At 44.4% G+C, this 57,671-nt stretch carries 51 protein-coding genes, 1 tRNA gene and 3 pseudogenes (1 of these 55 running past the window's edge); 24 read left to right on the top strand and 31 right to left on the bottom strand.

From position 1 onward, the window contains the following. Nucleotides 1–110: 110 nt before the first annotated feature. The 5 genes from ACW6QF_RS04510 to ACW6QF_RS04530 all read right to left on the bottom strand — a co-directional run bounded on the left by ACW6QF_RS04510 (nucleotide 111) and on the right by ACW6QF_RS04530 (nucleotide 6,313). The gene (locus ACW6QF_RS04510; RefSeq protein WP_456086969.1) at nucleotides 111–1,163 is read right to left on the bottom strand and encodes a phage integrase SAM-like domain-containing protein; all 1,053 of its coding nucleotides are present in this window, start codon (nucleotides 1,161–1,163) and stop codon (nucleotides 111–113) included. 182 nt (nucleotides 1,164–1,345) lie between these two features. After that, on the bottom strand, nucleotides 1,346–2,296 hold the full coding sequence (locus ACW6QF_RS04515; protein ID WP_456086970.1) for a transporter: 951 nt from the start codon (nucleotides 2,294–2,296) through the stop codon (nucleotides 1,346–1,348). Nucleotides 2,297–2,461: 165 nt separating this feature from the next. Further along, nucleotides 2,462–3,547 (bottom strand): glycine cleavage system aminomethyltransferase GcvT, encoded by a 1,086-nt coding sequence (gene gcvT, locus ACW6QF_RS04520; RefSeq protein ID WP_298546835.1) that lies wholly within the window; start codon nucleotides 3,545–3,547, stop codon nucleotides 2,462–2,464. Between the two features lie 17 nt (nucleotides 3,548–3,564). Beyond that, the gene (pepT, locus tag ACW6QF_RS04525) at nucleotides 3,565–4,794 is read right to left on the bottom strand and encodes a peptidase T (protein ID WP_456086971.1); all 1,230 of its coding nucleotides are present in this window, start codon (nucleotides 4,792–4,794) and stop codon (nucleotides 3,565–3,567) included. Between the two features lie 112 nt (nucleotides 4,795–4,906). Continuing rightward, nucleotides 4,907–6,313 (bottom strand): amidophosphoribosyltransferase, encoded by a 1,407-nt coding sequence (locus ACW6QF_RS04530; RefSeq protein WP_298546839.1) that lies wholly within the window; start codon nucleotides 6,311–6,313, stop codon nucleotides 4,907–4,909. A 433-nt stretch (nucleotides 6,314–6,746) separates the two neighbouring features. Between ACW6QF_RS04530 and ACW6QF_RS04535 the strand changes: the two genes are divergently transcribed. The 4 genes from ACW6QF_RS04535 (at nucleotide 6,747) to ACW6QF_RS04550 (ending at nucleotide 9,114) form a co-directional block, all read left to right on the top strand. Next, nucleotides 6,747–6,820: transfer RNA gene (locus ACW6QF_RS04535), tRNA-Thr, on the top strand. A gap of 143 nt (nucleotides 6,821–6,963) precedes the next feature. After that, nucleotides 6,964–7,494 (top strand): DUF4199 domain-containing protein, encoded by a 531-nt coding sequence (locus ACW6QF_RS04540; protein WP_298546841.1) that lies wholly within the window; start codon nucleotides 6,964–6,966, stop codon nucleotides 7,492–7,494. Nucleotides 7,495–7,514: 20 nt separating this feature from the next. Next, nucleotides 7,515–8,468: a glycosyltransferase family 2 protein gene (locus ACW6QF_RS04545; protein WP_298546844.1), complete on the top strand. Its 954-nt coding sequence runs from the start codon at nucleotides 7,515–7,517 to the stop codon at nucleotides 8,466–8,468. A 79-nt stretch (nucleotides 8,469–8,547) separates the two neighbouring features. After that, complete coding sequence (locus ACW6QF_RS04550; protein WP_298546846.1) at nucleotides 8,548–9,114, top strand: manganese efflux pump MntP; 567 nt, start codon at nucleotides 8,548–8,550, stop codon at nucleotides 9,112–9,114. A 36-nt stretch (nucleotides 9,115–9,150) separates the two neighbouring features. Here ACW6QF_RS04550 and ACW6QF_RS04555 read toward each other — a convergent pair whose 3' ends face one another. Next, the gene (locus ACW6QF_RS04555) at nucleotides 9,151–9,396 is read right to left on the bottom strand and encodes a hypothetical protein (protein ID WP_456086972.1); all 246 of its coding nucleotides are present in this window, start codon (nucleotides 9,394–9,396) and stop codon (nucleotides 9,151–9,153) included. Nucleotides 9,397–9,578: 182 nt separating this feature from the next. Here ACW6QF_RS04555 and ACW6QF_RS04560 point away from each other — a divergent pair. Then, a pseudogene (locus ACW6QF_RS04560) lies at nucleotides 9,579–9,740 on the top strand (PDDEXK nuclease domain-containing protein); the annotation flags it as partial. Nucleotides 9,741–9,769: 29 nt separating this feature from the next. Here ACW6QF_RS04560 and ACW6QF_RS04565 read toward each other — a convergent pair. Next, nucleotides 9,770–9,909 (bottom strand): annotated as a pseudogene (locus ACW6QF_RS04565) (nucleotidyl transferase AbiEii/AbiGii toxin family protein); the annotation flags it as partial. A 130-nt stretch (nucleotides 9,910–10,039) separates the two neighbouring features. Between ACW6QF_RS04565 and ACW6QF_RS04570 the strand changes: the two are divergent. Continuing rightward, nucleotides 10,040–11,365: an ATP-binding protein gene (locus ACW6QF_RS04570; RefSeq protein ID WP_456086973.1), complete on the top strand. Its 1,326-nt coding sequence runs from the start codon at nucleotides 10,040–10,042 to the stop codon at nucleotides 11,363–11,365. 25 nt (nucleotides 11,366–11,390) lie between these two features. On the opposite strand, the gene ACW6QF_RS04575 is transcribed toward ACW6QF_RS04570, so the two are convergent. Further along, nucleotides 11,391–11,573, bottom strand: a complete 183-nt coding sequence (locus ACW6QF_RS04575; RefSeq protein WP_456086974.1) for a transposase family protein — start codon at nucleotides 11,571–11,573, stop codon at nucleotides 11,391–11,393. Between the two features lie 110 nt (nucleotides 11,574–11,683). Next, nucleotides 11,684–11,941 carry a hypothetical protein gene (locus ACW6QF_RS04580; protein WP_456086975.1) on the bottom strand — a complete coding sequence of 86 codons (258 nt, stop codon included), beginning with the start codon at nucleotides 11,939–11,941 and terminating at the stop codon, nucleotides 11,684–11,686. A 602-nt stretch (nucleotides 11,942–12,543) separates the two neighbouring features. Between ACW6QF_RS04580 and ACW6QF_RS04585 the strand changes: the two genes are divergently transcribed. From ACW6QF_RS04585 to ACW6QF_RS04595, 3 genes are read left to right on the top strand one after another with little or no spacing between them, the layout of a single operon-like run. Further along, nucleotides 12,544–13,347 carry a hypothetical protein gene (locus tag ACW6QF_RS04585; RefSeq protein WP_456086976.1) on the top strand — a complete coding sequence of 268 codons (804 nt, stop codon included), beginning with the start codon at nucleotides 12,544–12,546 and terminating at the stop codon, nucleotides 13,345–13,347. Further along, nucleotides 13,328–14,536, top strand: coding sequence for a glycosyltransferase family 4 protein (locus ACW6QF_RS04590; protein WP_456086977.1), 1,209 nt, complete (start codon nucleotides 13,328–13,330; stop codon nucleotides 14,534–14,536). The genes ACW6QF_RS04585 and ACW6QF_RS04590 overlap by 20 nt, the downstream gene beginning before the upstream one ends. A 7-nt stretch (nucleotides 14,537–14,543) precedes the next feature. Next, on the top strand, nucleotides 14,544–15,623 hold the full coding sequence (locus tag ACW6QF_RS04595) for a glycosyltransferase family 4 protein (RefSeq protein ID WP_456086978.1): 1,080 nt from the start codon (nucleotides 14,544–14,546) through the stop codon (nucleotides 15,621–15,623). A gap of 90 nt (nucleotides 15,624–15,713) precedes the next feature. Here the strand turns inward: ACW6QF_RS04595 and ACW6QF_RS04600 are convergent, their stop codons facing one another. The 13 genes from ACW6QF_RS04600 to ACW6QF_RS04660 all read right to left on the bottom strand — a co-directional run bounded on the left by ACW6QF_RS04600 (nucleotide 15,714) and on the right by ACW6QF_RS04660 (nucleotide 29,336). After that, nucleotides 15,714–16,817, bottom strand: a complete 1,104-nt coding sequence (locus ACW6QF_RS04600; RefSeq protein ID WP_456086979.1) for a sialidase family protein — start codon at nucleotides 16,815–16,817, stop codon at nucleotides 15,714–15,716. Nucleotides 16,818–16,883: 66 nt separating this feature from the next. Further along, on the bottom strand, nucleotides 16,884–17,882 hold the full coding sequence (locus tag ACW6QF_RS04605; RefSeq protein WP_456086980.1) for a glycosyltransferase: 999 nt from the start codon (nucleotides 17,880–17,882) through the stop codon (nucleotides 16,884–16,886). Nucleotides 17,883–17,886: 4 nt separating this feature from the next. Further along, nucleotides 17,887–18,996 (bottom strand): hypothetical protein, encoded by a 1,110-nt coding sequence (locus ACW6QF_RS04610; protein ID WP_456086981.1) that lies wholly within the window; start codon nucleotides 18,994–18,996, stop codon nucleotides 17,887–17,889. 6 nt (nucleotides 18,997–19,002) lie between these two features. Then, nucleotides 19,003–20,262: an oligosaccharide flippase family protein gene (locus ACW6QF_RS04615; protein ID WP_456086982.1), complete on the bottom strand. Its 1,260-nt coding sequence runs from the start codon at nucleotides 20,260–20,262 to the stop codon at nucleotides 19,003–19,005. A 1-nt stretch (nucleotide 20,263) separates the two neighbouring features. Beyond that, nucleotides 20,264–20,950 (bottom strand): acylneuraminate cytidylyltransferase family protein, encoded by a 687-nt coding sequence (locus ACW6QF_RS04620; protein WP_456086983.1) that lies wholly within the window; start codon nucleotides 20,948–20,950, stop codon nucleotides 20,264–20,266. Nucleotides 20,951–20,957: 7 nt separating this feature from the next. Next, nucleotides 20,958–21,998, bottom strand: coding sequence for a nucleotidyltransferase family protein (locus tag ACW6QF_RS04625; protein WP_456086984.1), 1,041 nt, complete (start codon nucleotides 21,996–21,998; stop codon nucleotides 20,958–20,960). 1 nt (nucleotide 21,999) lies between these two features. Next, nucleotides 22,000–23,154, bottom strand: a complete 1,155-nt coding sequence (neuC, locus tag ACW6QF_RS04630) for a UDP-N-acetylglucosamine 2-epimerase (RefSeq protein WP_456086985.1) — start codon at nucleotides 23,152–23,154, stop codon at nucleotides 22,000–22,002. Next, nucleotides 23,151–24,158 (bottom strand): N-acetylneuraminate synthase, encoded by a 1,008-nt coding sequence (neuB, locus tag ACW6QF_RS04635; RefSeq protein WP_186928016.1) that lies wholly within the window; start codon nucleotides 24,156–24,158, stop codon nucleotides 23,151–23,153. Before neuB ends, neuC begins: the two co-directional genes overlap by 4 nt. Before the next feature lie 3 nt (nucleotides 24,159–24,161). Continuing rightward, nucleotides 24,162–24,803 carry an acetyltransferase gene (locus ACW6QF_RS04640; protein ID WP_456086986.1) on the bottom strand — a complete coding sequence of 214 codons (642 nt, stop codon included), beginning with the start codon at nucleotides 24,801–24,803 and terminating at the stop codon, nucleotides 24,162–24,164. Continuing rightward, a complete protein-coding gene (locus ACW6QF_RS04645; protein WP_456086987.1) occupies nucleotides 24,800–25,939 on the bottom strand; it encodes a LegC family aminotransferase in 1,140 nt (379 codons plus the stop codon). The genes ACW6QF_RS04640 and ACW6QF_RS04645 overlap by 4 nt, the downstream gene beginning before the upstream one ends. After that, entirely contained in the window at nucleotides 25,932–26,909 is a 978-nt protein-coding gene (locus ACW6QF_RS04650; RefSeq protein WP_456086988.1) for an NAD-dependent 4,6-dehydratase LegB, read from the bottom strand. Before ACW6QF_RS04650 ends, ACW6QF_RS04645 begins: the two co-directional genes overlap by 8 nt. 3 nt (nucleotides 26,910–26,912) lie before the next feature. Continuing rightward, nucleotides 26,913–28,514, bottom strand: a complete 1,602-nt coding sequence (locus ACW6QF_RS04655) for a GumC family protein (protein WP_456086989.1) — start codon at nucleotides 28,512–28,514, stop codon at nucleotides 26,913–26,915. Nucleotides 28,515–28,523: 9 nt separating this feature from the next. Then, entirely contained in the window at nucleotides 28,524–29,336 is an 813-nt protein-coding gene (locus ACW6QF_RS04660; protein WP_456086990.1) for a polysaccharide biosynthesis/export family protein, read from the bottom strand. Between the two features lie 190 nt (nucleotides 29,337–29,526). Between ACW6QF_RS04660 and ACW6QF_RS04665 the strand changes: the two genes are divergently transcribed. Together ACW6QF_RS04665 and ACW6QF_RS04670 are read left to right on the top strand one after the other, a co-directional pair. Beyond that, nucleotides 29,527–30,369 carry a CvfB family protein gene (locus ACW6QF_RS04665; protein WP_456086991.1) on the top strand — a complete coding sequence of 281 codons (843 nt, stop codon included), beginning with the start codon at nucleotides 29,527–29,529 and terminating at the stop codon, nucleotides 30,367–30,369. A gap of 607 nt (nucleotides 30,370–30,976) precedes the next feature. After that, the gene (locus ACW6QF_RS04670; protein WP_456086992.1) at nucleotides 30,977–31,315 is read left to right on the top strand and encodes a DUF4372 domain-containing protein; all 339 of its coding nucleotides are present in this window, start codon (nucleotides 30,977–30,979) and stop codon (nucleotides 31,313–31,315) included. 60 nt (nucleotides 31,316–31,375) lie between these two features. On the opposite strand, the gene ACW6QF_RS04675 is transcribed toward ACW6QF_RS04670, so the two are convergent. Next, the gene (locus tag ACW6QF_RS04675; RefSeq protein ID WP_456086993.1) at nucleotides 31,376–34,222 is read right to left on the bottom strand and encodes a bifunctional fucokinase/fucose-1-phosphate guanylyltransferase; all 2,847 of its coding nucleotides are present in this window, start codon (nucleotides 34,220–34,222) and stop codon (nucleotides 31,376–31,378) included. 228 nt (nucleotides 34,223–34,450) lie between these two features. Between ACW6QF_RS04675 and ACW6QF_RS04680 the strand changes: the two genes are divergently transcribed. From ACW6QF_RS04680 to ACW6QF_RS04705, 6 genes and pseudogenes are all read left to right on the top strand, one after another. Further along, nucleotides 34,451–35,074 (top strand): master DNA invertase Mpi family serine-type recombinase, encoded by a 624-nt coding sequence (locus ACW6QF_RS04680; RefSeq protein ID WP_298546882.1) that lies wholly within the window; start codon nucleotides 34,451–34,453, stop codon nucleotides 35,072–35,074. 316 nt (nucleotides 35,075–35,390) lie between these two features. After that, nucleotides 35,391–35,675: pseudogene (locus ACW6QF_RS04685) on the top strand (nucleoside-diphosphate kinase); the annotation flags it as partial. A gap of 294 nt (nucleotides 35,676–35,969) precedes the next feature. Then, a complete protein-coding gene (locus tag ACW6QF_RS04690) occupies nucleotides 35,970–36,476 on the top strand; it encodes a DUF4494 domain-containing protein (RefSeq protein WP_298546886.1) in 507 nt (168 codons plus the stop codon). Beyond that, nucleotides 36,473–37,141, top strand: a complete 669-nt coding sequence (locus ACW6QF_RS04695; protein WP_456086994.1) for a YggS family pyridoxal phosphate-dependent enzyme — start codon at nucleotides 36,473–36,475, stop codon at nucleotides 37,139–37,141. Before ACW6QF_RS04690 ends, ACW6QF_RS04695 begins: the two co-directional genes overlap by 4 nt. An 85-nt stretch (nucleotides 37,142–37,226) precedes the next feature. Next, entirely contained in the window at nucleotides 37,227–38,204 is a 978-nt protein-coding gene (locus ACW6QF_RS04700) for a dihydroorotate dehydrogenase-like protein (RefSeq protein ID WP_298546889.1), read from the top strand. 8 nt (nucleotides 38,205–38,212) lie between these two features. Next, nucleotides 38,213–40,657 (top strand): FAD-dependent oxidoreductase, encoded by a 2,445-nt coding sequence (locus tag ACW6QF_RS04705; protein WP_456086995.1) that lies wholly within the window; start codon nucleotides 38,213–38,215, stop codon nucleotides 40,655–40,657. A gap of 219 nt (nucleotides 40,658–40,876) precedes the next feature. On the opposite strand, the gene ACW6QF_RS04710 is transcribed toward ACW6QF_RS04705, so the two are convergent. From ACW6QF_RS04710 to ACW6QF_RS04740, 7 genes are all read right to left on the bottom strand, one after another. Further along, the gene (locus ACW6QF_RS04710) at nucleotides 40,877–45,361 is read right to left on the bottom strand and encodes a glycoside hydrolase family 2 TIM barrel-domain containing protein (RefSeq protein WP_456086996.1); all 4,485 of its coding nucleotides are present in this window, start codon (nucleotides 45,359–45,361) and stop codon (nucleotides 40,877–40,879) included. Nucleotides 45,362–45,389: 28 nt separating this feature from the next. Next, nucleotides 45,390–46,187: a polysaccharide deacetylase family protein gene (locus tag ACW6QF_RS04715; RefSeq protein ID WP_456086997.1), complete on the bottom strand. Its 798-nt coding sequence runs from the start codon at nucleotides 46,185–46,187 to the stop codon at nucleotides 45,390–45,392. Between the two features lie 121 nt (nucleotides 46,188–46,308). Then, nucleotides 46,309–47,583, bottom strand: a complete 1,275-nt coding sequence (serS, locus tag ACW6QF_RS04720) for a serine--tRNA ligase (RefSeq protein WP_456086998.1) — start codon at nucleotides 47,581–47,583, stop codon at nucleotides 46,309–46,311. A gap of 99 nt (nucleotides 47,584–47,682) precedes the next feature. Then, nucleotides 47,683–48,219, bottom strand: a complete 537-nt coding sequence (locus tag ACW6QF_RS04725; RefSeq protein WP_456086999.1) for a C40 family peptidase — start codon at nucleotides 48,217–48,219, stop codon at nucleotides 47,683–47,685. 74 nt (nucleotides 48,220–48,293) lie between these two features. Further along, entirely contained in the window at nucleotides 48,294–48,560 is a 267-nt protein-coding gene (gene rpmA, locus ACW6QF_RS04730) for a 50S ribosomal protein L27 (protein ID WP_005861909.1), read from the bottom strand. Between the two features lie 22 nt (nucleotides 48,561–48,582). Next, nucleotides 48,583–48,900 (bottom strand): 50S ribosomal protein L21, encoded by a 318-nt coding sequence (gene rplU / locus ACW6QF_RS04735; protein WP_075965130.1) that lies wholly within the window; start codon nucleotides 48,898–48,900, stop codon nucleotides 48,583–48,585. 130 nt (nucleotides 48,901–49,030) lie between these two features. Next, a complete protein-coding gene (locus ACW6QF_RS04740; protein WP_456087000.1) occupies nucleotides 49,031–51,766 on the bottom strand; it encodes a family 78 glycoside hydrolase catalytic domain in 2,736 nt (911 codons plus the stop codon). A gap of 386 nt (nucleotides 51,767–52,152) precedes the next feature. Between ACW6QF_RS04740 and prmA the strand changes: the two genes are divergently transcribed. The 7 genes from prmA to kdsA all read left to right on the top strand — a co-directional run bounded on the left by prmA (nucleotide 52,153) and on the right by kdsA (nucleotide 57,142). Further along, a complete protein-coding gene (prmA, locus tag ACW6QF_RS04745) occupies nucleotides 52,153–53,004 on the top strand; it encodes a 50S ribosomal protein L11 methyltransferase (RefSeq protein WP_298546903.1) in 852 nt (283 codons plus the stop codon). Nucleotides 53,005–53,094: 90 nt separating this feature from the next. Continuing rightward, nucleotides 53,095–53,316, top strand: a complete 222-nt coding sequence (locus ACW6QF_RS04750) for a YtxH domain-containing protein (protein WP_115499077.1) — start codon at nucleotides 53,095–53,097, stop codon at nucleotides 53,314–53,316. Nucleotides 53,317–53,322: 6 nt separating this feature from the next. Further along, the gene (locus ACW6QF_RS04755; RefSeq protein ID WP_298546908.1) at nucleotides 53,323–53,733 is read left to right on the top strand and encodes a phage holin family protein; all 411 of its coding nucleotides are present in this window, start codon (nucleotides 53,323–53,325) and stop codon (nucleotides 53,731–53,733) included. Then, on the top strand, nucleotides 53,690–54,067 hold the full coding sequence (locus tag ACW6QF_RS04760) for a hypothetical protein (RefSeq protein WP_456087001.1): 378 nt from the start codon (nucleotides 53,690–53,692) through the stop codon (nucleotides 54,065–54,067). The genes ACW6QF_RS04755 and ACW6QF_RS04760 overlap by 44 nt, the downstream gene beginning before the upstream one ends. A 182-nt stretch (nucleotides 54,068–54,249) precedes the next feature. Then, the gene (gap, locus tag ACW6QF_RS04765) at nucleotides 54,250–55,260 is read left to right on the top strand and encodes a type I glyceraldehyde-3-phosphate dehydrogenase (RefSeq protein ID WP_005641086.1); all 1,011 of its coding nucleotides are present in this window, start codon (nucleotides 54,250–54,252) and stop codon (nucleotides 55,258–55,260) included. 75 nt (nucleotides 55,261–55,335) lie between these two features. After that, nucleotides 55,336–56,262 (top strand): tRNA (adenosine(37)-N6)-dimethylallyltransferase MiaA, encoded by a 927-nt coding sequence (gene miaA, locus ACW6QF_RS04770; protein WP_298546914.1) that lies wholly within the window; start codon nucleotides 55,336–55,338, stop codon nucleotides 56,260–56,262. Nucleotides 56,263–56,335: 73 nt separating this feature from the next. After that, entirely contained in the window at nucleotides 56,336–57,142 is an 807-nt protein-coding gene (gene kdsA, locus ACW6QF_RS04775; RefSeq protein ID WP_456087002.1) for a 3-deoxy-8-phosphooctulonate synthase, read from the top strand. Between the two features lie 6 nt (nucleotides 57,143–57,148). Here the strand turns inward: kdsA and ACW6QF_RS04780 are convergent, their stop codons facing one another. Beyond that, nucleotides 57,149–57,671, bottom strand: the 3' portion of a protein-coding gene (locus ACW6QF_RS04780; RefSeq protein ID WP_298546918.1) for a Crp/Fnr family transcriptional regulator. 179 nt of this gene lie beyond the right edge of the window; only the last 523 of its 702 coding nucleotides appear in the window; its start codon lies off the right edge, out of view; the stop codon is at nucleotides 57,149–57,151.

Here is a 57,671-nt window from a genome sequence, read left to right on the forward strand (position 1 = left end):
TGTGAAAGAAACACAAAAAATGTTGAAATCCAATGAAAAATAACTATATTTGAACCGTCTAATCAGACGCACTTAGTGGTATACTTTTCAATTACTAAGTGGAGTACTTTTCAGTTATTATCTACATGCCTTGCGACATGAAATGAGATATGCTTAGTTACTCCTGCTGCTTTCGCCCATTTTTGAAGTATATTATTTATAGTACCCTCATGCGTCAAGGGGAAAATTAAATCATCGTCTTTTGCTTCTCCTCGCTGTGGCAACCACTTTAACGCTTCATCAGATATAGGCAAGTAAAGCGGCTCTTTGGTTTTCTGCATCTTTATTTCAATTCTAATCCTTTCACCGCTTTTCTGTAAATCACTCCATTTCAACTTTCTTATATCGCTTACCCGTAATCCACACAGACAACTGAAAAGAAAGGCTTGCTTCATTATCTCATACTTACATTCTGTGCTTATAAGCTGTTTCAGTTCTTCTATCGTCAGATACTCTCTACGGCTCGCTTCCGCTTTTACTTTATCAGCAAAGTTAAATTCTTTAGTAGGATTAATGGTTATAATCCCTTCTTTAAATGCTTTATTCAGAGCGGTGCGCAATACTCCATAGTAAGCGACTACCGAATTATTACTTAACAACCCTCCTGCTTTTACCAATCCATATTTGCTTGCTTTCTTGGCTTGTTTCAAAAAATCCACAAAGTTACTAAGGAAATCTTTGTCTATATCACGGAAAGCGATATAGTTCCCTCTGAATAGTTTCAGCTCACGAATAGTGTTACCAATAGTCTTTTCATAATTCAAGCTACCACGCTCTTTAGATTGGTTTCTCATGTTATCCAAATAGTCAATTACATTCGCTTTTGACTTATTGGTGTTTTGAAATCCGTGCACATCATTTTGTAGTTCTACTATCCGTTTGCTCTGAATCGCTTTGGCAAGAGCCAACGTAGCTTCATTCTTTGCTTTATCTTCCCTTGTCTTTTCAGGAATAAGATAAAGTTTCAAAAACTCATACTGACGCTTACCGCCAACATAGTTTTCTTTCCGAATAACATCACCTGTGTAATAGTCCAAATAGATAGACTGGTTACCATTGGCAAGTTGCTTAAACCGGATTCTTACAGGCTCCTTCAATTTAGCCTCTTGTTTCTTCTTCGCCATACTTATGTTTTTATTTTGTTACCGATGGCAAATATAGATATTTTTTTTGTTACTCAATGCTATTCGAGTAACAAACTGGTAACAAAATAAACGCATTTATTGGAATAAGCAGGAAAATAGGAAAAACAAAGGAAAAGACGAACATAAACAACAAATAGCTAAATATCAATATCTTATATTCATTATTTTATCTCTTTCTTTCTCTTTTTCCATAACTGATAACTATTAATAATGTTCTGCCAGAGGACGTAGGATCCGGGGCCGACCGATGAAAGGGGGTCCAGATAGGTATAGGCCATCCAGATGGCAAGTACGGTGTTTTTCTGGCCGAGGGCCTGTCCGGCACTGATGCGGTCGAAATAACGGGTCCCGATCCGTTTGCCCAAATAGAACTGGACAGCGCAAGTCACCAAGCCCGCCAAGGCGATCAACACCTCCACTCCTACCGGAGCATTGCTTTCGACAAGAGACTTCACGGTCTGGGCCGTCACGATGGCAAGTGCGACACCCCAGAGATAGAAAGCAAGATCCCGAAACCCCAACAGAAAATGATGCAACTTCGGAAGAAAATAGCGGAACAGCATCGCCAGGAAAAACGGACAGAGCAACAAAGGGAACACCTTGCTCAATATCTTCAGGAAAGCAGCCATAAAGGTTATATCGGCATGGGGCTCTACCAGCGGGAACATCAACGGGACGACTATCGCCGCCAGAATGTTAGACAGCAAGGTGTAAGTCGTCAGGCTGGACGCACTCCCTCCCAACTTTCCGGTGATAACAGCCGCAGCCGTAGCCGTCGGGCAGATCAGGCAGACCATCGCACCCTCGAAAACCTCCTTGTAAGCACCATCCATGTGCACGAATATCAACAAGGCAGCGACCAGCGAAGCCGAAACAAGCTGGAACAACAACAGCCATCCATGCCAGGGAGAAGGCATCAACTCGTGCGGTTGCACTTTGCAGAAAGTCAGCAATAGTTGCGCAAAGATCAGAGCGGGAGTCAGATAGGCAATAAAAGAACTCATGAACGGCTTTGTCGGCTCCAGAAAAGCGAAGTTGGCAAAGATAAAATACCCTAATGCACCGGCAAGCATCGCAACAGGCAATGTCCAGTTTTTCAGAAAATTCAACATAGAAATATCCTATTTTTTATTCGGGATGCAAACTTACAAAACATCTCCCACTTCCCCCACTATAATCACAACAAAATCCAAAGCACAACAAAACCCATAGGGTTACGGGTCATAAAGCATAGCTTTGCACCTCCTAACCCTATGGGTTTTCCTATCTATCTCGCCTTACTTGCGGAAGGGCGCTTTTACGACCTGGGCTTTCAGGTTGCGGCCCCGGACCTTGATAAAGATTTCCGTCCCTGCTTTCGCAAATTCAGGTTTCACATATCCCATACCGATACCCTTCTTCAGGACAGGCGACATCGTGCCCGATGTTACCACACCGATGATATGATCCTCGGTATCGGCAATTTCGTAGCCGTGACGGGGAATACCTTTGTCGACCAGTTCGAATGCACACAACTTGCGGGTAACGCCTTCTTTCTTCTGGCGTTCCAGTTCGGCGCGGTTGGTGAAGTTCTTGCCTTCGGCGAACTTGGTGATCCAACCCAGGCCGGCTTCGATCGGCGAAGTGGTGTCGTCGAGGTCATTGCCGTACAGGCAGAAGCCCATTTCCAGACGCAGCGTGTCACGTGCACCCAGGCCGATCGGCTTGATACCTTCAGGCTTACCTGCCTCGAAGATGGCATTCCAGATCGTCATGGCATCGTCCAGGTAGAAATACAGTTCGAACCCACCGGCTCCGGTATATCCCGTATTGGAGATGATGACGTTCTTGCAACCGGCAAATTCACCCGTCACAAACGAATAGTAAGGGATGGAAGACAGGTCGACCGGAGTCAGGCGCTGCAAAACCTCAACGGCTTTAGGGCCCTGGATAGCGAGTTGTGCGGTACGGTCGGAAGAGTTTTCCAGTTCCGCCCCTACCGTGTTATGGCTTACGCACCAATCCCAATCTTTGGCGATGTTGCCGGCATTGACAACCAAGAGATATTTTTCCGGTTCATAATGATAGACCAGCAGGTCGTCCACGATACCGCCCTTGTCATTCGGGAAGCAAGTATATTGAGCCTTGCCGAGCGGTAAGACGGAAGCGTCGTTCGAGGTGACGCTCTGGATGAATGCCAGCGCGTTCGGGCCTTTTACCCAGAACTCGCCCATGTGGGAAACGTCGAACACACCTACGCCGTTCACAACGGTCATGTGTTCATCGATAATACCGGTGTACTCGATCGGCATGTTGAAACCTGCAAATTCATGCATTTTGGCACCGAGTGCAATGTGCACATCGGTAAACGGAGTTGTTTTCATGATTTATGATTTGTGATTTATGATTTATAATTGCCTTTGACTAACAATTCTGCTATTTTAACGATCGTCTCCATACTCTTTTCCAGCGACTTGACCGGAAGGAATTCATAACGTCCGTGGAAGTTCAACCCGCCTGCGAAGATATTCGGGCAAGGCAGTCCCATGAAAGAAAGACGCGCTCCGTCCGTACCACCGCGAATCGGTTTCACCAAAGGTGTGACGCCGGCTTCCTTCATGGCATCGAACGCCAGGTCCACGATAAACTTCTTCGGTTCGACCACTTCGCGCATATTATAATACTGGTCGCGCATTTCGAGTGTCGTGCTGCCCGGATGCATCTCGTTCATACGCTTTACCAACTCGTGCAGCAACTCTTTCTTCTGTTCGAAGGCGGTGCGCACATGGTCGCGTATAATATAGGAAAGGGAAGCCTCTTCGACCGTTCCGCTCATGCCGGTCAGGTGGAAAAAACCTTCATAGCCGGTCGTATGTTCGGGACGCTGTGCGGCAGGCAGCCAGGAGGCAAATTCCACTGCCAGCAAGGAAGCGTTCAGCATCTTGTCTTTCGCATATCCCGGATGCACGTTCAGTCCTTTGAAAAGGACTTTGGCACCGGCAGCGTTGAAGTTCTCGTATTCCAGCTCACCGATCTGTCCGCCGTCGATCGTATAAGCCCATTCGCAACCGAACTTTTCGACATCGAAATAGTCGGCTCCCGCCCCGATTTCTTCATCGGGCGTAAACCCGATACGGATCTTGCCGTGTTCGATTTCAGGATGGTCTTTCAGGTATTTCATGGCAGCGATGATAGCAGCCACACCTCCCTTATCGTCCGCACCCAACAGGGTCTTGCCGTTGGTCACGATGATATCCTGTTCTTTATAATCGTTCAGTTCGGGAAACATGAGCGGCGAAAGCACCACGTTTTCCTCGGCACATAGCACGATATCTCCCCCTTTATAGTTCACGATACGCGGCTCGACCCCCTTGCCCGACATATCGGGGCTGGTATCCAAATGGGCGATAAAGCCGATCGTCGGAATCGACTTATCCGTATTGGCAGGCAGGGTGGCCATCAGGTAGCTCTTGTCATCGAGAGTAATGTCTTCCAATCCTATCTCTTCCAACTCTTTTACCAATGCTTCGGCAAACACGCGCTGTCCCGGCGTACTGGGAGTCACGCCAGTCGTTTCGCTCGACTCGGTATCGAACGTCACGTACTTCAAAAATCTATCTGTTACAGTCATAAGCTTATCATTAATGTTACAAGCCATAAAAGTAATCAAAGTGTCACTAACAACAAAAAAATCATGCGCATTTCTGCACATGATTTTCCTTATTCCATCAGATCATATCTCTTTAGAAACAACTGCTTCCGTCGAAACAATGCGTACAAACTTTACATTTCGGCAATCCGATTGCCTCGATGAGCGTTTCCAGCGTATTGAATTTTAACGAGCTCAGTCCGAAACGATCGGCAATGATCTGCACCATCTTCTGATATTCCGGCGAATCGGTCGTTGCATATTTCTCCAGGTTCTTGTTTTCGTCCCCTTCCAGTTCCTTGATGATCCGGCGGGTGATCAGTTCGAGGTCGCTCTTCGACGATGTAAAGCCGAGGAACGGACAGCCATAGATAAGAGGCGGGCAGGCAATACGCATATGCACCTCTTTGGCGCCGTAGTCATACAATATTTTCACGTTGTCGCGAAGCTGCGTCCCGCGTACGATCGAGTCATCACAAAACAGGATACGCTTACCTTCCAGCATGGCCCGGTTGGGGATCAGCTTCATCTTGGCAACGAGCGAACGCATTTCCTGGTTGGCCGGAGTGAAGCTGCGCGGCCAGGTCGGCGTATATTTGGCGATGGCCCGGTGGTAAGGCGCCCCTTTCCCCTCGGCATAGCCCAAAGCCATACCGACGCCGGAATCGGGAATACCGCAAACGCAATCGACTTCGTTCTCATCTTTCTTTCCCATCTTGTAGCCGCTTTGGAAACGGACTTCCTCGACGTTCTTGCCTTCATAGCAGGAAACAGGGAAACCATAATACACCCAGAGGAAAGAGCAAACCTGCATCCGCTCGTTCGGCTGGCGCATCTGCTCGATGCCGTCGGCACGCAAGCGGAGGATTTCTCCCGGACCGACAAACCGGTCTATTTCATAATCCAGATTGGGCAAACTGCTCGATTCGCTGGTCGCGGCATAGGCGCCGTCTTTCTTACCTATAATAATAGGGGTACGTCCCCACTTGTCGCGAGCCACGATGATACCGTCTTCCGTCAGCAGCAGCATGGAGCAGGAACCTTTGATCCGGTCGTAGACATTTTCAATGCCTTCGACAAAATCCTTCCCCTGCGTGATCAGCAACGCTACCAGTTCGGTCTGGTTCGTCTTGCCCGAACTCAGTTCGGAGAAGTGCATGTTCGCTTTCAGCAAATCCTGTTCCAATTCCTCGATGTTATTGATCTTGGCAACCGTCACGATGGCGAACTTGCCGAGATGGGAGTTGATGACGATCGGCTGCGCATCCGTATCGCTGATGATACCGATTCCGGCATTTCCCACAAACTTATCGAGAGCAGGCTCAAACTTTGTACGAAAATAAGAACTTTCCAGATTATGAATCGAACGTGTGAAACCGGCCTCCTTATCGTATGTCGCCATACCGCCGCGCCGCGTTCCCAGATGAGAATTATAGTCGGTGCCATAGAATAAATCAGTTGAACAGGCCGACTTAGAAATAGTTCCGAAAAAACCACCCATTGTAAATAGTGTTTTTGATTTTTGAATTAGGTTGCAAATGTACAAGATTATTTACAAAATGTCACTACTACCCCATCAAAATCGAATTTATACCCCATGTATTTGGAATAGTAGCAAGGGTAATATTTTTTAACAAAGCTATTTCACATCAATGCCCAGTTTTCACTACCAAAACGACAAATAGAGCTTTCCAACAAATTACATGCTCAAATATTTTGCATACATTTTTTAACACGCCTAAAAACAAAAGGCTTACAACCACTTACAAACAAATAAGGTCTGCTCCCACCAAAAACGCTTGCATTGTAAAAAATAATATCTACTTTTGCACCCGGGTAAGTCCTACACGGCATGCTCCCTCGGAATCCCCCAGGGCTTGACCGCAGCAAGGGTACTTGGTTGTAGCGGCGCGATGTAGTAAGCTTACCCACCTGCCTCTTTAGCTCAGTTGGCCAGAGCACGTGATTTGTAATCTCGGGGTCGTTGGTTCGAATCCGACAAGAGGCTCAAGAAAATGGACAATTGGAAATTGAAAATTAGCTGAAAAAGAATAATTATCAATTTTCAATTGTCCATTTTCAATTATAAGTATTGTATATTCTCGCAAAAAGATTAATTTTGCTGATGAGAACATAAAAAACGGCATTATCATGGAAGAGAATAAAGGTTTACTGTTGAAGTGCGCGATGTCTTACGGCTTGGCTATGGGCATCTTTTGGGTGATAAAATACCTGTTCCTGATTTTCGGGTATTCTATTCCTTCGCTCATCTTTATTTATGAAGGCCTGAGCCTTGCCGTCCCTTTCATCGCCTACTACCTGACCAAGCGTTACCGGCAGGACATAGGAGGAAGCATCAGTTTCTTCCACGCATGGCGGTTCGGCATCATGCTGTACTTCTTCGCAGCCCTGATCGTTTCGATCGAGCATTTCATATTCTTCCAGTTCATCGCTCCCCCCGATTTCCTGGGCAACACGATAACGCAGGCCATAGCAGTGCTGAAGAGCGCTGACTTCAACAGCGAAGTGATCGAGGCCGTCAGCCGGACCAACTTTACTCCCATCCACATGGCTATCCAAGGTATTTTCAATAATATATTTTACGGAATCATATTATCCATACCGGTAGCAGCACTGGTTTGCCGCAAACAGACAGCAAGCCCGGTGCCCGAAGAAGAATAAGAAGAAAATAAAAACAAATAATGGACATATCAGTAGTCATACCACTGTACAATGAAGCCGAGTCTCTTCCAGAATTGTTTGCGTGGATAGAGCGGGTGATGAAAGAGCATAATTTCAGTTACGAAGTAATTTTTATCAATGACGGGAGCACAGACAACTCCTGGGAAGTGATCGAAGCGCTTAAAAGCAAGAACCCGGAAGTGGTACACGCGGTCAAGTTCCGTCGCAATTACGGCAAATCCCCCGGCCTGAACTGCGGTTTCCAACGGGCAAAGGGAGACGTGATCATCACGATGGACGCCGACCTGCAGGACAGCCCTGACGAGATACCCGAACTGTACAGGATGATCACCGAAGACGGCTACGACCTGGTATCCGGCTGGAAGAAAAAGCGTTACGACCCGCTGTCGAAAACCATTCCGACCAAGCTGTTCAACGCTACGGCACGCAAATTCTCCGGCATAACGAACCTGCACGACTTCAACTGCGGGCTGAAGGCTTACAAGAATATCGTAATCAAGAATATAGAAGTCTATAACGATATGCACCGCTACATTCCCTACCTTGCCAAGATCGCCGGATTCAGCAAGATCGGCGAAAAGGTGGTGCAACATCAAGCACGCAAGTACGGAACGACCAAGTTCGGGCTGAACCGCTTCGTAAACGGCTACCTGGACCTGATCACCCTCTGGTTCACCTCCAAATTCGGCAAGAAGCCGATGCACTTCTTCGGGTTATGGGGAAGCGTGATGTTTTTCATCGGTTTCATCGCACTGGTCATCGTGCTGAGTGCGAAACTGATTTCCATCTGTACGGGAGATTTGCGGCCGCTGGTCACCAATTCGCCCTACTTCTATGTTTCGCTGACAGCCATGATCCTCGGAACACAGATGTTCCTCGCAGGATTCATCGGAGAACTGATTTCAAGGGACTCGCCTAACCGGAACAAATATAAAATCGAAACGGAAATATAAATTGATTTATAATTTACGATTTATGATTGGTTGCAATGTGACAATCACGAATCATAAATCACAATCCATAAATCTAAAGATGTCATTTATAGAAATAGTGTTACTGGCTGTGGGATTGTCGATGGACAGTCTCGCAGTATCTGTCACCGGCGGCGCTCTCATACAAAACTACAGACATCACCACATGCTGAAGATCGGCTGTGTGATGGGGGTTTTCCAGGCAGGGATGACCATAGCGGGCTACCTGGCAGGGATGAGTTTCAAGAAATACATCACGGCGTTCGACCATTGGATCGCTTTCCTGCTGTTGCTTTACCTCGGAGGTAAAATGATATACGAGAGCACACAGGAACAGGAGGAGGATTGCAAGACAAATCCGTTGTGCTACAAGACACTGTGCGGTCTGGGCATTGCGACAAGCATCGATGCGTTGGCAGTCGGCATATCGCTGGCCTGCATCGAATCGGCCATTGCACTGGAAGCCCTGACGATCGGGATCGTCACCTTCCTGCTTTCGGCTTTCGGAGTCTACTTCGGAAACCACTTCGGCCGCAAGATCGATCTCAAACTGGACCTGATCGGCGGATTGATCCTGATCGGCATCGGGACGAAGATTCTGATAGAGCATCTTTATTTCAACGGGTAAGTTTGTCATTTTTCACCTTCACACCCCAACAAACAACTATAAGCCAGCCGTTTCCTGTGAACCCTGTGAATGCACGTCAAGTTTTTCCCCCGCCACGTAAATCGAAGCCCGTGCCGCACCAAGACAGTCGATCTTGCCCGCCTCGCGAAGTTCCTTGAGGCGGCGGTTCGCCAAGCCACACAACAAAAAGCTCTCAAGTTCCCGTTCAAGTCGATTTCGTTCCAGCATTCCTATTTCACCGTAATACTCATTTTTGATCTGGTCTAATGTTTTTGTATTCATTTGTTAGTGCCTTCAATGTATTTGAGGTATGTCATTGGTATTCGATCTATTTGTTCAATAATATCCAACACTTGGATGATTTTATCACGAACTTTTTGCGGCTGCTGTTTAAAAAACTTTTTGTAACTGGTAACTTGACGGATAACTTTCGTGGCTATGCGACATTGCTTCGTAAAATCAAACATGCCCGTTACTGGTACATGGTACAGAGTATCACATCCCATTGGTCAAAACGCTATCTGCAAGAAGCCATCAGACTTGATGATTACGGCAAGCATGGAGCATTGGCAAACAACTTTACCGAAACCCTGCCTGCATCGGAAGCAAACGATGTGATATCTCTCTGACACAGAGGCAAGCAATGTTTTTGATGAAAACCATATTTATCCCGGAGAAATGTTTCCAGTTCTGTGGCATCAAAAGATTTCAGCGTGAAAAGATCCAAGTCCACGCTGACCCTATGACCTAAATACAGGGCTAAAGAGGTTCCACCTGTCAGATAAAATCCGACATGGCATTTTCAGCCTCCAATTTACATTAACTCTATTGCATTTTGTGCGATTGAAAGAAAACGACTACCTTTGCACTGAAAAATCACTTGTAATATACAACTATTTTTTCAGTGACATCTAAAAAGGCACTTATGATAATAGATAGAAGTGAATACATAGAGCAGTTACTTGCAAAACGTTGGAATGGCAAGGTAAAGATTGTGACCGGCATAAGACGTTCCGGCAAATCTTTCCTGCTCTCAACCCTTTTCAAAAACCGATTGATTGAGGAGGGAGTCGGAAAAGAAGATTTTGTGGAGGTGGCACTCGACAAAAAGTCGGATGTCAAATACCGCAACCCGAATCTCCTGTATGACTATATCATGGAGCGCACACAGGATGCGGAAAGAAAATTCTATGTGTTTATTGACGAGATACAGTTGTCGTATAAGGTAAAAAATGAGGATGTCGATGAGTCGCTGATCCCGGAAGAAGACAGGGATATGCTCTACACGACATTTTACGACATTTTGAATGACCTGATGGCACATCCGAACCTCGATATCTATGTGACCGGCTCCAATTCAAAAATGCTCTCTAAGGACATCGTGACGAATTTCCGTGACCGTGGTTCAGAAATAAAGGTTTATCCGTTGTCGTTCGCTGAATACCTCCCGATGGCCGGACTGGAGAAAGCCGATGCGCTGGAGGAGTACATGATGTATGGCGGAATGCCCCTGGCGGTTCTCGAACCGGATGGAAAGGAAAAACGGAAGTATCTGCAAGGACTTTTCTCGAATGTCTACATCAAGGATATAGTAGAACGTTACAAGTTGAAGGATGATAATATGTTGGGAGCTTTGGTAGATGCCTTGTCATCATCGGTGGGTTCCTTGACAAATCCGAATAAGTTAGCTAATACAGCCGGTTCATTGATGGGAAAACAACCTTCGTATAACACCGTAAAAAACTATTTGGACTATGTGGAAGATGCTTTTCTTTTTCAAAGTGCGAAGCGATGGGATGTGAAAGGGAGAAAGTATTTCGATACGATCCAGAAATATTATGCGATGGATCTGGGGCTGAGAAACGCCCGGTTGAATTTCCGTCAGCAGGAGCGTTCGCACCTGATGGAGAATATGATTTACAATGATTTGATCCGCAGAGGATATTCCGTAGATGTCGGTATTGTGGAACTGACCCGTGTCATAGAGGGCAAGCGCAAGATGTCACAATACGAAATTGACTTTGTAGTCAACATTGGCAATGACAAAGTGTATATCCAGTCGGCATTGCATGTAGATACTCCCGAGAAGAAGGCGCAAGAGACTTTCTCCCTGAGAAATACCGGTGATTTCTTTCGCAAGATCGTTGTATTGGACGGAAACAGCAAACTTTGGTCTGACGATGACGGTGTAATGTATGTGGGTGTGATTCCGTTTCTATTGGAGGATATAGTAGCTGAAGTTATCAGATAGAGATTTAATCTTCATTTTGGGGAGATTAAATGAATATTAAAAAAGCCGACCCAAGTCTGGCAAACAGATACATGTCTTGGTAATCCGCGCCACCACTTATATAGGTGCACAACCCGATCATCAACATGTCGGATAATAGATGAGAACAACGACCAACCACACGATGATCGGTTACTTCTGAAAATGATGTTTTAACTAATTCTTGCATCCTGCAAATTTAAGAATCCATGGGAAAATAATTTTGATGCGGTTGCCCTAATTCCTTATCCTTTTTATGCACTTACAAATTTATAGTATTTTGCCCGAAGATACAATTTATCAGGAGTTTTTCATTGTTTTTCCCGCTTTTTCGGCAAAGACTTTCTTCATTGCAATAACCCTGTTATTCCATGCTCCATGCAAAAAACACACTAAAGAAGGACATTGATACAAAGCTGTCATCAAATACTCTTGTATACGACTAACGCCACGATTAAACATGTTCACATATTTCATTACCTTCATCGCTTCTGCAATGATAGGATTACGATATGCATTCACCGATGGGAAGTTCTCAAAACGAGCTTCACCATACATTCCTCAATCGGTTAAATCAAACCGATGAAAATCTAAAAAAAACTATCAACAATAAAAATACGCAATTAATCTTTTCTATTTTGCCTGATTCTTGACAAAATGGTATCTTTGTTCGATATTATCAATCCATCTCTAACAAGGGGTGGAAATATCCGGTTTTAGTTCATACGTACAAATGGCATAACATGATACAAGAATTCGTAAACAGACACTTTTTCAACTTGCTAATATTCACACTTATCTTCGGAATCATACTATATGATCTCATAGGGTTCGACTACACAGATGAGTTATGCGCATTAGCTCTATTCATTTTATTCATTTTTTGGATGTTCCGTACTCCAGATTGGAGGATAAACAAAGCTTTCTTAATAACGATATGTATATTTATATTCTACTTATGCTATTCTTTTGCCATTAATAGTAATTCGAAAACTGCTATTTTAGCTGACTTTACAGTCCAGATCAAACCTTATCTGGCCTTTTTCTGTGTCTATTCAATGGCTCCAAACTTTTCTCGGATACAAAAAGATTTACTGAAAAAGATATCATTGATCTTATGGTTCTGCCTTTTACCTATAGGCTTCTTAGGATTAATCAATATGCAATACTTGATAGATATCATGGGAGTCCCTGCCTATTTTGCTGCAGCAGTCATAGCGGTCTCTTTGACCTATCTATTTTGTAGCGATTTTACAACAAAAGACAAATGTATTTTTTTGATTCTTCTATCATTAGGGCTCATTTCAGGACGTTCCAAATTTTATGGTTTTTTTGTTTTGGCTATCGTTATCATAGTATACTTCTCTAATGCAAACCATATCAAACTGAATTTTAAAAATATCATAATTCTTTTCTTTACATTTGGAATCATGCTATTTGTGGCACGAAATAAAATCGAACTTTATTTTATGCAAGGAATTGTAGGAGACTTAGATAAAAATGAAATAGCAAGATATGTATTATATGCAACATCCATAGATATCTTCAAGGACTATGTTCCATTCGGAAGCGGATTTGCTAGCTTTGGTACATTTTATTCAGGAGAATATTATTCTAGTATATATGCTAAATATGGTATCGACAATGTATGGGGAATGACAAAAAACGCTCATAGTTTTATTGCAGATACTTTCTATCCTTCACTTGCACAGTTTGGGATAGTCGGCTTATATTTCTATAGCGCATTTTGGATTCATATATTAAAAAAATCATTTAAATCACAATCAGCTAAACAGCTGATCTTAACTTTATTGATAGTTTCTTTCATGGGAATCGAAGGAATCGCTGATTCTACATTTACTACACACCGTGGTTTTTTTATATTAATGTTTTTAGGTCTTGTTTTATCTGAAACAAAAATATCTAACAATAAAGAGTTGAAAAATGAAAGTCTTACAAATTGATAAATATTTTTATTTTAAAGGCGGCGCAGAGACTGTCTTTTTTAACACTATTGACCTTTTAGAAAGAAAAGGGCATAAGGTTATCCCGTTTAGTTTAAAAAGCGATAAGAATTTATTTTCGGAATATGAAAAATATTTTGTTGATTATCCCGAATTGTCTGAATCTAATTTTTTTACCAAAATCAAAAATATTCCGAATTTCATTTATAATAAACAAGCGGCATCCCAATTAGAGGAACTACTATCCAAAGAGAGGCCGGATATAGCACACATACATTTAATGTTTAATAGTATGTCTGTTTCAATTCTTCCAGTTCTTAAACGCTACAATATTCCTATTGTGATGACAGTACATGACTATAGATTAGTCTGCCCTGCATATACTTTTAAAGATGGAAATGGTAACTTTTGTGAGAAATGCCGTACAGGTTCATATTATAATTGCATAATACATAAATGTTCCAACAACAATATTGCAAATAGTATTTTACTAAGTATGGATAGTTATTTCAGATCAATGTTTTATCAGCCAATAAAATTCGTTGACAAATTTATTTTTGTCAGCAAATTTTCACAAAACAAACACATAGACATTGATCCTTTATATAAGCAAAAATCAACATATATATACAACTTCACTCCCATGAAACGCGAGAGCAAGAAAGAAAGAGGAAATTATTTCATCTATTTTGGCCGACTTTCACAAGAAAAAGGAATTGAAACGTTAGTCAAAGCTGTGAAAAAATCACCTTTTATTAGATTAAAAGTATTAGGAACAGGACCTCTATTAGAATCGTTAAAGAGAGAAGCAACAGATAATATCGAATTTTTGGGTTTTAAACAAGGAGAAGAATTAAGAGACTATATCAAAAATGCAATGTATGTTGTGGTTCCATCCGAGTGCTATGAGAACAATCCCATGGCTATTGTCGAATCTACAACTATAGGAACACCTATAATAGGAAGTAATATCGGTGGTATCCCTGAATTAATAGATAACACACGAAGCGGATTTCTATTCAATACTGGTTCTGTAGATAGTCTGCAAAAAGTATTATACGATGCACAATCTGTTTCAGATGAAAAATATAAGGAAATAGTAGAGTCAGCTTTTAATTTTGCCTCTAATAACTTTTCAGAAGATGCACATTATGAAAAACTAATGTCTGTATATAATTCTATCATCTAAATTTTCCATGAAAATATATGTATTCGGAACAAGAGGATTCCCCGGCATCCAAGGAGGTGTTGAAAAACATTGTGAATATTTATACACAGAATTATCCGACCAATATAATATAACGGTCTTCAGAAGAAAATCATATCTTCCAGATACCTGCTTGGATAATTTTGACAAGATTCATTTTATTGATTTACCTTCCACTAAGGTAAAAGGGGTTGAAACTTTTATTCATTCTTTATTGTGTGCACTATATTGCCTCATTAAAAGGCCGGATATTGTACATATACATAACATCGGACCTGGTATGTTCACCCCCCTATTGAGACTATTTGGCCTAAAAGTAGTTCTCACATATCACAGCCCAAATTACGAACACAAAAAGTGGAACTACATGGCAAAACAAATATTAAAACTCAGCGAATGGCTAGCTACCCACTTTGCTTCTGCCATCATATTTGTCAATAAAAAACAAATGATGCGCTTCAATCACACAATACAACAAAAATCATCCTACATCCCGAATGGAGTACACATAAAGCCTATTTTGTCTGATTCAGAATATATAAAACAACTGGGACTCATCCCCCAAGAATATATTCTTTGCGTTGGCAGGATCACTCAAGAAAAGGGGTTTGATTATCTGATCGATGCTTTCATAAAAGCACAAATACCAAACCTTAAACTTGTCATTGCCGGAGGAATCGATCATAAATCAGATTATGCAGAACGATTACTACAAAAAGCAAGGCAATACCAAATCATCATGCCCGGATATACCGACGGTAAGAATTTACAGCAATTATATTCACACGCCCGATTATTTGTATTGCCATCCTATAACGAAGGTTTTCCATTAGTCCTTCTTGAAGCAATGAGTTATAGGTTGCCATTGTTAGCCAGTAATATAGAAGCAAATCTTTTGCTAAAACTAAATGAAAATGATTATTTCAAAGTTGGTAATGTTTTAGATTTAGCCCAATGTATTCAAGAAAAAACATGCTGTAGCTTCAAACAGGAACAATATCAATTAAAGGAATATACATGGAAAAATATTGGTCTGCAAGTTAAACAGATATATCGCTCACTTAAATGATATATTGTCTGAAACTTCTTTTTCTTGTCTTCTATTTTCATTAGGAGAGAGATTTCTAAAAAACATGATTTAACAAAAATCTACAAATCATCAATAAGACTTAACATGTACTAATTTCAAGCTACCCAATCCCCATTGCTCCTTTTTCGAGATGCTGTATAAAACAAGCGCCTCATCGGCTGATAAAAATTCTATCGCTGGATAGCAGGCAAAATAGCCATTCAGTTTTTCCAATAAAGCTTTATGGCCCCATGTCACCCCCTCATCAGTCGACGTAGCTATGCAAAGAGGCATCCGCTCACTTTTGCTCTTATTCCATACGATAACCAAAGCTTTCGTATAAGGATTCCTTTCTATCAAAGCAGGAGCCAATGGAGATTCCAAAGAACTTTGAGAGAGTTTACCCCATGAATACCCTCTATTTTCCGAATAAGAATAATATTGATATCCACTGTTTGTCCTTATATACATGAGGATTTTGCCATCAGACAGTTCCACTATTCCAGGTTCTTGCAATACCAAAGATTGATTCGGTGAAACGAATGATTTCCCTTTATACCATGTCTTCCCGCCATCATCCGAATAACAGCAAAAAATTATGCCGCTTTCCGAAAACGTTTCATTTTTATCAACGATATGCTGGGAAACAGGTATGACTATCCGGCCTGTAGACAACTGGATGGCACGAGAGTTATTCATGATATAATAGCCGCTTCCGGGCGAAATGCAAGCCGTAGGTTCCGACCAACTATCTCCATTATCAGCAGAAAACCGGACAACAGGGTAACAGTCTCTATTACTATTTTTGACTAAATAGAATAATGCCAAACCTCCCTCTTTCAATTGCAATAAAGAGGCAGACATCACGTTTAATCGACCTTTTTGATCAATAAACTCCATTTCATCGGACCACGTTTGTCCCTTATCCGTTGAAATACGCTTCACTAGCACGGCATAATTATGGTCTTCATATCCTCCCACAAATTTTGTATAGACCAACAGCAGCCTTCCGTCGGCCAGCAACAAAATATCCCCCTCGCTCCTTCGTGGTATATCCAAGGACGATTCGACAAACAATGTACTCGATTTAAATGCATAAGGAAGAATCTCTTCTTCCACCACATCAGAAGAACAGCGGGAGAACAGTAACAGCAAAAATACACCTATTTCATAATAATAACCAACCCTTCCCATCTTTACAGAATATTTTGTCGTTATGGAATCAAATATAAAAGAACCACATCACAAAAAAAACATTTCTTACCCCTTTAACTTTTTTTTCAACCAAACAACCGGATACAAAATTCGCACGACATGCCATCCACCCAAGATATTAAAGCCACAAGATATGATGTATTCTTTCACTTCCCTACCAGGCTGTAAATGAGAAACACCGGATTCATTAATTAAAGCACATAAGCTTTTCTGTTCTTCTTTCTCCTTCAACTCGGCTATACGCAATAAAGCAAAAACCACCAGATTTGTCACCGTATCTTTTATCACATACTTAAAACCATTACCAAGAGAAGAATCATTTACGTATTTCAAAATAGAAGTAGAAGCTCCTATTATATCCGTTACTTTCTTTTTATCAATTGTATAAATTGTCGAAGTTACTCTTTGGCGATAGGCATAAATACAAGAATCTATATATATAACCTTATTAGCATGATAAGCAACCTTTAGGGCATATTCCACATCTTCAAAAAAGACTCCTTCTTTATATAGGATAGAATACTTTAGCAAAAAAATTCTCTTTAATAAAGACAAGCAGAAAAATTCGCCTTGATAAAGATGTTCATATAAAAATTTTCCGTCTACCAACCAATCACTATATCGTTTTCTCTTATCCCGATTCGTTTTTTTATCCAATTCATTTCCTTTTTCGTCAACAAACTTATAGTCGAACCTCAAAACATCCAGATCATGTTCCACAGCCTTTGACAAAAGAGAAGCCAATGAATCCAGGCAAAGAAAATCATCGGAATCCATAAAAAAGACATATTTGCCACTTGCCACAGCCAAACCGTTATTTCTGGCCACCGATTGCCCTTTATTTTCCTGGGATATTATAGTCAAATTCGGATATATCTCCTCATATTCCCTAAGAATATCGATACTGCTATCCGTTGAACCGTCATTCACGGCAATGACTTCAAATGTATCCAAAGACAATGCTTGCTTGTATATGCTAAGCAAGCAATCTTCTAAATATTTTTGGACATTATAGACTGGTATTATTATCGATAGTTCCTTCATAGCATTACTTCTTTAACAACTCATCCAACAAGATATCCTTATTCCTTTTCATCTCCGTATTCTTGGATGTCAAATAAGAATATATATACTCATTCCGTTCTTCATGACTCAATTTTCGAGGATTAAAATCAGTCATATCAATATGATCAATATCAAATATCGGTATTTTTAATGATATGGACAACTTCTTTTGAGTTGATGACAAATCACGATTTTTACAATATTCCTTATTCGCGATCAAAGCCATTGGTTTGTCATATAAAATGCAATAAGAAACAGAGTTACTTGTATGCAACAATACCATATTGGCATCCTTTACTAAAGAATCCGTTTCACCTTGAACAATCTTCCTATCTCCAAACTCTGATCCTACATATTTAGCCTTAGGATGAGCAGCAATTACCACCGGTATACCATATTTATCCTCAACCTTGTCAAAAAAAGTCCTTAAACTTTCCTGATAAGATAAAGGAGAAACAGCTTTCATTCCCATCATATAAAGCAAATCAGGATGCAAAGGATAATAGATATCCAAAAAAACCGCATATCCCCCCTTTATGGACAATTGATTTTCAAAATATTTTTCATAATCAGGATGATTGATAGGAATCCTACCCGGAAATAAAATTGATGAAGAGAAAACGACATCAAAGTCCTTCACCTTATTTATTGTTTTATAGATGTTCAAGGCATATTCCTCTAATCTATTTGACAGCATCTTTACAATCCTCTCCAACTGTACATTCTTCAACTTCTGCCATAAAGAAATGTTCAATACCGTATTCCCATACATATCAATTCTCACCGTGAAACAATGATAATCCGACAACAATTTATAAAACCTCCTCGACTGCCAATTTTTACGGACCTCTATTATAAACACTATATTGCCAATATCGGCAGACACTAATTGTTGTCGGACCTGCCACAATTGAGAAAATTTTCTTATATAAGAGGCTTCGACTTCCTCTATCAATCGCAGACCAGGAAATATATACTGGGAAATATCCCAATATTCAAACTCAACGCCGGCTTGAATAAAATCTTCTATATAGAATATAGATTTAGTCCTTTTAGTTAATGGCTCATGGCCAATCATCACTATTTTTTTCATGCCAACCTATATTAATTTATAAACCCGACGACTATACAAAAAAACTCCCAATACAATCATCATGTTTATAATCATTGTCACATAAGCCGTGTACATCACCGAATACCGTGTTAACAACACGGATAGCAACACATGAAAAAGAGACATTGAAAATGTTATATACATTAGTTTTTTTGTTTTCTTATAATAGAACAGATAATTCACAAACAGATAATATACACATTGGAAAAAGGCCCCCATGCACAACGGGAACAAATAGGGTACTGCATCTGCATATTTAGGGACAAATATCGGTATAAAGACAGAAGTCCCGACATAAACACATAGTGTAATGATTGCAAAAAACAAAATCATGACTTTAGTTTGCTTCAATAAACGGCTGGATGTACCTACTTCTATATTAGCAAGATTCTTATATATATACACCGAATTTGTTGCATTAAAAGCCAATCCTATAATCTGAATAATATTAGCAAAATTGTAAGCAAAGCTATATATTCCGACTTGGGCTGCCATATAAAAGTAATTAATCACATACCGATCCAAGCCTTGACGAATCCAGGCAGAAGCGCTATGAGGGATCAAGGGGATGCCAAAAGCCAAAGCTGACTTTACGGTTTCTTTATTGGGTATCAGTCTTTGAAGATAGCCTCTTCTTATAAGAAAGTAGATACTGACAAAAAAGAACAGCATACTAACGGCAACCTGTGCATACACTCGTCCCAACCACCCCCAATGGAAACCAATAACCAGAATTAAAGTCAAGATAAAGTTTGCAAGAACCGTTGCGACACTATATATTCCATAGGAAAGAGGGTTTTCTTCCAAACGCCAAATATCCAGATTAACAGTGGAAAAGACTTGCATATAGCAAACCAACAGCCCCAACCATTGATACTCAGCAGACAATCCGATTATTCGTTCAAAAAAAGTGGAAAAGAACAAGAGCAGTAATGAAAAAATAAGAAATGAAGCGGAAGACAAGCATAAAACCGTACTTAACATCCGTCGAAGTTGCGTTTTCTCCGCAGAAAAAAAATCGACAGCAATAATACCTGTTGCATTCAGTGAAATAAAAATAGACAGCAATGTCACAAACGTATTAAACAGATTCAGCTCACCATATTCAGAAGGAGGGATAAAACTGGCTAACACCAATAACAGCAAGAAGCCAATACCGCTATTCAGAAAAGAGAAGAAAGCAAATAGCGTTCCATTCCTGAACAACGTATTAGTGCGTATCTTATTTATCAAAGCAAAAGACATGCTACTTTCTTTTATTCATTACAGCTTCTAAATACATCCAATCAGTAAGGGTATCTAAATCGACTGACATATCCAGCGGCATAACATACTTGCGTATTTTCTTAAAACTATCAAAATACCCCTTACGCAATGATTCTACGTTAAATACATAAATAGCCCCGTTAAACATCCAGACAGGAGGAGTATCCTGGCGTCTCCTAAAAGCGCCATCGCCCTTTGAGATACGAAGATATCCATCCCTGTTTTCCTCGAATAAATTATAATATGGATTCTGAGGAGATTCGCATACGGAAACAATTGCATCAACAGATTTATCGTATAATCCGATCGCTTCCGTTACCTGCCGAGCTGTCCGCAACGGAGAAGTCGGTTGCAAAAGGACTACCGCATCATAGCTAACCCCTAAGTTCTCGTAAAAATCGATTGCATGCAAAATAACCTCGTATGTACCGGCTGAATCTGTCGCAAGAAAATCAGGCCTTTTAAACGGTACTGTCAGACCATAAGATGTAACAACCTGCATAATTTCATCATCATCGGTCGATACACAAATATTACTGTCGTCCGTCAATTGACGAGCCACATCAATCGAATAGGCAATTAAAGGCTTCCCTGATAACTGCTTTATGTTCTTATGAGGAATACCTTTACTTCCCCCTCTCGCCGGTATCAAATATAACAATCTCATTATTCAATTATAAATGGTTCACTAATTCCTGAGCTTTATCGAAATCTTCAAACTTACCGATATCCAGCCAATATCCGGTAATAGGATAACGTATAACTTTATAACCCTTTGAAATTAACAAATTAAGAAAATCCGTTGCATCAAAAAAGGTATTCGAAGGAATAAGTTTCAATAAATCTTTCTTTATCAAATATATACCTGCATTAGCATAATAATTGAACGTCGGTTTCTCTTTTATGCCTTTAATTTCCCTCCCTTCCAAATCAAATATCCCATACGGCACTGAGACAGAGTAAGGAACTGCAGCCACAGACATATCGGCCTGATGTTCCGAAAAATGAGAGAAGAAATCTTCATAATTTATATTTGTAAATAAATCCGAATTCATCACTAATACCGTATCATAATGAAAATGTTCCACAAATCTGATCGACCCTATCGTTCCTAAATACTGTGGTTCACGAACACAACATATATTAGAATCCACACGGGATTCGGCAATATATGATTCAATCTGTTCCTTTAAATAATTTACAGTTATTGAAATATGATCAACGCCGTATTCGATTAAACGATCTATATTATAATCTATAATCGGTTTATTGCCAACCTTCAACAGAGGCTTAGGAACTGTTTCCGTCAACGGGCGTAAACGCAATCCTTTTCCTCCCGCCATTAAAACCGCATCTACCGGTAAAATAGACTTCTGTTTCTGAAGGTTATATATTTTAATTATACGCCTATCACAATCCAAATAGGGCAATAAAACTATCTTCTTTGATTTTAGCGTTTTTATTACATCAATTGAAATATTGCCATATTGTAAATAATGAAAATTTCGATTCATAGCCATAGAAACAGGGGCATCCAATTTCACCCCATTAATCAGGCACCGACGAATATCTCCATCAGTCAACGAACCAACCATTCTTCCCTGGCCATCTACAACAAACAGAGTCAAGATATCATTAGATAGTTGATTCAATGAAACTAAAGCCTCCCCGATATTTAGACTCTCATCTATAATATATTTTGAGTTTGCATCCATATTACAAATTATAAAATGATTTTTGAATCAGGTTTTCCAATGGATAAGTTTTCAACTGGGAAACAATCATGTCTGTAGTTCCCTCCTTTTCATACGGATTACTCCGCAATTTTGAAGCTGATTGAATTGCTTCAGAGAAAATTAATCTAAAACCCTGTTCTATTTCTTCCGTCGACGTTCCGCAATGCACCACGCTTTTTGCAGCAAGACGTCCCTTTTGGCGATCTCCAATATCCAGAGTCGGTATTCCGAAACTCGGAACTTCCAAGATACCGCTTGATGAATTTCCTATCGCAGCCGAGACATATTTCAATGCGGAAAGATAACGGAGCTTGCCTAAAGATTTAAAAGCGATTGCCCGGTCTTCATTCTTTGCGACAAAATCTTTTATACAGTCTATTAAGACACGCCCGTCCGTATCTGAATTCGGGAGTGTAAAAAGGATCCGATATTCCGGATGTTTAGCCAAGACTTCCAACAAATTGTCACATTGTTCCCGCGCCGTACACGTTTCCAACGTCACAGGATGGAACGTGACAAGCAGAGACTTGTCGCCTAATTTAAAATCCAAACTATTCTCCAATTCCTCTTTCGATAGGAAAGAACCTTTTTTTATATTTTCAACTCCAATAGCCCCTACATTAAACACCCGATCCGGGCTTTCTCCCAACTGGATCACCCTTTTCCGATATTCTTCCGTCGAGGTGAAATGCAAATGGCTCATCTTGGTAATCGCATGGCGGATCGCATCGTCATAGGCACCTTCCGTTATCTCTCCTCCATGTAAATGAGCGACTGGAATCTTAAAAAACAAGGCAGTGGAAACGGCTGCCAGAATTTCATATCGGTCACCTAAAACAACAATCAAGTCAGGACGCAAGTCTTCATAGGCATCAGCAAAACCAATCATGCCTAATCCTACGGATTTAGCCGTAGCATTTGATGTATCCGACGAAAGCAACATCTCAACCCTCTTATCAATAACAAAACCATCTTTCTCGATTTCTTTATACGTCAAGCCAAACTCAGGAGAAAGGTGCATATTGGTTGCTATGATCTGTAGTTTTAAATCCTCTGATTCATTTATTTGCTTCATAAGGCCACTCAGTAAGCCATATTCAGCACGACTGCCGGTTATAACGCATATCTTTCTCATAATTCAATCAGATCATCCGGTTCATATAATCTTGTTGCTGTTTTCCCTACCACATCCAACCATTTCATGGGAGAAATGCCGTTTCCCGGACGTTTTACAGTCAGATTCTGTTCTGTAAAAACCTCACCTTTCTCTATTTTGGATGCCGCAACAATGCTTTTCCGGGCAACTTCTATATTTTTAGCTTCCGAAGGGCTTATCCTTTTTTCAGCATCTCCTAAAGCTTTTTCTATATTCCGAATCGATAAAACCATTCTCTTCAGTTCATCCGGCTCCAAAGAGGCTTTATGATCCGGCCCCTCCAAATTCCGATCCAAAGTAAAATGCTTTTCTATAACAGAAGCCCCCAATGCAACAGCTGCGACAGGGACCTCTATACCTCTTGTATGATCGGAATATCCGACTTTGACATGAAATCTCTCGGCTATAGACTGCATAGCCCGCAAATTCACATCTTCCATTGGGGTCGGATATTCGGTATTACAATGTAGTATTATTATATCATTACGCCGGACACCATTTTCCACCAGGACAGCCAACGCTTCTTCTATTTCCCGGTATCCACTCATTCCGGAAGACAGGATTACAGGTTCTCCCTTTTGGGCGATCTTCCTTAAATAAGGATAATTAGTAATTTCTCCCGAAGGGATTTTCCACAATCCCAAATGAAGTTCTGCAAGGAAATCGATACTATCCAAATCAAAAGCAGTAGAGAAAAACTTTACTCCTTTCTTTTTACAATAGTCTATCAATATCAAATGCTGTTCCCAAGTAAGTTCCAAATGCTTCAGCATTTGGTATTGGGAATCATTACCATCATGCAGGTTTCTTTGTTGATACTCTGCTTTGACAGCATTTTTTGATACCAGCAACTCTGCTTTAAATGTTTGAAACTTAACATAATCAACTCCTGCCTCTGCTGCCACATCAATCAACTGTTTCGCCATTTCAAGCGAGCCGTTATGATTTACACCTGCCTCTGCTATAACAAGAGTATGTTTCATATCTTACAATTTTATCTTTAATAAAGCCGGATTTCCGGAATAAATGCCTTTTTTCACTATATTTTTACGCACAACACTGCCGGCCGCAATAACACAAGATTCCATAATACCAACACCGTTCACCATCACAGATTGACTCCCTAAAAAGACTCCCTGGCCAACTGTACAATTACCATTCACCATTGCTCCGGTGGAAATATGGCAAAAGTCACCAATAACCGCATCATGCTCGATATTGGCAAATGTATTAATTATGCAACCCTTCCCGATATGGGCGTCTGCATTAACCATTACATGGTGTAACACCACACTTCCTTCGCCAATGGACGCATGACGGGAAACACGGGCTGTAGAAGCCACAACCGTAGCCAAACAACCACCAACCGATAGAATACGTTCGTGCAACCGGATTCGCAGACTTGCATCCTTTATATGTCCTACCGTCACAAGGAACAAGGCCTTATCGACATATTTAACCAGATCTTCATCCGTCCCGACAACCGGATATCCCAAAACAGAACTACCGACATATTCCGGCATATCAAGTATGCCGAGTATCGTATAACCAGCACTCTCAGCAGCATCTATCACCGATTTGCAATGTCCGCCGCCACCGACCAAGACTATATTACCGGGATCGCTCATAACCTAACGCTACTTGGAATATTTACAACACGTTCCTCAAACCAATACGTATTCGTCAGATCGTCTGTCTGGCAACCTGCAAACATGGGTTGCTTATTCATCAATCCCCAAATCGGTCGTGTCATAACTCCATGATCATTTGTATAGGTCAGAAATTCGTCACGCGCCGACTTATCAGGCAATAAAACCGCATTCAACCAATAATTGGAACGACAATCTTCCGGTTCGGAAAAAAACTCAATTGGTGTATCTTTGAAAAAGGACTTATATTTTTCAGCTGTTTCACGTTTATTCTCTATAAAACGATCCAGATTCTCCATCTGTGCACAACCTAACGCCGCATTAATATTAGGCATACGATAATTATAACCGATATGGTCATGCATAAACTCCCAACGATGAGACACCTTTGCTTGCGTCGTTAAATGTTTTGCATAAGCACCCAATTCGGCATCCTGAAACAACAACATACCACCTCCACCGGTCGTAATCGTTTTATTGCCATTAAAACTTAGGGCACTAATCTTAGCCAAAGTACCAGTATGCCTACCCTTATACAAACTACCGATACTTTCAGCAGCATCCTCTATTAACTCGATATGATACTGTTCACATATTTGTACAAGTTCCGCCAATCTGGCAGGATGCCCGAACGTGTGCATCGGAACACAAGCTTTCACTCTCCGCCCTGTCCCTTTATTATAGCAAACGCCATCCTTCATTTCAGCAAATGTAGAAAGCCATTTTCTTAAACTGTCGGGAGACAAGCCCATCGTTTCCCGATCTACATCTATAAAAACGGGATAAGCACCTATATAACTAATTGCATTTGCAGTAGCTATAAATGTCAAAGCCTGAGATATAACTTCATCTTCACGCTCTACCCCCGCCAATAGCAAAGCCATATGAAGAGCATTTGTCCCATTTACACAGACAACGGCCTTTGCCGCCCCTGTATAATCGGCAACCATCTCCTCAAATCGATCGACAAACTTACCGACACTTGAGACAAATGTCGTATCAATGCACTCATTCAGATATTTCTTTTCATTGCCGATAAAACAAGGGGCATGAAGAGGTACAAAGTCATCCGAATGATATAGTCCATGTATAAAATCAACTATAGGTTTATACATTATATATATCAGCTTTATATTTTCTTAAATTATCTTTATCCAAAAACCAATTTATCGTTTCCTTTAAACCTTCTTCCAAAGAATAAGAAGGTTCGTATCCTGTTAAGGATTTTACCTTCGCATTATCTCCCCATAAACGGAAAACTTCAGAATTCTTAGGACGGATACGGGCCTGATCCTCTATGAACTTAACATCCGAATTCATCAAACGAGCTATTAAGTTCAAAGTATCACGCATCGAAATTTCATTGTTGCTACAGATATTTACTTCTTGTCCTATTGCAGCATCACATTTAGACAGTTCGATAAACCCTTTACAAGTATCTTTCACGAAATTAAAATCACGCGTCGGGGTCAAGTCTCCCAATTTTATCTCCTTCTTTCCATTTGCTATTTGCGTTATAATGGTTGGAATAATAGCCCGAGCCGATTGACGAGGACCATATGTATTGAACGGTCTAACCAATACAACCGGCAAAGCAAAAGCATTATAAAAACTCATCGCAATTGCATCCGCTCCAATCTTTGTTGCAGAATAAGGTGATTGCGGTTGCTTGGGATGATGTTCGTCAATCGGAACATAACGTGCTGTCCCATATACCTCCGAAGTTGAAGTTACAAGAACTTTCTTCACCCCATTTTCTTTTGCTGCCTGGCAAATATTCAAAGTTCCTTTTATATTTGTATCCACATAACTGTCCGGAGCGACATAAGAATAAGGAATTGCAATCAATGCTGCCAAATGGAAAATAATCTCGACATCCTGAGTTATATGCTTACAGAAATGAGGATCACGTACATCACCTGTCACCACCTCCAATTCAGGATGCTTAATATCATTCAACCATCCCCAATCATTGAAAGAATTATAATATGAAAGTGCTTTGACTTTATACCCCTGTTCCAATAGCATTTCAGTCAAATGGGAACCAATAAAACCATCAGCACCTGTAACCAATACTTTTTGCATATCCTACTTCGTTTCTTTATATTCCTTCTTTAATGCCACAAACTGCTCTTTTCCAAATAAAAATGCAACAGGAACGACCATTGTGAAAATAATCATGCCGATAAGAGCATATAATTTTCTGGGAGCAATTGATTTCTTCTTAACATATGCGGCCTCAATAATACGTGCACGGTCCTTATTCTCTCCAATAGAAAGAAGAAAATCTTCCCGCTTCTGCAAGAGAATCAAATAAAGAGCCTGGTATATTTCCTGTTGACGGCGAAAATCGATATATTCTCTCTCCAATGTTGGAACAACTCCCATCTTATCTATAATAATTTTTTCTTTTCCTTTTAGATCATCCAAAGTTAAAGTCAAGCTTTTTTTAGCATTATCGATAGATAAGAACACACTCTCACGTAATTGATCCACTTGCTTATTCATTTGTCCTATCAAAGGATTATCTCCTTTCGTACTTTGTAAAAGTCTTAAACGTTCTAACAGTGCTTCATTATATGATAAAACAGATTTAGAAGAATTCTCGCCTTCACCAGAGGCCAGCAAAATAGGAACCAGATTATATTTATTCTGAGGATCCTTCACATATGCATCCAACAAATCAACCAAACGAGTTTGAGCTTCCAATTCTATAATTTTCATCTGCAGCTCTTTCATCTGATCAGCGTAGAACTGAACGTCATATTCAATATCCGTCATCTTATTCTTGAGTTTGTAACGTTCAATATTTACTTCAACATCCGTTAGATTGGCTACAACTGCGTTTAAACGCTCATCCAAGAATTGAACACTTTTTCCACCTTCGGCTTTTTTTATAGAATCTTCTTGGGAATTATAAACATCCACTAATGTCCGTAATAAATCCAACCCTCTCTTTTTTTCATAATCGGTACATGAAATCTCCACCACATTTGCATTCTTCGCAAATTCATCAAACAATAATGATTCGGACAAATCTTGTGCGGCCCATATAGACGGAACTATTTCAAGCTTTAAAGATAAAGGCTTTATCTCTTCTTCTCTAAATGACAAAACAAAAGTACCTTCTTCCAATTTTATTTCCGCCGGTAAAGACTTAAATTCAAGATGCTTCTTGACATCCTCGTTTTTGGCAACTACTTTAACTTTCCCAGTCTTATCTATATCAACATTAAATGTTATGGGAGATTCCAGATTTTTTTGTGTTACTGAATCAGTAAACAATAATAGAGGAGCATCTTCATACATTTTATATTTGTAAGCATTAGGCTTATAGTAAACAATATTCAGCCCTAACTTCAAAACAACATCCTGCAAAGTAGTCGTAGACATTAGCTTTGCCAATTCGTCATCCATATTAAAGCTACCGCCACTAATGCCCCCTAAACCAAATGTCTTCATCAATCCCGAAGCATCACCGATATTCAACCCCGAACTTGAAGTTCCTTTATCTTCCAACAACAAGATCTTTGTCATCATTTCATAAGTACGGGGAACCAAAATCAAATATAATAAAGCAGGGATTAACGAAATAATGCCTGCCACTAAAAAACATCGCCAATGACGAAAATAATAAATGATAATCTTTTTCAGATTAATTGTTTCATTATCTTGCTGAATAGATTCCATACGTAATTATTATTTATTTAAATTGACAATTGTAATGACCATACTCGTTATAATAGAGAGAGAACTTATCACAGTAGTCAGCAATGACATCGTAAATGAACGGTCCGCACTGGTTCGGGAACGCTGTTTATTTTTTATCGGTTCAGCATAGACAATATCATTCTGTTGCAAATAAAAATAGGGAGATGCAAATATTGCTGGATCAGTTAAATCCAGACGATGGCTCTCTTTTATTCCATTATTGTCACGAATCACCAAAATATTTTTTCGATTAGCAGTCAACTGCAAATCTCCACCTAATCCTATAGCTTCCAATATGGATATCCTATCATTTTTTATCGTATATGCACCCGGACGCGAAACATCACCCATCAGTGTTATTTTAAAATTAAGCAACTGCACATTTACCAACGGGTTTTCCACATATTTGGAAATCATTTCTTCCATTTTATTAGCCAACTCCTGCCTCGTCAGGCCTGCGACATGTATCTTACCCAAAACCGGGAAATTGATATTTCCATCCTGATCAACCAAATATGTATATAAGTTTTGAGATGCGATGATTGGCTGTTCCCCTTGTGGAGTGGCCGAATAAGCATATACCGGAGGATTAAAGGGTGTAACAGCTGCAGGATCCCATGCTGTCACATTAATCGATAAAAGATCATCATTCGTTATTTTAGTCGTGTATGATTGACTCATTTTCGCCAATTGCTCTGGTGTCAAATCATCTATACCCTGAAAATAAATCACATCCTTTGGTGCCGAACACGCACACATCAGTCCACAAAAAAGGGCAAACAAATAATATTTCAAATTCATGCTTTTAATAAGTATTTCAAAATTAGAACTGCAAAGATACAACTTTCAGAGGAACCATCCATCTAAAAACTCCTTATAAAAACTATTACAACTATAACGATGCAAATTTGGGTATATTGCTGCTTGAGAAATAAAAAATATAGGATATTAGGCTATTTTCCCGTACTTTTGTCAGAAAACAAATGGAATCATGGTAGAAATAGGAAAATATAATACATTAAAGATCGTAAAGGATCTGGACTTTGGGGTTTATTTGGATGGTGGAGACGGAGTGGAAATACTGTTGCCGGCCCGTTATGTGCCCAAAAATGTAAAACCGGGAGATGAAGTCGAAGTTTTTATTTATCATGACAATGAAGGGAGATTGATCGCAACGACAGCCAAACCTCTTGCCCAGGCAGGAGAATTTCAGTTTATGGAAGTAAAATCTGTTAATAATACTGGCGCTTTCCTGGAATGGGGATTAATGAAAGATTTGTTGGTTCCTTTTAAGGAACAAAAAATGCCCATGCGGGAAGGGAAATGGTACTTGGTATATGTACACGTAGATCATGTTACCGGACGTATAGTAGCCTCCGCAAGAATCGATAAATATCTGGACAATGTAATACCGAATTATTCTTTTAATCAGGAAGTCGATTTGCTGGTTGCAGAAGATACTGAAATAGGATATAAAGTAATTATCAACAATGCTCATTGGGGATTGGTCTATCACAGTGAGGTTTTTCAACGTCTGGAAAAAGGGGAACATCTAAAAGGGTACATCAAAGAAGTTAGGGAAGACGAAAAGATAGATGTCAGCCTTACGCCTTTAGGATATCAAAAGGTCGAAGGCATTGCCAAGACAATTCTGGATTCGCTCAAAGCCCAAGGAGGATACGTTGCCGTCCATGATAAAAGCGAACCCGAACTTATTTATTCTCTATTTCGCTGTAGCAAAAAAGCATTCAAACAAGCAATCGGGGCTCTTTACAAACAAAAGATAATCGATATCGAAACTGAAGGAATCCGGTTAATCGATAAAGACAAATAACAAATACATATTTCAATAGGACTTTGGAAGATAGAACAATACGGTGTAGTAGTTTGGTTTTGATTACTAATAAAAGCGGGAGATAGATAAATCTATACTCCCGCTCCATCATAGTTATCGTTTTAGCCAAAAAATAGACTTAAAATGAGATATTCTCTTCAAATCTGAACACCTCCACTTAATGGTACAAACCATAGTCAGATTCTAATTAAATTATTAGAAAAGGAATTTCCTTTTCTCTGATACAAAGGACGGCTAATTAATTGATATAAACAAATTAAATTCGAATTATTTGGTTAATCCCCAAATAAAGAATTGATACACCACTAAATACCAGGCATTTACAGCACAAGAAAAATTTCACAAATAAGTAATCACCCTCATCTTTAGTATTGTGAACAAAGACCGCCTTCACGTTATCTCCACAATTTTCAGGAAACGGTTTCTAAAATACCACAATTTCAATCAAAAGCCAAAATGTTTTATTCCTGCCGATTGTTACTTCTCAAGCTCACTACTGTCCCATTAAAATCTGAGTTAGCTACAGAGGCTTCTCGAGTCAACGGATTTGAAATCGTAATTTTGCGACATTAACAACAGAGTCGCAATGAACAAAGAAAAATACGTTTTCTCACAATTAGTATCCTTCTTGGACCGTAATCACTTCAATTACCTTGTTCGCAAGTATAACGGAGACCGTTATGTCAAGCATTTGACCTGTTGGAATCAGTTCCTTGCAATGATGTTCGGACAAAATAAACTCCGAGTACAGGAACAAATGCCGGTCTACACCATTATAGAACCGGCAACTGTTCCTCTCAAAACTTCCTCTCCAAAGAAATTATTGATTCTGGTAACATTCATCTTCCTCGCTTTCATCGGAGGATGCGGGTATCTGCTCATCAAGAAATATGCGATCGCCCTGTCGCCAAAACCTGAAGCGTAATCTGGAAATCGCCATCCCCAATCGAGATCCGCCTACACACAAGCAAAACATCGCAACGCCTTACGACCTGCTCACCTGCAACCCCTTATCCGACAAGCTCATTTCGACAAAACGGGCATTTTCATTCTGCGGGTCGGCTGTGAGAAGACGGCGAATCTGCAAAGAGGCTTCCGGATCTTTGGCTACGATATAAAGGTAACCTCCTCCTCCGGCACCTGGAAGTTTATACCCCAGAGTGTAATCTTTGATGCGAGAGATAAGCTGTTCTACAGCAGGCGGATTTGTCCCGGCATCAAGCGCCTTGTTTTGTTCCCAACTTTTGCCGACCAATCGGCCATAAGAAGCGAAATCACCCCGAAGAATAGCCTCGTACATGTCCAATGCATGCCCTTTCATTTCAGAAAGCAGACGAAGATGGGGCCCACTGTTTAAGAACATTCCGCGTACGATTTCAGCAAGGATATCCTTCGCCGTACGGGTAATTCCCGTATAGTAAAGCAGGTGGCAAGCACGATATTCCGGTTCGGTAAAAAGATATTCCGGCAGCCAGCGTACCGACGGATTCTGGTGGAACCCCTCACCCGTTTGCAACAGTTTCAAACCATGTAACACACCTCCGTACTGATCTTGCCATCCGCCTCCGGTCGTAAGCAGCTGCTCCAAGATCAGAGTCCGGTTACCAATCTCGTTCTTATCCCACGCCAAGCCGCAGAAATCCGACAATGCACCCAATACCGTAGCCGCGAGAATCGAACTGGTTCCCAGACCGGAACCGGCAGGAATGGCAGCGAGCAACGTCACTTCCAACCCGCAGCCGAATGCTTTCAGTTGCTCTTCCAACGAAACATAACGGCTTGCTGAAAATTCGGGTGTAAACCCGGCCAGAGCCAGTGCCGCTTTCGGGATAGAGAAAGGAGAGCCGACCTTGTTAAAGTTACGCAGTTCGTCCCAAGTCGAAACGCTCTCCATCGCCCCGATATCAATGGAACGAAGAATGATACGATACTCGCGAGCCGGCTTCACATAGACCTGCAAGGGAGGTTGTCCGTTCAACTCGATCGCCACGTTCACGACATTGCCACCGGCATACATGCAGTAAGGAGGCGTATCCGTCCATCCTCCTGCCAAGTCGATACGCACGGGACTGCGCCCCCAGACAATCTGATCGCGATAGACATTAAGGCGAGGCGTCTGTTTTTCATCAGCAATCGTACCGATCAGGCCTTCACGCAACAGTGAGAATGCCTGCTGCTGTTCCACCATGCCCCGGTCATCTCCTGAAAGTTGCAGGACACGGGCACGGAACATATGGTCATGCACGCGCTTCATCAGCGGAACATCCTCCGACAAGCCCCCAGGCAACGTAATCCCTTTGGAAACAAATTCAGAGGCGGCATCCGCCAGATCCAATTGAAAGAAAATACTTTTATCATGATTGGCCGCAAGCATCGGCCAGTTTTTCTTCCTGAACGCTTCACGCTGGGCAAACAGGCGGCGGAGATTCGCACAGTCGGAAAGCCTGTTTGCAGACATCTTTTCAGCCGCTTTCCACACCCTGCGTCCTTCATCCAGATGGGGCTCAGATACCATCCAGCGTAACGCAACACCTAACTCGTCCATATTCCGGCAAACAGGAAACAAGGCCGCATTCTGTATGTCGGCACACTCCGACAGGCAAACAGCCCGCTCCGCAGCCCATTCCACGACAGAACGCCCCATGAAGAGCGTCGACTCATCCTTTGTATTCCCTTTGAAAGTATCATTGAAACCATACGGGCGCGCCACCCAGCCTTCTTCGCCGACAGGCACGACATCAATGCATACACCGGAAGGAATGTGCAACTCCCAATCGTTTACCGGGATACCCGTAATCACATGCCGATCGGCAAGTATCCATCGTTTCCCTACAAAACTGTTTTCGATCCACAGCTCGGAATTGCCGGAGGTCAACGGACAACAAACTTCGGCGTTCTGGACAAACATGGCAGGATGTGGTTTCACCTTGCGCTGCATGATCGCCCGCTGGTCACGTACAAGGTTCTGCACCGACAACGTCGAGGAAATCAGTTCCCGGCTCGTACCATAATGATAAAACTCACCACCCGGCAATGGCAGGATAGCAACAGTCAACGCATTCAACTCTTCGTCGGCTATACGCGGATGAGCACCAAGAGCAAGACCGAACTCGGAATACAGGTCGTATTCCTTCAGTTGTTTTCCGCTCGAATCGTAGGAATGTTTCATCAGTAATTCCACCGCCCGGTCACTGAGCAGCCAAACACCTATATCCATCAGGAAAAGGTGCGTACCTGCCAGTCGCCCCAACTCATCGAGAGTGGGTTTCTGAAGCATGAAATCAAGCTGGTCGGGAGATTTGCGGTCCGACACGAAGACCCCGTGGCGAGTGGCAAGTGCAGGATCCACCCACAAACCGTAACAGACAACATCGGCCTCAGGAATCTCCTGCAACGGCTCGCTGTTTCGCAGATAAACGTCACCACTGGCAATCAGCGTATGCAACGAATCCGGTGCTTTACGCATGATCTCCTCATACAACGGAAGCTGGAGCGAAAGGAGATTTTGAGATAATTTCTGTCCCCTTGCCCACCTGAACACCGGAATGGGCGTCAAGATCTTGCCCGAAGGTGCATACCCAGGTAATCGTCGGCTCTGCCCTCCCGCATGCAGCAAAATCCGCTTTTCACGCGCCAACCATTCTCCGGCCGTCAACGTTCCGGCAGTATCGTCGTCCCGGCGGCAAGCTTCAAGCAACCAAGTCGTTCCTCCACCCGATCCCAAACGGGCACCTACAGGGTCAGACGTACAAAACCAATCTGCCGGATCGGCATTTGCTATCTCATGAAAACTGCCAACCAGATTAGGCGGCAGCGACAATAATTTCCTCATATATCACTATTCTTTCCGGCAAATGTACTTCTTTCCCCTTTTACTGCGTAAAATTTAATTTAATTTTTACTTTCAGAGGCTGTTTCGTTTAAATTATTATATCCACCTTTGTAGAGGGAATTCGCTCTTATAATCATACGACAATAAAAAAAGTTGGTAAATACTAATCCCACCCTTTCATTTCTATTTCTGAAGTATCTTTAGTTATTCACTTAATATTCAGATGGTATGATATACGGTTATGTAAGAGTCAGTACGGATAAACAGAGTACTGAAAATCAACGTTTCGAGATTGAAAACTATTCAAAAGCGAAAGGTTTCCGTATCGAACGTTGGGTAGACGAAACAATCAGCGGGACAACGAGTGTATCGGATCGCCAACTTGGCAGATTATTAAAGCAGATTCGTAAAGGTGATACACTCGTAACAACAGAGCTATCAAGGCTTGGACGTAATTTGATGCAGGTCATGAGTTTCCTCCACCAGTGTATGGAGCGGGATATCATCGTCCTTACAGTCAAAGAACGTTATGAATTAGGGAACAATATCAATAGTAAGATTCTCGCCTTCGCCTTTAGTCTGAGTGCAGAAATCGAACGTAATCTGATCTCACAACGTACCCGCGAAGCACTTGCACGTAAAAAAGCGGAAGGTACGAAACTCGGTCGTCCGAAAGGCAAAAAGACTATGCAGGTCAGGTTGTCCGGAAAAGAAAATGTCATCCGCAAAATGATCAATGAGAAATGTTCGATGAATGAAATCGCCGAGAAATTCGGAGTAAACCGTCAAACTCTCCGCGATTTCCTCCGAGACACATTCCCGGACTGGAGAAAATATAGATATATTAAGTAATCGGACCTTCATGGCTTTAATTGTCTGGATGTTAATCTATGTAACCTTAATAAATTGTTTTTGAGGTAATTTATTATCAGTCAATACGGCATGCCCCAACCAGGCAAAATGGTCCGCATACTAAATAATCCAATACCTCTGCACACTGAGCCACCAGTGTGCGGTAGGTTTTGTGCGCTTTATTCTTTCCTCCAGTAAAACGAATATTTCCCTTCCGGCTCCCCCTCTATTTCAAAATCTTTATTGAATATTATACGACAAATTAACTTATTAGAAATAATTGTTTTATCTTTGGCATATACGTCGAATCTTATAACGCATCAAAGACGCCATGTCGGCATGTCCCGTCATCGTATGTTGCTGGGAAGGGGTAGACGCCATACATGTCGTTCGCCAACTGGCCGGCTCCACCAACGGAAGGAACGCGCAGCCGGGAACCATCCGCGGCGACTTCAGCATGAGCGTACAAGAAAACATCGTGCATGCTTCCGATTCACCCGAAACGGCAACCATCGAACTGAAACGTTTTTTCAATGACGACGAATTGTTCGATTACAAAATGAATAACTTGCCGGCTATTTATGCCAATGATGAGTTTTGAAACGTAAAAGAGCCGGAATGTATAGGAAATCCTTATACCTCCGGCTCTGATATTTTAGAACCCTTTGCCCTATTCCTCTCGAACCGGACAAAACAACCTAATTACTAATCTAAAAATCTAATACCATGAAAAAACACACTACGCTTATATAACCGAAGCACATGGCAAAAGGTTCACAACGATTCCAATAATTGACAAAGAAATCCGTTCCCGTTGTTTAATTCCCGAATTGCCGTTATATTTGTACCTCGTTTGGAATAAAAATACAGACATCATAATAAAACGTATAAATATATGCATAACTGGTTTGAATGTAAAGTCTCCTTCGAAAAAGTTTTGGAGAATGGAATGCAAAAGAAAGTGACGGAACCTTATCTGGTTGACGCCCTGTCATTCACGGAAGCGGAAGCCCGCATCATCGAAGAAATCCGTCCCTTCATATCCGGGGAGTTTACAGTGACAGACATCAAACGCGCCCGCTTGTCGGAATTGTTCTTCAACGAAAACGGCGACCGTTTCTACAAGATCAAAGTTTACTTCATCACCCTCGATGAAAAAAGCGGAGCCGAAAAGAAAACCGCAGCACAGATGCTGGCACAGGCATCTAACCTGAAAGATGCCATCGCCGTATTGGAAGACGGAATGAAGGGTACGCTTGCCGATTACACCATCGCATCCGTTACGGAAACCCAGTTGATGGATGTCTTCCCCTTTGACGCCAACAGTGTCCCTTCGGAAAAGAAATCCGAGGAAGAACTGATTGCCGAACAGAAAAAACAGGCGGAAACAAGAGAAGCATGAGCATCACCGAGAATATAACAAGACTGAAAGCATCGCTACCGGCAGGTGTTACGCTGGTGGCGGTCTCCAAGTTCCATCCCGCCGAGGCTTTACAGGAAGCCTACGATGCCGGACAACGTGTATTCGGTGAAAGCAGGGCCCAAGAGCTGACAGCTAAACAAAAAGTTTTGCCCGGTGACATCGAATGGCATTTCATCGGCCCGTTGCAAAGCAATAAAGTGAAAGACATCGCCCCGTTCATTCACACCATACACAGCATTGACTCGCTGAAACTGTTGCAGGAAGTCAACAAACAGGCGGCCAAACATGACCGCATCGTCCGTGTCCTATTGGAGATACACGTCGCGCAGGAAGAAGCCAAACATGGTTTCAGCCCCGACGAATGCCGCGAACTGTTACTCTGTTTATCACCCGGAACACTTCCCAACATCCGGATATGCGGATTGATGGGGATGGCGACAAATACTGACGACACAACGCAGATCCAGGATGAGTTCCATAAGATTCATGAACTATTCACCGAACTGAAAAACTCGGTATTCAAGGATGACGAATATTTTTGCGAATTATCGATGGGAATGAGCCATGACTACCCGGTCGCCCTTCGCGAAGGCAGTACGATGATACGCATAGGAACCAGCATTTTCGGTGAACGGGAATATTGAGTTTTAACCATTTTAAAGAGCAAGAACAGACAAGGTAGAAAATAATTCTCTATTTTTGTAATCGTTGAACATAATTGAATCTGACATGATTGACATTAAAACACAATATGCGGGCCTGACACTTCGTAACCCGCTTATCGTCGGAAGTTCCGGTTTGACAAACAACGCGGAACGAAATAAGGAATTTGAAAAAGCCGGCGCCGGCGCGATCGTGCTGAAATCACTCTTCGAAGAGCAGATTGAAATGCAAAGCGATGTACTGATGCAGGATTCGGATTATCCCGAAGCGGCCGATTACATACGCGGCTATGTAAAAGCGAATCAGATAAACGGTTATCTGGAACTGATCCAGAAGACAAAAGAACAATGTACCATCCCGGTTATCGCAAGTATCAACTGCTATAAATCGGATGCATGGGTCGAATTTGCCCGCCAGATCGAATTGGCAGGAGCCGATGCTCTGGAACTGAACGTGTTCTTTCTGGAAACAGACCTCACATACAGCAGCGAAAACATGCGCGACTTGTATGTCAGTATTATCCGCAAAGTGAAAGAAACGGTTTCGATCCCTGTCATGATCAAGATGAGCAAAATGGTCGGTAATATACCGGCTGTTGCCCATACGCTGACAGTTAACGGGGCAGACGGGATCGTCCTCTTCAACCGTTTTTACCAACCGGATATCGACATCAACAATATGCAAATTGTCTCAGGTAACGTCTTCAGCAACCATTCCGACTTGAGCGATACGCTTCGCTGGACAGCAATCGTTTCAGGTAAGGTGCCCGGAATCAGCATTGCTTCCTCTACCGGAGTGCATGATTGGGAAGATGTCATCAAATGTTTGCTCGCAGGAGCCGATGCCGTACAGATGTGTAGCGCCGTCTATACACATGGGGCAGAAATTATCTCACAGGTGCTCACCTGCATCGAAGAATGGATGCACCAGGCACATTACCAGTCGCTTGATCAGTTCAAAGGTAAACTAAACTATGCTAACATCCCCAATCCGGCGATGTATGAACGTTCACAATTCATGAAATACTTCTCCAACAGAGATTAAACAACTATATGAACTACTTGATTGTCGGAGGAGTAGCCGGAGGAGCTACCGTTGCAGCACGTCTGCGTAGAATGGATGAAAAAGCCAACATCATCCTGTTCGAGCGAGGGAAATATGTATCGTATGCAAACTGCGGTCTACCTTATTATATAGGTAACACGATCAACAACCGGGAAAAGCTGTTCGTACAGACAGTGAAAGGTTTCACAGACCGTTTCCGGATCGACATCCGCACAGAACAGGAGGTAACCGCCATCCGTCCGGATAAAAAGGAAGTGGAAGTCAAGAACCTGTCCACAGGCGAGACATACACCGAGACATACGACAAACTGGTACTTTCGCCTGGAGCCGAACCGCTCCGGCCGGGTATCGAAGGGATTGGAAGCAAGAAGATATTCACGCTCCGCAACGTGCCGGACACCGATACGATCAAGAATTATGTCAATACGGAGAATCCGAAACGCGCTATCGTTGTGGGCGGCGGCTTTATCGGACTGGAAATGGCGGAAAACCTGCATGAACTGGGTATCCGGGTCAACGTGGTGGAAATGGCCAACCAAGTGATGGCGCCGTTGGACTTCTCGATGGCGGCAATCGTACACCGGCAACTGACCGATAAGGGAGTCGGACTGTACTTGGAAGATGGTGTCAGCCGCTTTGAAGAAAAAGACGGTGGTGTGACCGTACACCTCCGCAGCGGCAAACAGATCGCTACCGACATGGTTTTACTAAGCATCGGGGTACGCCCGGAAACCAAACTGGCCAAAGACGCAGGGCTCGCCATCGGAGAACGGGGCGGTATCGCCGTAAACGATTATATGCAAACTTCCGATGCAAACATATATGCCCTCGGCGACGCAGTCGAAGTACGTCATCTCGTAACCCGGCAACCGGCCCTCATCCCGCTGGCAGGACCGGCAAACAAGCAGGGGCGCATCGTGGCGGACAATATCGTATTCGGCAACAAAGAGAAATATCCGGGATCAATAGGAACTTCCATCGCAAAAGTATTCGACCTGACGGTTGCCGCCACCGGAGCCAATGCGAAATTGTTAAAACGGAATAATATCGCCTATATATCATCCTATACCCACGGAGTGTCGCATGCCGGATATTACCCGGATGCCGTTCCATTGTCTATCAAGATATTGTTCGCCCCGGAAAGCGGCAAGCTGTTAGGCGCCCAGGTTGTCGGCTTCGACGGTGTAGACAAACGCATCGAGATGCTGGAACAAGTGATACAACGAGGCGGGACAGTCTACGACCTGGCGGAATTGGAGCACGCCTATGCCCCTCCCTATTCGTCAGCCAAAGATCCTGTGAATATGGCCGGATTCGTTGCAGAAAACATATTGAGCGGAAAATCCCGGATCATCCAGTGGCGTGAACTCGCCGAACTTCCGGCCGACACGATTCGAATCGATGTCCGTACACGCGACGAATATAAATTAGGCACGATCCCCGGATTTATAAACATACCGGTAGACGAATTACGCGAACATTTAGGTGAACTGCCGAAGGAGAAACCGATCGTCGTAACTTGTGCAGTCGGACTGCGTGGTTACCTGGCCTATCGCATCCTGGTGCAGAATGGCTTCAAGCATGTGCGTAACCTGTCCGGAGGATACAAGACGTGGAGCATGGCGACAGCACCCGTAAAGGAGATCGTTCCCTGCAAACCGGAATCGCCGGAAAACACAAATTGCGGATGCCCCGCTACCCAGGTTCCTCTGTTGAAAGTAGATGCCTGCGGACTGATGTGCCCCGGACCTGTGATGCAACTGAAAAAGAACTACGAAACGTTGAAGGCCGGCGAACAACTCCAGATAACTGCCACCGACCAGGCTTTCGGCAAGGATGTCGCTTCCTGGTGTAAGATGACGGGGGCAGAACTGGTTGCGTTGGAAAACAAAAACGGGGTGGTTGCCGCCACCATCCGCAAGCAGGAGAAAACAACTTCCTGCGAGATTTCGCGTAACAATGCCGACAATAAGACACTGATCGTCTTCAGCGATGACCTAGACAAAGCACTGGCCTCTTTTGTCATTGCCAATGGAGCCGCTTCGACCGGCAAGAAAGTGACCATGTTCTTTACTTTTTGGGGATTGAATGTGATCAAGAAACAGCATAAGCCGGCAGTCTCCAAAGATATTTTCGGCAAGATGTTCGGTTGGATGCTTCCGGCACACAGCGGCAAACTCAAGCTGTCTAAAATGAATATGGGAGGTGTCGGTAGCCGGATGATGCGCTTTATCATGAAACAAAAGCGGATCGACAGCCTGGAAAGCCTGATCCGACAAGCCGTAGACAACGGCGTGGAAATGATCGCCTGCACCATGAGCATGGATGTGATGGGCGTGCAAAAAGAAGAGCTGATGGACAACGTTACGCTGGGCGGCGTGGCTTCTTACCTCGAACGGGCAGAGGAGGCGAATGTGAACCTGTTCATCTGATGCACTTCGCGAACCACCGGTAATCATCGGGATAAACATAAGGATAAGTCAGGACGCGGATCAATACAAAGCAGGCAAAAGGCAAAGTTGTTCCTACCCGTCAAAACGCCGGTGTTTCGATGGCAAAGCATATATATGTTTTAAAATCGAATCACCGGTGTTTTGAAAATAGAAGCCTGTCGCTTCCCGGAAAGGCAGGCATCGGTTGCCGAATAGATCTCAATGAGCAAATGCCGGTTCATACTTCACAGAAGCAATCCGTATCTCCGTCTCCACAGCAGACATTCCTTCAGCCATGACCTTCAGGAGCATCGCGCCGCTTTTCGTTCCAGGTTGGAGAATCGCGAGGCATTGGCCCCGATAGGTACTGCAAGCCGGGTTCCGGAAACTTCGCATATCATCAGGAGCGGCATTGCCGGAAGCCAACAGAATGCCATCTCCTTCGACTGTCATCCTCAACCGGACAGTGGCATCGGGAACTATCCGTCCCTCCTCATCCGTCACACATACCCTGACATAAGCCAGATCATTCGGATCAGCAGACACAACACGTTTTTCCGGAAGCAAGACTAAACGACACGGCTGCCCGGTCGTTTGCAGGGATTTATGAACCATCTCCCGACCGTCCCTTATACCGACAGCCATGAGACAGCCGGCCGAGAACGGCACTTCGAAGTCTGCGGCAAGTCGGGCAGACACAGCTTTCGTGCCCAAGCATTCTCCATTCAAATAAAGCCGGACCGAATCACAACGAGAATAGGCACGCACCGTTAGTCTCTTCCCTTCCTGCCCCTTCCAGTTCCAGTGCGGATGTTCGTCGGGCCACCCCCATTTGCTAAGCACTTCGCGCTTGCCGGCAGGAACGGGGGCATGGACAAGCAATTCCAATTCGCTCCTCCCCCACACCACATCGCGGAAAAGCGACTGCGGTTTCTTGTCCCCGTTCATATCCAAGTCTCCGCAATTGGACAAGAACCAAGGCCATGAACGAGTCGGAGTCGAGTACGGCCTGTCGTCGTCAACATAGCTGAAGTTACCGATTCCGACCTCACCTATATAATCCATCCCTGTCCAGACAAAGTCTCCCAGTACGAAAGGATAGAGATTTGCCGCCTTCCAGTTTTCGAAGGTCTCGACAGGGAAACTTTCGGTACCGACCATAATGCGGTCGGGATATGCCTCATGATCGGGAAGATACTGCTTTATTTCATAATTGTAACCGCCTAAATCCAACAAGGCATATGCCGGTGCGGATTCCTCCCACACACGCCCTTTCTGTTCCCAAAAGGCGCAGATTGCCTGAGTGACAGGGCGGGTCGCATCGAGAGACTTGACCACGGAGACCAGCTCCCGGGCGATTCGTAGCCCGGCTGTGTCGGCACGTTCGTAAATCTCGTTGCCGATGCTCCAGATGATGACAGAGGGATGGTTGCGGTCACGTTTTACAAACGCCGCCATATCGGACACGGCATGTTCCGGAAAGAAAAGATGGTAATCCTGATCACGCTTGGGATGTTCCCACATATCGAAAGCCTCATCGATCACCAACATCCCCAAACGGTCGCAGGCATCGAGGAACTGCCTGGACGGCGGGTTATGGCTGGTGCGAACGGCATTGAAACCATTCTCTTTCAGGAGACGCACCTTGCGTTCCTCCGCCCCGTCATAAGCAGCCGCTCCCAACAAACCATTATCATGATGCAGACAAGCGCCTTTCAGTTTAACGGGACTACCATTCAGCAGAAATCCCCTGCCTACCGAAAACTCAAGCGATCGGATGCCGAAGGCGGTCCGATAGTAATCGGTTGTTTCACCGGCTGAGACCAGCTTGACATGCGCCTCATAAAGATTAGGATGATCGACCGACCAGAGTTCCGGTTGCCCGACATCGGCAGAAAACCGGAACGTATGAGAACCGCCCGCGGCAACGTTGCCCGAACATTCTTTCGTCACGACATCCGTACCGTCAGGACGAACCAGGGTAAGGCGTACCGTCACACCGGCTTCCACATCCATCCGATTGTGGACAGGAAGAGTCATCTCGACCTTTGCCAGTCCAGGTGTAATGACAGGAGTCTGTACCTGTACCTCCTCGTCCGGGATGAAAAGGTTGCCGGAAACGGTCAGCCGAACGTGCCGGTAAATACCCGATCCGGGATACCAACGGCTATTGTCACCGGGATTGAACGCACGGACCACCATCACATTCTCCTTTCCGGCAGGATTCAGAAAAGGAGTCAGGTCATAACGGAAAGGCATATAGCCATTCGGATGAAGCCCAAGATGATGCCCGTTGATCCAGACATCCGACCGCTCCATAACCCCGTCGAAGCAAACGCCGACCTGCTGGCGGGAAGTCCATTCGTCCAATGTGAAACGTTTGCGATACCAGCCTGTCCCGCCCGGCAGATTCCCCGTGGAGATCGAATCTTTAAGTCCCTTCACGAAAGGACCGACCGAGTTGCCGTTGTCCGGGTAGCGCCGTTCGATACTGAAATCATGCGGAAGGGTAAGCGTCCGCCAGGAAGAATCGTCAAAAGAGACGTCCGAGGCATCAGCCGGAGCCTCTTCACAGAACTTCCATCCCTCATCGAACAAGCGGTCGGCATAGAGAGCAGCGGCATACGCTGGATCGGTGGACGGAGCTTTCAGTTCCGGATATTCGATTCCGTAATGTCCGGTAACGGCGGCAAGCAGGAAATAATAATTATCCGCCAAATAGTTATAGCCGGTCGGAGCACCCCCTTTCGTCCGCCAGTCCACACTTTGCAGGTAACCAGGGAAAACACCGGAATGAGTGTATTCGCGTTCGTAAGTCGCCATCATCGTGAACAGGATTTTATCCGCTTCGCTACGCATTCCGACGTTATACAAAGCCTGGATGAAATGATAAGCAGCCTGGCCGCAAAGGCCACCGTTCTCATACCGTCCCCAACGAGTCATTTCTTCCCAAGAGCCTTTGTCCTCCTTGGCAACAGGGACGAGCGGACCGGGTATGCCGTAGACATAATCATATCCTTCCTCTTCGAGCTTCTTCAACATCTTCCGAAGAATCTTGCGGGCACGTTTGCCGGTAACCAATCCTTCGTTGATCGCCATCGAACTGATAAACGTAAACTGATAATCATGCATCCTGCCGTCGCGGCTCACCCACCCGGCGTACATACCGGTCTGCGGATTATAGAAAGTGGCATCGAAAGCCGAACGGAACTTATCGAGTTGTAGACCGACCGTCGCAGCCTCTTCCGGCAAACCGAGCAGCGTCAGGACTTTTTGCATTCCCGTCAAGCCGCGATAAGCCTGCAAATTGACATAAGCATCTTTATGGCCGAAAGCGAAGTCGTCCCACCAGTTGAGGCTTTCGCGCTTCGGGTCCATGTAATTCCCGTGGAAAGGGGATTCGAAAATACCGTCCCCATCCGTATCTGTCGCCAGGACACCACGTACGAGGCGACAAATTTCCTCCTGGTAACGGCGTACGAAAGCCCAGTCGTTCGTTGCCAGCAAATAATCATAAAGAGAGATGAGTGTCACTTCAGTGCTTTCCCACCCGTAATCCTTAAGCCGGTTATCGTTACCGATCCGTTCCCGCAAAGCAACTTCGATGGAGGTGCGCAAGGCTTCGCGCATGGAATAAGTACCGGACAACGGCGGTGTGAAAGGAATCATATCCGCCTTAAATGCCAATGACAGGTGTCCGATGCCTTCGAGCAGGATATTGTCGCCCATCGTCTGATGAACAGGGTTGACGGTGAAAGCATTCTGCCAGCAGCGTTTCAACCCGTCAAACCTGGAATCCGAGAAGTCGCAACCGGGAATCTGCGGATAGTTCTCTTCCAGGACCGTAAAGGTAAGCCCGGCCTCTTTCAGCAGCTGGTCCGTATGAAAAGAGAGGATAACCGACCCCATGTGGATCGATTTACGCCAGACATGCCCTCCCCGGTTGAACGGACCGAGCAATAGACCGGTATTCTCATAATCGGGAACAAAATGTTCCTGCAGGTAGACTCCCGGAGCATCGGCTTCCACTTTCACCAGTCCGCAGTCAGGAAAATGCAGGACGGCGGGAAGGCGGAAAGAGGCTTTTATGATTTTGGGAGTAAAGAATGTAACCGGAGTGTCATATTGTGCGGACGGTTCCTGTGCCGTTTTTTCGGCCCATACGGAAACAGGCGATATATCCGGAGCGGTATGAATGCGGAAAAACTCGCCTTCGATGCCCTCCGAACGACTTCTGACAGAGACCTTGAACCTGCGGTCGCCGGAAGGAGACACCACGCAATCCATCCGGCCTCCTTCCGTGAAAGGGACATCTTCGTAAATGGTCTTCCAACCATCGCAGACGGCAGGCGAAGCCATACCGAAAGAACTTTCTCCCCTTCCGATCAGACATCCCCCCCTTCCCGGACGAAGCAAGGACTTATCCTGATAGCGCCGGTTTCTTCCACCCGACTCGACGTTGAAGTAGGACATCATCGGAAAATCTTTTACCCAGGAAAGAGCATAATACGGAGAGAGATAGGTGATAAAGTCTCCCGACATATCCACCTTCACCAAAGGAGCCTCTTCTTCCGACTCGCCAGCCCCGGATTCGTCCGTTACCATCTCTTCCGTTATCCTTATGACCGAGGCATATGCCCGGAAACCCGGTAGGAAAACAGGATACAACAAGGTTGCTATTATTAGGAATAATCGTATATACATTGGTTTTTTCAAGATTAAAAACAGAATTCTACTTCTTCGCTTGAGCAGCTACATAATCGAGCACTTCAGAGAATGTTCCAACCCAAATTTCGTCGGAATGGGCAGCCAAAAAGTCTACCAACTTCTGATGTTCGGCAGCATCGACCGTCAGGTAATCGCCTCCTACGCCGTGGAATACGATAATCCCTAATCCATGTTTGTCGAGTGCATCCTGTACATACCGGATCAGATCACCGCCCTTGCATCCGGTCATTGCGGGCAGGGTCGGGATCAGGGCGAAATTCAGCGTCTTCGCATCAGCTACCACATGGCGACCGGCCGCTCCACGGCAATACTTAACCAGCCCGGAGTCCAGCAGGGGTTGGGAATAGTCTTCTCCGCCGGCAACACTCTGTCCGCAGGGATACGCATAAGCATGCTCTTTTTTTCCGTCAATGGCATACAGGAAACTGTTCATCATTCCGATCTCCGTGAGCATATCTTTCACCGAATAACATTCGAGCGAGCGGCAAAGAGAAGAGGAGGACGTTTCGACCGTCCCGGCAAGGCAGGGATGGAAAAGGCTGTGATTGCCCAATTCGTGTCCGCGCTTGCTGGCTTCGCGCCACTCCGGGACATCGCTGTCTTTCACAACTTGTCCGTAGAGAAAGAAAGTCCCCCGGAAGTTTTTGGCCTCCAACTGGGGCATCACGATGTCGCGCTGGGATTTCAGCCCGTCGTCGTAAGTCAATACAATGGCAGCCTTTTTACCGTCCGGCCAGGAGATTTGTGCCTGCATCCCCGTAAAAAAGGATAAGAACAAAAGAAATGTGGATAGTTGTTTCATATTCATATTATTTTTAAATACCTATATAATATAAACGAACCAAAGAGCAAAATCCCTAAAAAAAAGAAAAGGCTACTTACCAAAAAAAGCAAGTAGCCTCATCCTTACGTTTCTATCTTATTTACTTAATCATATCAAATCCCGTATACGGAACCAACGCCTTCGGAATACGGATGCCTTCGGGAGTCTGGTTGTTTTCGAGCAAGGCAGCGACGATACGCGGCAGAGCCAATGCACTTCCATTCAGCGTGTGGCAGAGCTGGGTCTTTTTGTTTTCGTCACGGTAACGGCATTTCAGGCGGTTTGCCTGATAATTGTCGAAGTTAGAAACCGAACTTACTTCCAACCAACGTTTCTGGGCTTCCGAATAAACTTCGAAGTCGAAACAGAGGGCAGCCGTGAAACTCATATCGCCGCCGCAAAGACGCAAGATACGGTAGGGTAGTTCCAGTTTCTGAAGCAGACCTTCTACGTGATCCAACATTTCCTGATGAGACTGTCTGGAGTGTTCCGGTTTGTCGATACGGACCAATTCCACTTTGGAGAATTCATGCAGGCGGTTCAGTCCGCGCACGTCCTTTCCATAAGAGCCGGCTTCGCGGCGGAAACACTGCGTATAGGCACAATTCTTGATCGGCAACTGCTTTTCGTCGAGGATCACATCACGGTAGATGTTGGTAACCGGAACCTCGGCTGTCGGGATCAGATAAAGATCATCTACTTCGCAATGATACATCTGTCCTTCCTTGTCGGGCAACTGGCCCGTGCCATAGCCGGAAGCGGCATTCACGACCGTCGGCGGCATGATTTCCGTATAACCGGATTTGCGGGCTTCGTCCAGGAAGAAGTTGATCAGCGCACGCTGCAACTGTGCACCTTGTCCTTTGTAAACCGGGAATCCTGCGCCTGTGATCTTCACGCCCAGGTCGAAATCGATCAAATCATATTTCTTGGCCAACTCCCAATGGGGCAGCGCGTCTTTCGGCAGTTCCGTTTCCATACCGCCCATCTTTTCAACCTTATTGTCGTCGGCTCCGACACCTTCGGGGACTTCGTCGTAAGGGACGTTCGGGATTGTATAGAGCAGGTTCTGCATATCTTCGGCCGCCTGGTCCATTTCGGCCTGGATCGTCTTGTTGGCTTCCTTGATCTCGGCAACACGTTGCTTAGCAGTCTCGGCTTCCTCTTTTCTACCTTCCTTCATCAGCATGCCGATGGTTTTCGAAGCCTGGTTCACCTCTGCCAGGTTTTTATCTAATTGATTTTGCGCACTACGTCTCTTATCGTTCAATTCGATCACTTTTGCAATGCTTTCCTCTGCACCTTTAAAGTGTTTCTTTTCCAGACCGCGAATCACCCGGTCTGTTTCTTCCGTAATTACTTTAAGCGTCAACATACTTTCATTATGTTTTTTTATTTGAGTTGCAAATATACACAGAGTTCTTAAATTAAGAATTAAGAATTGAGAATTAAAAGTCAAATTAGGCGACAAGCCCTACTTCACCCGTCCGCCTGTAAGCCACGACCGGACATAATAAGGTTCACTCAGGCTGCTGACGATCACGCCACTCGAAGTGCTGGTGTGAATGAACTTTCCGTTTTTCAGATAGATCCCGACGTGGTTGGGCACTTTCTTCTTTCCCTTGCCCGTCCGGAAAAAGACCAGGTCGCCTTCCTTCAGGTTGGCACGGCTGACTTTCTTGCAATTGTGTTTCAGCATATCGGCCGACGAACGGGCCAACTGTTTTCCATACACTTCACGGTACACGATCGCCACAAAGCCGGAACAGTCCACTCCCCTCTTCGTCAATCCTCCCATACGGTGAGGGACACCAAGCCATTTGGCCCCTTCGTTGTACAAAAATATATTGTCGTTCGGAGTCAGGCGGACGCCATAGAGACGGGATAGCTCTTTCGGTCCTTTAAAGTCCGGTGGTAAGGCCACGCGTTGCTTTTTACTGCCGCACGACGTAAGCGCCAGGACCAACAACAGTATTCCGATATGAAGTGTGATAAAATTCCTACGAGTCATGATGTTGACAAAGATACAAAAAAAGGATATCCGCCAAGCGAATATCCTTTTTTCTTATTCTATGTAACCGGTACTTATGCTTCTGCTACCACTTCTTTTACAGAAACGAAAGAACGGTTTTCTTTGCCTCTGCGGAAAGTTACCACGCCATCGACCAAAGCATACAACGTATGGTCTTTACCGATACCTACGTTTTCACCCGGATGATGAACGGTTCCTCTCTGACGGACGATGATGTTGCCAGCTTTAGCAACTTCGCCACCGAAAAGCTTAACACCTAATCTCTTACTTTGTGATTCACGGCCGTTCTTAGAACTACCCACACCTTTCTTATGTGCCATTTCTTCTTTTCTCCTTTAAACGTTAAGCAACAATTTCTTTTACACTCACTTCAGTGAACTGCTGACGGTGACCGTTCAGTTTACGATAACCTTTTCTTCTCTTCTTGTGGAAGATCAGCACCTTTTCACCTTTTACCAGCGGAGACAGTACTTCGCATACTACCTTTGCGCCTTCTACGGTAGGAACACCTACTTTTACTTCGCCGTTGTTGTCAACCAACAACACTTTTTCAAATTCCACAACAGCACCGCTTTCTGCGTTCTGAATGTGATGAACGAACAACTTCTTTCCTTCTTCAGCCTTGAACTGCTGTCCGTTAATTTCTACGATTACGTACATCTGTCTTTATATATTTAAACAGGTTATGTCCCGGAGGTGGATACGCTTCTAAGCATCACTTGTTTACCTCCTGCAGAATTCAGAGCGCAAAATTACGGTTTCCCGAGGTATCATCCAAATCTTTTTGAAACTATTTTCCATAATGATAGCTTCCCGAACCAATCTCGACTTCCATATATCCTTCCGTTGCCGAAACTCTGCGTACACCCGGCAGGTTACCGACCGTCACATTATATTTCTTCGGAATCCGGACGATCGCCGACGTATTGCCCGGCAACGTGATGTCCCAGCTAAAGTCGCCCTCCTTCTTGGTCCATGCACTCTCGATCTCTCCGTACACCGAACTGTAAGAGGCGGAAACTTCGTCAAGGCCATCGGGGAAAACAGGCTCCATCACCAACTTTTTGAAACCGACTGCATCGGGTGCGCATTTGATGCCGGCCAAGTCTTCGTAGTACCAGATCAGCAGGTCGCCGAGCAACATCACATGGTTGGCGGAGTTCATGGCCGGATCAGCCGTATCGCCGTTCCAAAGTTCCCAGATGGTCGTCGCACCGTTCTTAATCATATATCCCCAACTCGGATAAGTCTCGTTCGTCAGGATCTTATAGGCCATGTCGACCCGCCCGTACTCGGTCAGTCCGCGCATCAGGTGCTGGATTCCCAAGACTCCGGTACTCACATGCCCGTTAAAATCCCCCTCCGTCTTTTCCACGATATTGGCGAAGACCTTCCCTTCATATCCTTCCGGCACAAGTCCGAGACGCAGGGAGAGGATATTGGCCGTAACCGTATTATTGCCATACTCCGCCGTTTCCTTATTAAAGAATTTGGCATTATAAGCCGTCTTCATTTTAGCGGCCAGGGATTCATAGCCGGGGATGTCGGCATCCTGTCCGCAGATACGGGCGAAGCCGATCATCTTATTCAGCAAATCATAATAGACAGTCGTGCTGAGAATAGCGCCATCCGTCTTGCGGGCAGGATCCTTGGAATGGATCAGTTCCTGCGATTCGGGAGGCATGCACCAGTCGCCATACTGGTCTTTCGTCATGATATAGTCCTTCATGGTCGCCTCTTCCATATGCGCCATCCAGCGTTTCATGGCCGGATAATGGGCACGGATCGCGCTGTCGTCGCCGAACTGGCGGTACAGCATATCGGCCACATAGAAGAAGGCGGACGGCCAGGTCACGTCATCGGCATAGATCGTCCAGTAATTCGGGGAGACATCCGAGATGCTTCCTTCCGGGCTCATGGAGTCCTCGATATCCTGCAACCATTTGTTATACAACTGGGCATTATTGAAAATAAAAGCTTCGCCGTAAGCGCCCGTCGCACGGTCGCCCAACCAGCCGAGACGTTCGTCACGCTGCGGGCAGTCGGTCGGCATTCCGCGATAATTACTACGGATTCCCCAATACGAATTCTTATGGATCCGGTTGACCAGCGGGTCGGATGTTTCAAAACGTCCGGTTGTCGCCATCTCGTCATAAATCACATGCCCGGTAAACGCAGACAGCTCCGGTTTATAATCGAGCCCCGAAACTTCCACAAAACGGAAACCATGATAGACGAAGCGGGGCTGCCAGCTGAAATCACCGTCTTCGGCCGGAGTATACACGTCGGTCACCTGTGCGGTACGCAGGTTGGCCAGATAGAGCGAGCCGTCTTTCTGCAACAATTCGGCAAACTTCATCGATACGGGTTTGCCCTTCTTTCCTTTCAGGTCGACAGAGAGCCAGCCGACCATGTTCTGCCCCATGTCCAGGATATACTTTCCATCGGGACGATCAAAAACGGCAACCGGCTTCAACGTTTCCTGTACGCGGATATTCGGGTTCTGCTGTGCTGTCAGTTTGCCCGCAGGAGCCTCCATCACATCGGGAGTCTTCCATGCGCCGTCGTCGAAACCGTTCGTGTTCCAACCATCCATCTCGAGGCGGGCATCATATTCTTCGCCATCAAATTCGTTATTTGCGACGATCGGGCCTTTCGAGGTGATTTTCCAAGACGTATCACTGGCGACCGTCGCCTGCGAACCGTCGGCATATTCGATCCGGAGCTGCGCAAGCAAACGGGGCAAGCCGAATGTTTTCATCCCCGGATTACGCATCGAGAAGAAACGGCCGTTCCCCAGAATCACCCCCAACGTATTCTTGTCGGGAGCCATCAAATCTGTTACATCATATACATTATAATATATACGTTTAGAATACAGGGACGGCATCGGGGCAAACACGTCCTCGCTCACTTTCTTTCCGTTCAGGTAAGCCTCATACGAACCAAGGCCGGAAATATACAGGACGGCTCTTTCCACCGCCTTATCCGCCGCAAACTCTTTACGCAGGTATCGGGCGGCCAAGCGTGTTTTATTGTTTCCGCCGGCCACTCCTATCTCCTCACCCGGATTGGAGAGGGAATCTTCGCCGATCCAAGTCGCCTCCCATTCCGAATCATCGAGCAGGGCCATCGACCAGCTGCCGGCATCACTCCAGGGAGTATCCCCCTGGTTGGTCGTCAATTTCACACGCCAATAGTAAGGTTTTCCCGATTCCAGCGCCTTTCCGGCATATGGCACCAGCACCGACTCGTCCGAACGGACCACGCCCGAATCCCACAAAAGTCCGTCACCGGATTCCAATTGCTCAGGAGAAGCAGCCACCTGTATCTGATAGGCCGTCTGCTTCAAGTCCGGTTTGCCGGAAGCGATCTGCCAGGAGAAACGGGGTTGCACCACATTGATTCCCAATGGATTTTCTTTCATCTCCAACCGGAGGTTCTTCACTTCGACGGTCGAATCGGACGAACATCCCGCCCATCCTAAGACCAAAGCGACCAGAAGCAATAAAGCTGTCTTTTTCATATCGTTGCGATTTAATCTGTTAATAGCATGACTTTGTTTTCAAAGGAAACGATTTCTTCACAGATCCCATTTCTAAAAATGATTTTATATCTTATGATTTTGATAAAAAAGAACCGGAAGCCGCCTTGCGATCGCTTGCCAGACCGGTAGAAGGGAAGAATCGGCTCGATTCGCACCCGTTTCCAATCCGATGCAAGTGTAGTTTGTTTTCGACATTGTCGAGAACATACACGACAATGCCAAGAATTTATACGACAACGCAGAATACATACACGACAAGGCAGAAAACAAATTACACTTGCATCAAATCAAAAAGACATCCGGTTGCATTCCTAAAGCAAATTAAGTACTTTTGCCTGTAATTAAGGACTAAAAGAAAGAACGATATGAATTATTACGAACTCACATTCACATACACCTCTCCTGTCGAGACTTCCATCATCAACGACGTGCTGGCTGCCGAGTTGGGAGAAATCGGCTTTGAAAGTTTTGCCGAAACCGAAAACGGGTTGCAAGGATATATTTCCGACCAGTCATATAATGTAAAAGGATTGCAGGACAAACTTGCCGGATTCCCGCTGGAAAACGTGGAAATCCGTTTTACCGAAACACTCGTGGAAAGCAAGGACTGGAACGAAGAATGGGAAAAAAACTATTTCAAGCCGATCCGCATCGGAAAGGAGTGCATCATCCGCGCTTCCTTCCACGAACACGAGCCGGGTTACGCCTACAACATCATCATCGATCCGAAGATGGCATTCGGGACCGGCAACCATGAGACGACATTCCTGATGATCAGCGAGATGCTCGAACTGGACCTCGCCGGCAAGGAACTGCTCGACATGGGTTGCGGGACAGCCGTGCTCGCCATACTCGCCCGTATGAAAGGAGCCGGACGCGTGGTGGGCATCGACATAGACGAATGGGCCTACAACAACGCGCTCGAAAACATCCGCCTCAACAATACGGGCGATATCCGGATCGCCCTTGGAGGAGCCGAACAGATCCCGGCATTCGGAACGTTCGACATCGTGTTTGCAAACATCAACCGGAATATCCTGCTGAATGACATCCGCCATTACGGCGAGTGCATGAAAACGGGAGGTTTTCTTTACATGAGCGGCTTCTATGTGCAAGACATTCCCGCCATTGAAGAAGAGTGCAAACGTAACGGATTGGCATTGTTGTCGCACACAGAGAAGAATAATTGGGCTGCGGTGAAAGTCCGGAAACAATAACATTAATTAACCCAAAAAGTCAAGGCCAAAATAAACCATCATTCAAGTATATTCGTTATCTTAGTAGCAACATTATAAAAAGAAAGAGTTATGAAAAACGTAGATTCTAAATTATTACTGGGATTAGTAGTTGGTGCAGCCGTCGGCGCCGCAGTGGGTTATCTGGCAGCAACAGATAAAAGAGAACAACTACTGGAAGAATTGAACGGTGTAGTGGGCAAAGTAAAAGAAGGCTTCAATTCAGCTCTTGCCAAATACAAAGAAGGAAAAGCCGAAGTTGCAAAAACTACTGAAGAAATCGTAGCTGAATAATTCTGTATGGAGAAAGACTCAGGTGAAATCTTCCGCGAGCTGAAAAAAGACGTTTCGGCTTACGTGGAGTTGAAGCTCGAACTCCTAAAATTGAACACATATGAGAGAACGGGAAAGGTTATTGCCGTTCTCTCGTACGGTGTTATTTTATTATTTCTGGCTTTCTTTGCGATTCTGTTCATTTTCCTCGCTTTAGGTTTTTTCCTGGGGGACGTGTTCGGTTCGGTAGGTTCGGGATTCGGCGTGGTAGCCGTGCTCTATCTGCTGCTGATCGGCATCATTATTATGAACAAAGACAGAATCGGCATTAAAGTATTAAACGTTGTGATCTCCGCATTGACAACAAATGATGATAAAACAAACGAGACAGACAATGAACCATCCGCAACAGACACCGCTGGAGAAACTGATTTCTGACCGCCGCCGGATCCAACAGGAATGCACGATACAGGAACAGAAACTGAATGCCGATTTCTCCTACATACAAGAGAATGCCGGAACGTTGTTACTTTCAGGTGTCTCCGCACTCTTATTTCCCAACACAAAAGCCAAATCCAAAGGGGAGGAAAGCAATCGGCCCGCACAAACGCCGGAAGCGCCATCCATGTCATTGGGCTTTGCCGATTATCTTTCTGTGGCACAAGGACTATTGCCCGTCGCATGGGACGTTGCACGCCCGTTATTGACCGCCTGGGGCATCCAGAAAGTCCAGAGGTGGATAATCAAGAAACTTTTTAAGAAAAAGAAATGAGCCTCAACAATTAATTTATGTTAGAGGACATATTTTTCTCGTTCCAAATCCTGTACAATAAAAAAAATGACTAACTTTGCAGTCGTTAAAAACAAGGTGCGACGAATGCATATTCCTTGCAACTGTTAAGTAAAAGTGGAGATAAGTAATATTTTTAATAAACCCATAAAAGTTTTATTACAATGATTAAAGTAGGTATTAACGGTTTCGGCCGTATCGGACGTTTCGTTTTCCGTGCTGCTCAGAAGAGAAGCGACATTCAGATCGTAGGTATTAACGACCTTTGCCCGGTTGATTACTTGGCATACATGCTGAAATACGACACAATGCACGGTCAGTTCGACGGAACTATCGAAGCTGACGTTGAAAACAGCAAGCTGATCGTAAACGGTAAAGAAATCCGCGTAACAGCAGAACGCAATCCGGCTGATTTGAAGTGGGATGCAGTAGGCGCTGAATACGTAGTAGAATCTACTGGTTTGTTCCTGACTCAGGAAAAGGCTCAGGCTCATATCGAAGCCGGCGCTAAATATGTAGTTATGTCTGCTCCTTCCAAGGATGCAACTCCTATGTTCGTTTGCGGTGTAAACGAAAAATCATATGTTAAAGGTACTCAGTTCGTTTCTAACGCTTCTTGTACTACAAACTGTTTGGCTCCTATCGCTAAGGTTTTGAATGACAAATGGGGTATCACAGACGGTTTGATGACAACCGTTCACTCTACAACTGCGACTCAGAAGACTGTTGACGGTCCGTCTATGAAGGACTGGAGAGGTGGCCGTGCCGCTTCCGGCAACATCATCCCTTCTTCCACAGGTGCTGCCAAGGCTGTAGGTAAAGTTATTCCTGAACTGAACGGCAAACTGACGGGTATGTCTATGCGTGTTCCGACTCTGGACGTTTCTGTTGTTGACTTGACAGTCAACTTGGCTAAACCGGCTACTTACGCTGAAATCTGCGCTGCAATGAAGGAAGCTTCTGAAGGCGAACTGAAAGGCGTACTGGGTTACACTGAAGATGCAGTCGTTTCTTCCGACTTCTTGGGTGACACTCGTACTTCTATCTTCGATGCTAAGGCTGGTATCGCTTTGACAGATACATTCGTAAAGGTTGTTTCTTGGTATGATAACGAAATCGGTTATTCTAACAAGGTTCTTGACCTGATCGCTCACATGGCATCTGTAAACTGCTAATCACACATAAGATTATATAGTTTGAAAGCCGCATCCTTCGGGTTGCGGCTTTTTTTGTATATCTTTGTATCACTTATGGATGCTTATCAACTTATCACTGTTTTAGGGCCGACAGCATCCGGCAAAACTACGTTTGCCGCAGCACTCGCCGCCCGGCTGGACACGGAGATCATCAGCGCCGACTCCAGACAGATCTACCGTTCGATGGATATCGGGACCGGAAAGGACCTGGCCGACTATACGGTAAACGGGAAAGCGATTCCTTACCACCTGATCGACATCTGCGATCCGGGATATAAATATAACGTATTCGAATACCAGCATGATTTCTTCCGGGCTTATGAAGCAATCCGGGAAAAAGGGAAACTGCCGATTCTGTGTGGCGGTACAGGTATGTACATAGAAGCCGTACTGAAAGGATATAAGCTCTTGGATGTCCCCCAGAACCCGGAGTTGCGCGAGTCGTTGAAAGAGAAGTCGCTCCCGGAACTGGAACAGATACTTGCCGGCTACAAGGTCCTTCACAACAAGACAGATGTGGATACCGCCCAACGGGCCATCCGGGCCATCGAAATAGAAGAGTATTATAAGAACGAAGCGCCGGATGCCAATGAATATGATCCGGTCGACAGCCTGATCATCGGCATCGACATAGACCGGGAACTACGGCGCGAAAAGATTTCCCGCCGCCTGCATGCCCGTCTGGACGAAGGGATGATCGACGAAGTAAAAGGGATCATTGCCTCCGGAGTCAAGCCGGAAGACCTGATCTACTACGGGCTGGAATACAAATATCTTACATTATATATAATAGGCGAACTGTCATACGAAGATATGGTTTCCCAGTTGGAGATCGCTATCCACCAGTTTGCCAAACGGCAAATGACCTGGTTCCGCGGCATGGAGCGTCGGGGAAGCACCATTCATTGGATAGACGCGACATTGCCGACAGAAGAAAAGATAGAGAAGACATTGGAGTTATTGAAATATAAGAAAATTTGAACCTGGTTCTTGAGTGGGACATTCAGTTTCATATCTGCCAGATTTTGAAGCAAAACAATTTATATACATTATTATGATAACAGTGAATGATTTAAAGAATAAGGATAATTTCTTTCTGCTGGCAGGGCCCTGCGTGATAGAAGGAGAAGATATGGCATTGCGTATTGCAGAGAAAGTAGTCGGCATCACGAATAAGCTGGATATCCCGTATGTATTCAAAGGATCGTACCGGAAAGCCAACCGCTCGCGACTGGATTCCTTCACAGGCATAGGCGATGAGAAAGCGCTGAAGATTCTCCGCAAGGTAGGCGAAACGTTCGGCATCCCGACCGTGACCGACATTCACGAAACGGCTGAAGCAGCAATGGCTGCCGAATATGTGGATATCCTGCAAATCCCGGCTTTCCTCTGCCGGCAGACAGACCTGTTGGTCGCTGCCGCCAAGACAGGCAAGATCGTCAATATCAAAAAAGGACAGTTCCTTTCGCCCGGAGCCATGCAATTTGCCGTACAAAAAGTAGCCGACGCCGGGAACGGCAACGTCATGATTACGGAAAGAGGCACTACATTCGGATATACGGATCTGGTTGTCGACTACCGCGGAATCCCTCAAATGCAGCAGTTCGGCTATCCCGTTGTCATGGACGTCACCCACTCCCTGCAACAGCCCAACCAGACATCAGGCGTGACAGGCGGACTCCCTGCCCTGATCGAAACGATAGCCAAAGCAGCCATTGCCGTCGGAGCTGACGGACTATTCATCGAAACCCATCCGGAGCCCTCCCAAGCCAAATCCGACGGTGCGAACATGTTGCAACTCGACTTGCTGGAAGGACTGTTGGAGAAGTTGGTGCGGATACGGAAAGCGATCGGGAAATGAAATCAGTTATCCCATTTTACTTATCTTTTTGAGTTTGTCCTCGTCTATCAGCTTGATCTTCCGACCGTCGATTGCGATAATACGCTCGGCGACAAATGTGGACAAGGTACGAATTGCATTCGAAGTCGTCATATTCGAAAGATTAGCCAAATCTTCGCGAGAAAGATAAATACTCAACGTCGCCCCATCTTCCTCCAAACCGTAACTGTCTTTCAGGAACAACAAAGATTCCGCCAAACGTCCCCGGATATGTTTCTGGGTAAGGTTGACCGTACGCTCGTCAGCGATTCCTAAATCGAGAGAAAGTTGGCGGATAAAGAACATGGCAAGGTTCGCATTCCCCATCAAAAGATCCGTAACGATGGTCATAGGGATCATGCATACCGTCGAAGCCTCAAAAGCAGAAGCATTCGTCAGGTAGTTTTCCTGAGCAAAGTTTGCCCGGTAGCCAAAGTACTGCACCGGTTTAATCATCCGGATGATCTGGCTTCGTCCGCCGACACCTTCTTTAAAGATTTTCACCTTGCCC

This window comes from Parabacteroides sp. (assembly GCF_977054455.1).

Bases quoted from the DNA above. Each gene is read 5' to 3' on its own strand.
- ACW6QF_RS04510 (WP_456086969.1), bottom strand. From the start codon at position 1,163: ATGGCGAAGAAGAAACAAGAGGCTAAATTGAAGGAGCCTGTAAGAATC.
- ACW6QF_RS04515 (WP_456086970.1), bottom strand. From the start codon at position 2,296: ATGTTGAATTTTCTGAAAAACTGGACATTGCCTGTTGCGATGCTTGCC.
- gcvT (WP_298546835.1), bottom strand. From the start codon at position 3,547: ATGAAAACAACTCCGTTTACCGATGTGCACATTGCACTCGGTGCCAAA.
- pepT (WP_456086971.1), bottom strand. From the start codon at position 4,794: ATGACTGTAACAGATAGATTTTTGAAGTACGTGACGTTCGATACCGAG.
- ACW6QF_RS04530 (WP_298546839.1), bottom strand. From the start codon at position 6,313: ATGGGTGGTTTTTTCGGAACTATTTCTAAGTCGGCCTGTTCAACTGAT.
- ACW6QF_RS04540 (WP_298546841.1), top strand. From the start codon at position 6,964: ATGGAAGAGAATAAAGGTTTACTGTTGAAGTGCGCGATGTCTTACGGC.
- ACW6QF_RS04545 (WP_298546844.1), top strand. From the start codon at position 7,515: ATGGACATATCAGTAGTCATACCACTGTACAATGAAGCCGAGTCTCTT.
- ACW6QF_RS04550 (WP_298546846.1), top strand. From the start codon at position 8,548: ATGTCATTTATAGAAATAGTGTTACTGGCTGTGGGATTGTCGATGGAC.
- ACW6QF_RS04555 (WP_456086972.1), bottom strand. From the start codon at position 9,396: ATGAATACAAAAACATTAGACCAGATCAAAAATGAGTATTACGGTGAA.
- ACW6QF_RS04570 (WP_456086973.1), top strand. From the start codon at position 10,040: ATGATAATAGATAGAAGTGAATACATAGAGCAGTTACTTGCAAAACGT.
- ACW6QF_RS04575 (WP_456086974.1), bottom strand. From the start codon at position 11,573: ATGCAAGAATTAGTTAAAACATCATTTTCAGAAGTAACCGATCATCGT.
- ACW6QF_RS04580 (WP_456086975.1), bottom strand. From the start codon at position 11,941: ATGTATGGTGAAGCTCGTTTTGAGAACTTCCCATCGGTGAATGCATAT.
- ACW6QF_RS04585 (WP_456086976.1), top strand. From the start codon at position 12,544: ATGCAATACTTGATAGATATCATGGGAGTCCCTGCCTATTTTGCTGCA.
- ACW6QF_RS04590 (WP_456086977.1), top strand. From the start codon at position 13,328: ATGAAAGTCTTACAAATTGATAAATATTTTTATTTTAAAGGCGGCGCA.
- ACW6QF_RS04595 (WP_456086978.1), top strand. From the start codon at position 14,544: ATGAAAATATATGTATTCGGAACAAGAGGATTCCCCGGCATCCAAGGA.
- ACW6QF_RS04600 (WP_456086979.1), bottom strand. From the start codon at position 16,817: ATGGGAAGGGTTGGTTATTATTATGAAATAGGTGTATTTTTGCTGTTA.
- ACW6QF_RS04605 (WP_456086980.1), bottom strand. From the start codon at position 17,882: ATGAAGGAACTATCGATAATAATACCAGTCTATAATGTCCAAAAATAT.
- ACW6QF_RS04610 (WP_456086981.1), bottom strand. From the start codon at position 18,996: ATGAAAAAAATAGTGATGATTGGCCATGAGCCATTAACTAAAAGGACT.
- ACW6QF_RS04615 (WP_456086982.1), bottom strand. From the start codon at position 20,262: ATGTCTTTTGCTTTGATAAATAAGATACGCACTAATACGTTGTTCAGG.
- ACW6QF_RS04620 (WP_456086983.1), bottom strand. From the start codon at position 20,950: ATGAGATTGTTATATTTGATACCGGCGAGAGGGGGAAGTAAAGGTATT.
- ACW6QF_RS04625 (WP_456086984.1), bottom strand. From the start codon at position 21,998: ATGGATGCAAACTCAAAATATATTATAGATGAGAGTCTAAATATCGGG.
- neuC (WP_456086985.1), bottom strand. From the start codon at position 23,154: ATGAGAAAGATATGCGTTATAACCGGCAGTCGTGCTGAATATGGCTTA.
- neuB (WP_186928016.1), bottom strand. From the start codon at position 24,158: ATGAAACATACTCTTGTTATAGCAGAGGCAGGTGTAAATCATAACGGC.
- ACW6QF_RS04640 (WP_456086986.1), bottom strand. From the start codon at position 24,803: ATGAGCGATCCCGGTAATATAGTCTTGGTCGGTGGCGGCGGACATTGC.
- ACW6QF_RS04645 (WP_456086987.1), bottom strand. From the start codon at position 25,939: ATGTATAAACCTATAGTTGATTTTATACATGGACTATATCATTCGGAT.
- ACW6QF_RS04650 (WP_456086988.1), bottom strand. From the start codon at position 26,909: ATGCAAAAAGTATTGGTTACAGGTGCTGATGGTTTTATTGGTTCCCAT.
- ACW6QF_RS04655 (WP_456086989.1), bottom strand. From the start codon at position 28,514: ATGGAATCTATTCAGCAAGATAATGAAACAATTAATCTGAAAAAGATT.
- ACW6QF_RS04660 (WP_456086990.1), bottom strand. From the start codon at position 29,336: ATGAATTTGAAATATTATTTGTTTGCCCTTTTTTGTGGACTGATGTGT.
- ACW6QF_RS04665 (WP_456086991.1), top strand. From the start codon at position 29,527: ATGGTAGAAATAGGAAAATATAATACATTAAAGATCGTAAAGGATCTG.
- ACW6QF_RS04670 (WP_456086992.1), top strand. From the start codon at position 30,977: ATGAACAAAGAAAAATACGTTTTCTCACAATTAGTATCCTTCTTGGAC.
- ACW6QF_RS04675 (WP_456086993.1), bottom strand. From the start codon at position 34,222: ATGAGGAAATTATTGTCGCTGCCGCCTAATCTGGTTGGCAGTTTTCAT.
- ACW6QF_RS04680 (WP_298546882.1), top strand. From the start codon at position 34,451: ATGATATACGGTTATGTAAGAGTCAGTACGGATAAACAGAGTACTGAA.
- ACW6QF_RS04690 (WP_298546886.1), top strand. From the start codon at position 35,970: ATGCATAACTGGTTTGAATGTAAAGTCTCCTTCGAAAAAGTTTTGGAG.
- ACW6QF_RS04695 (WP_456086994.1), top strand. From the start codon at position 36,473: ATGAGCATCACCGAGAATATAACAAGACTGAAAGCATCGCTACCGGCA.
- ACW6QF_RS04700 (WP_298546889.1), top strand. From the start codon at position 37,227: ATGATTGACATTAAAACACAATATGCGGGCCTGACACTTCGTAACCCG.
- ACW6QF_RS04705 (WP_456086995.1), top strand. From the start codon at position 38,213: ATGAACTACTTGATTGTCGGAGGAGTAGCCGGAGGAGCTACCGTTGCA.
- ACW6QF_RS04710 (WP_456086996.1), bottom strand. From the start codon at position 45,361: ATGTATATACGATTATTCCTAATAATAGCAACCTTGTTGTATCCTGTT.
- ACW6QF_RS04715 (WP_456086997.1), bottom strand. From the start codon at position 46,187: ATGAAACAACTATCCACATTTCTTTTGTTCTTATCCTTTTTTACGGGG.
- serS (WP_456086998.1), bottom strand. From the start codon at position 47,583: ATGTTGACGCTTAAAGTAATTACGGAAGAAACAGACCGGGTGATTCGC.
- ACW6QF_RS04725 (WP_456086999.1), bottom strand. From the start codon at position 48,219: ATGACTCGTAGGAATTTTATCACACTTCATATCGGAATACTGTTGTTG.
- rpmA (WP_005861909.1), bottom strand. From the start codon at position 48,560: ATGGCACATAAGAAAGGTGTGGGTAGTTCTAAGAACGGCCGTGAATCA.
- rplU (WP_075965130.1), bottom strand. From the start codon at position 48,900: ATGTACGTAATCGTAGAAATTAACGGACAGCAGTTCAAGGCTGAAGAA.
- ACW6QF_RS04740 (WP_456087000.1), bottom strand. From the start codon at position 51,766: ATGAAAAAGACAGCTTTATTGCTTCTGGTCGCTTTGGTCTTAGGATGG.
- prmA (WP_298546903.1), top strand. From the start codon at position 52,153: ATGAATTATTACGAACTCACATTCACATACACCTCTCCTGTCGAGACT.
- ACW6QF_RS04750 (WP_115499077.1), top strand. From the start codon at position 53,095: ATGAAAAACGTAGATTCTAAATTATTACTGGGATTAGTAGTTGGTGCA.
- ACW6QF_RS04755 (WP_298546908.1), top strand. From the start codon at position 53,323: ATGGAGAAAGACTCAGGTGAAATCTTCCGCGAGCTGAAAAAAGACGTT.
- ACW6QF_RS04760 (WP_456087001.1), top strand. From the start codon at position 53,690: ATGAACCATCCGCAACAGACACCGCTGGAGAAACTGATTTCTGACCGC.
- gap (WP_005641086.1), top strand. From the start codon at position 54,250: ATGATTAAAGTAGGTATTAACGGTTTCGGCCGTATCGGACGTTTCGTT.
- miaA (WP_298546914.1), top strand. From the start codon at position 55,336: ATGGATGCTTATCAACTTATCACTGTTTTAGGGCCGACAGCATCCGGC.
- kdsA (WP_456087002.1), top strand. From the start codon at position 56,336: ATGATAACAGTGAATGATTTAAAGAATAAGGATAATTTCTTTCTGCTG.